The organism is Pseudomonas sp. Irchel s3b5 (genome assembly GCF_900187435.1).
In the GTDB taxonomy this organism is placed as follows: Bacteria; Pseudomonadota; Gammaproteobacteria; order Pseudomonadales; family Pseudomonadaceae; genus Aquipseudomonas.
On record NZ_FYDY01000038.1, the window covers coordinates 1 to 45,068 of the forward strand.

Here is a 45,068-nt window from a genome sequence, read left to right on the forward strand (position 1 = left end):
GTGAGCTCAACCAATGTTGGCCAGAAGCCAAAGATGGCTTCCTCGAATAGGCCTTATACATAGATGCAACCGGGTAGCAGTGTTTAAAAAGCAGGTAGACAGTGGGGGCGAGTCCATACATAGGAGCTGGCTTGCCAGCGATGGCGGCCTGACAGCCGACCTGAATTCGCGGATGTATCACTCCGTAGGAGCTGCCGAAGGCTGCGATCTTTTGATCTTGCCTGTAAAAAGCAGGGTCAAAAGATCGCAGCCTCGTTGCACTCGACAGCTCCTACAGGGAAATACGCACGCATCGGAACCTGGCCGGTCGGTAGGCTCGGACGCACTCGCCCCCTCGTAAGGGCGGAACCATCACCTGAAATCGGGCGATCTCCCCGAAAAACAGACAGCGGTGTACAATCGCGCTCTTATACCCTCTGTTGATCAATGCGAAGGATTTTCCGGATGTTGCCGCGCTTTCCTGCCGTCACCCGCTGCCTGACCCTTGCCGCCCTGTTTGTGGCCGGTCCTGTCGCAGCCTTGGAGCTGCCTCTACCACCGCCTGGTGAAGACATCGTCGGCCAGGTGCAAGTGGTCAAGGCCAAATACGAAGATACCTTCGCTGACCTTGGTACCACCTACGACCTGGGCTACACGGAAATGGTCGCGGCCAACCCGGGTGTCGACCCATGGCTGCCCGGTGCTGGCACCGAAATCATTCTGCCGACGCGTTTCATCCTGCCGCCGGGCCCCCGTGAAGGCATCGTGATCAACCTCGCCGAATACCGCCTCTACTACTTCCCGAAAGGCAAGAACGTGGTGTACACGTTCCCGCTGGGTATCGGTCGTGAAGGCTGGGGGTCGCCGATTGCTCACACCAGCATCACCGCTAAGACGCCGAACCCGACCTGGACGCCTCCGGCGTCAATCAAGGCCGAGCACGCTGCCGACGGTGACCCGCTGCCGAACGTAGTGCCGGCAGGTCCAGACAACCCGCTGGGACCGTTCAAGTTCACTCTGGGGACCCCGGGCTACCTGATTCACGGTTCCAACAAGAAGTTCGGCATCGGCATGCGTACCAGTCATGGCTGCTTCCGCATGTTCAACAACAATGTGCTGCAAATGGCGGGCATGGTGCCGGTCGGTACGTCGGTGCGGATCATCAACGACTCGTACAAGTTCGGCGTGAGCGGTGGCAAGGTTTATCTGGAAGCGCACACGCCGCTGGACGACAAGGGCAACCCGTCGGTGGTCGACAAGCACACCGCTGTCATCAACGCGATGCTCAAGCGTGAAGACATCACCAACAACCTGCGCATGAACTGGGATGTGGTGCGTGATGTTGTGGCTGCCGAAGACGGCCTGCCGGTGGAAATCGGCGTGCCGAACAACACGGCTGCTCCGATGATGTCGAGCGCACCCCTCGATCCGCTGCAGTAAGGCTTGAAAGAAACCCGCTGACGCAGACCGCGTCAGCGGGTTTTTTATTGCCTGCGGTAAACGGCGGGCAATAAAAAAGCCGACCCAAAAAATGGGTCGGCTTGATAACAATCCCGAGGGATTATTACTTACGGCTAGCTTTTTCCAGCATGCGCAGAGCACGCTCGTTAGCTTCGTCAGCAGTCTGTTGTGCTTTTTGAGCAGCAGCCAGAGCTTCATCAGCTTTACGGTAAGCTTCGTCTGCACGAGCCTGGGAGCGAGCAGCTGCGTCTTCAGTAGCGGTCAGACGTGCTTCGGTTTCTTTCGATGTGCTGCTGCAACCGGTAGCCAGAACTGCGGCCAGAGCCAGAGCAGAGAATTTCAGAACGTTGTTCATCGTGTTCCCCTTCAAGGACTTTCTATTAAGTAGCTGTCTCCTCAGAGTGAGGAAAGAGCCGGCGTACATACTACCCATTACTTGTACTAAGTAAAACTGACGTGAAGCAAGAAGCCTAAAAAATTGTAGGCGTTGATTCTTTTTCGAGCAACTTTTAACTGCGTTGTTTAAAAAACACTCAGCTACAAGCCCCGACCCTGAGCGAGCTGCCGGGTAAAAGTTCCTCATTCCCACGCTCTTTTTTTCAGTCTTGGCTAAAGTCTGCCTATATGGATTCGTCTACACTTTCGCGCGGGATCTGTGCGGCGCTTCTCATATCTTTCTCCATGTTCAGGTGACTTTAACAACCGGCGCTCGTCTTAAGTCTCAACATCCGGCAATGTTCAGGCCTTCGACCTTGGAAATCCTGGGGCGGGCCTTTCCTGCGTGACCCGGAGCCGCACCCTGGCAATCCGCGTAATGACGAGCGTACCTTGAGCATTTCGGGCAATGGTGCCTACTATTTGTACGTGCTCGGTAGCGCGAGATCGGTGCAGTTCTTCTCGGTGTCCATTCAGGCACGGGGTGGCGTAGATGTTCCTTCGCCGGAAAAACATCGGTAAGGTAGGGGTCAGAATTTCAGACCCGCGAGGAGTAGTGATGAGCGAGGCGTTGTCCATCCACCATGACCAGGCTGGTCATCAGTTCGAGACCAATGTGGACGGTCATCGTGCGTATCTGACCTATATGGATCTGGGGAAACAGACCCTGGACATCTATCGCACCTTCGTGCCCAACGCATTGCGCGGACGCGGTATTGCAGCCGCGTTGACCGAGAAGGCGCTGGAGTACGCCGAGGAGATGGGCTACACCGTCATCCCTTCGTGCTCCTATGTCGAGCGCTACATGGAGCGTCACCAGCGCCACGCGGCCAAGCTGAGTCAGTGACCGTCAACAAAACGAACGCATAAAAAAACGCCGGGTTCAGCCCGGCGTTTTTTTGTCTGCTGCAAACAGCGATCAGCTGCGATCGCGTTTGGGCAACACATCCTTGAGCTTGGCGTGCATGCTGCGCAAGGTGTTTTCAGTCGCGGTCCAGTCAATGCAGGCGTCGGTGATCGACACGCCGTATTGCAGGTCGGCGAGGTCTTTCGGGATCGCCTGGCAGCCCCAGTTCAGGTGGCTCTCGACCATCAGGCCGATGATCGACTGGTTGCCTTCGAGGATCTGGTTGGCGACGTTCTCCATCACCAGCGGTTGCAGGGCCGGGTCCTTGTTGGAGTTGGCGTGGCTGCAGTCGACCATGATGTTCGGCTTGATCTTCGCTTTGTTCAGCGCTTGTTCGCAGAGTGCGACGCTGACCGAGTCGTAGTTCGGCTTGCCGTTGCCACCGCGCAGTACCACGTGGCCGTAGGCATTGCCCTTGGTGGTCACGATGGACACGCCACCTTCCTGGTTGATGCCCAGGAAGCGGTGCGGGCTGGAAACCGATTGCAGGGCGTTGATCGCCACTGTCAGGCCACCGTCGGTGCCGTTCTTGAAGCCGACTGCCGAGGACAGGCCGGAAGCCATTTCACGGTGGGTCTGGGATTCGGTGGTGCGCGCGCCGATGGCCGACCAACTGATCAGGTCCTGCAAGTATTGCGGGGAGATCGGGTCGAGGGCTTCGGTGGCGGTCGGCAGGCCTTTTTCAGCCAGGTCCAGCAGCAACTGGCGACCGATGTGCAGACCGTCCTGAATCTTGAACGAGTCGTCCAGGTACGGGTCGTTGATCAAGCCTTTCCAGCCGACGGTGGTACGCGGCTTCTCGAAATACACGCGCATGACCAGATACAGGGTATCGGACACTTCGGCCGCGAGGGCTTTCAAGCGGTCGGCGTATTCGTGGGCAGCCTTGATGTCGTGGATCGAGCAAGGCCCGATGACGACGAACAGGCGATGGTCGGTGCCATCCAGAATGTTGCGAATGACTTCGCGGCCCTTGGTGACGGTGCGCAGGGCAGCATCGCTCAGGGGAATATCGCGCTTGAGCTGATCGGGAGTGATCAGCGTCTCGTTGGAGGCGACGTTAAGGTCGTTGATCGGTAAATCAGCCATCGTTTACTCGTCAGGTCACGGGTGCCGGCCGCCAGCGAACCCGCGCGGCGGAGCACAGCAAATTAAGCGCGTCGGGGACCCGAACCTTAGCGCGTTACACCGTGCCTCGACAATGGGCAGACACCGCTTTAATCCAGCACAGGCTGCGCAAACGCCTTGCGCACCGACTCATGAGAGAACTCGTTGGCATGCTCCTGGACCCATTCCAGGGCCAGGGCCTGAATATCCTGCAAATCGTCGTGGGCGTCATGCAGGCGGCAGTAGCGATCGATCTGGCAGACCTGCTCGCCCATCCGGGCGCTGAACAGTGTCTGCTCGTCGACGAAGGCAATGCCCACCAGATACCCGCGTTTGCGCCGCAGGCACCAGGCGACGTAGCCCAGAAAACGCATGTCGGGGTTCAGGGTCGGCATGCGCACTTCAACCGCCGTACCATAGCGCCAGGCCCGATGGTAATTGCAAGCCATGCCCCCCAGACTGGTAGTGTGCAGTTGTTGCCGCGAAATACACTCGGGTTTGAGCAACGTTAATTCGACGGGCACATCGTCAGGGTGAGGAATAAAACGTCCCATGAACACAGACTCCATGTGTCGGCCATCTGACATTGTTCCACCCAGTATAGTGGTCGAATTGGACCTCACCGATTTCGACGCCGACCAACGGCTGCTGGCGATGAGTGGTGTGTCGCTGGTTATTTTCACCAGCGTTGGCTGTGCCAGTTGCCGGTTTGCCCGTGAGCAGTTGCCTGGACTTGATCTGGCCGTCGATCGACTGTGCTGGATCGATGCCGGGACCAACGGCGGGGTGGTCGAGCGATATTCGGTTTTTCATTTGCCGGCGCTGTTTGTCGTGCGCGACGGTGAATTCCATGGACCATTGACATCGCGTCTGACCCGCTCGGAGCTTAATGCTGCCGTGGCGCAGGCGCTGAGTCGTACAGCAGAGGAGTTGCCATGAGCGGGGCAGTGGCCAAGCCGAGAATCGGCATTATCGGGACCGGCGCAATCGGCGGTTTCTATGGAGTGATGCTGGCGCGTGCCGGCTTCGATGTACATTTCTTGCTGCGAAGCGAATTTTCCGCAGTGACCGAGCGCGGTCTGCGAGTCGATAGCGCGCCCTATGGCGCGCTGACGTTGAACCCGGTGCAAGCGTATTCGTGCGCCGAAGACATGCCGCCCTGCGACTGGTTGCTGGTCGGCGCGAAAACCACCAGCAATGCCGATCTGGCACCGGCCATCCTCCAGGCCGCCGCACCGGGTGCCAAGGTGCTGCTGCTGCAAAATGGCCTGGATGTTGAAGACAGCCTGCGCGAGTTGCTCCCGGATTCGCTGCATGTGCTCGGCGGGCTTTGCTATATCTGCGTCCATCGCGAGGGGCCGGGTGTGATCATCCATCAGGCGCTCGGCGCGGTGCATGTTGGCTACCACAGCGGTCCCGCTGATGAATCGGCGCGCAGGGTCATTGTCGAGGAAGGTGTCGGGCTGTTCCTCGCCGCCGGCATCGATTCCCAGGCCATGGCGAACCTGCATCAGGCGCGCTGGCAAAAACTGGTCTGGAATATTCCGTACAACGGGCTCTCGGTGTTGCTCGGGGCCAGCACCACGCCGCTGATGGCCGACAGCGACAGTCGCGAACTGATCAAGGCGCTGATGGCCGAAGTGGTTCGGGGCGCAACCGCTTGTGGTCACGACGTGCCGGCGGGTTATGCCGAACATCTGTTCATGGTGACCGAAAAAATGCCCGACTACTGGCCGAGCATGTACCACGATTTCCTGCACAAGCGACCGCTTGAGCTGGAGGCGATTTATGCCCGGCCACTGGCGGCAGCCAAGGCGGCCGGATGTGAGATGCCTCGTATCGAAGCCTTGTATCGCAGCTTGAGTTTTATTGATCGACGAAATACTTGAGTCGATCGACCTGAGGGGGAAGGGCATGGCAAAGACTATCGACGACAAGCTGGTGCTGGCGATTTCTTCGCGGGCGCTGTTCGACCTGAGCGAAAGCCACAAGGTTTACCTGTCGAGTGGTGTTGAAGCCTACCGGCAGTATCAGATCGAGCACGAGGACGAAATCCTCGAACCCGGCGATGCCTTCCCGTTGGTGCAAAAACTTCTGAACCTCAACACTCACCTGGGCCGCGCCCGGGTCGAAGTGATCCTGGTGTCGCGCAACAGCGCCGACACCGGATTGCGGGTGTTCAACTCGATCGATCACTACGGGCTGGCGATTTCCCGCGCGGCATTTGTCGGTGGTCGCAGTCCGTATCCGTATCTCAAGGCCTTTGGCTGCGATCTGTTTCTCTCGACCCATGCCGAAGACGTGCGCAGTGCGCTGGACGAAGGTTTCGCGGCGGCGACCATTTTGTCGGGCGGTGCCAGTCGTGCGGCCAGTGACGAATTGCGCATCGCTTTCGACGGTGACGCGGTGCTGTTTTCCGATGAGTCGGAGCGTATCTACCAGTCTGGAGGTCTGGAGGCGTTCCAGGCCAGTGAGCGTGAATCCGCCCGCGAGCCGTTGCGCGGCGGGCCGTTCAAAGGCTTCCTCGCCGCCCTCAATCTGTTGCAGCGCGAGTTCCCGGATGACGCCTGCCCGATCCGCACTGCGCTGGTGACGGCGCGCTCGGCACCGGCCCATGAGCGGGTGATTCGCACCTTGCGCGAGTGGGACATTCGCCTGGACGAGTCGCTGTTCCTCGGTGGCCTGACCAAATCGGCGTTTCTCGAAGCCTTCGCCGCCGACGTATTTTTCGACGATCAGGCCGGGCATTGCGAGTTGGCCCGTGAAGTCGTCGCCACCGGCCACGTGCCCCACGGTATAAGCAACGAGCAAAAGGTTTAAGCCTGCCGTTCAACGCGTTACGCCGGGCGCCGCGGTCGGCAAGGCACTGCTAAGCTGAATCAAATCTCCGCCATGTTGGCATTCGAGGAGGTCATATGATTCGTTCGATGCTGTATGCCACTGACCTCGGTCTGTACGCCCCCGTGGTGATGCAGCATGCCCTGGAGTTGGCCCGAACCTTCAATGCCGACTTGTACGTGGTGCACGCCGTTGAACCCATGGGGCTGTTTGCCGAATCGGTGCTGCAAAGTTACCTCGACGAGCAAGCGCTGAACGAGTTTCACAGCCAGGGGCTGAACACGGTGATTGCCAATATTGAACAGCGGGTGCTGGACAGTTTTCGCGAAGAGTTGGGCGAGGAGAACGAACATGACCTGGAGCGGATCCAGGCAGTGCGGGTGCTGCAGGGCGATCCGTCGCAGGTGATTCTGGACCAGGCGCAGAAACTCTCTGTGGATTTGTTGATCTTAGGCAGTCACAGCCATGGTGCGGGAGCGGAAACACCCTTGGGGCGGACCGCTGCGCGCGTGCTGCAACTGGCCAAAGTGCCCGTTTATCTGGTGCCACTGGTGCAACGTCGTCGCCAGGAGGATCGCTAGAACACGAATAATGGCAATTTGATAAAAAAGTTCTAGATTTATTCTTCGAGCCATTAATATAGTTATATATCGTCGCTGATGCCCGTGGCGTCTACCTGCTTTGAGGGATTCATATGAAGCTCCAACAATTGCGCTACATCTGGGAAGTGGCGCACCACGACCTCAACGTTTCCGCTACGGCCCAAAGCCTGTACACCTCTCAACCCGGCATCAGTAAACAGATCCGCCTGTTGGAAGACGAGCTGGGCGTTGAGGTCTTCGCCCGCAGCGGCAAACACCTGACCCGCGTCACCCCTGCCGGCGAGCGCATCATCACCACCGCTGGCGAGATTCTGCGCAAGGTTGAAAGCATCAAGCAGATCGCCCAGGAATTCTCCAACGAGAAGAAAGGCACCCTGTCGATCGCCACCACCCACACCCAGGCGCGTTATGCATTGCCGCCGGTGATCAGCAATTTCATCAAGCAATACCCGGATGTGGCTTTGCACATGCACCAGGGTTCGCCGATGCAGATCGCCGAAATGGCCGCTGACGGCACCGTGGATTTCGCCATCGCCACCGAAGCGCTTGAGCTGTTCGGTGATCTGGTGATGATGCCGTGCTATCGCTGGAACCGTTGCGTGGTCGTGCCACAAGGGCATCCGCTGACCAAACTGTCGAAGTTGACCCTCGAAGCGTTGGCTGAATACCCGATCGTGACTTACGTGTTCGGTTTTACCGGTCGTTCAAAACTCGACGAAGCCTTCAGTCACCGTGGCCTGACGCCGAAAGTGGTGTTCACCGCCGCCGACGCTGACGTCATCAAAACTTATGTTCGCCTCGGTCTGGGCGTAGGCATCGTGGCGAAAATGGCCGTCGATACCAAACTCGACAGCGACCTGGTGGTGCTCGATGCCAGCGAACTGTTCGAATCCAGCGTGACCAAGATCGGTTTCCGTCGCGGCACTTTCCTGCGTGGGTTCATGTGCGACTTCATCGAGAAGTTCGCCCCACACCTGACGCGCGAAGTCATGGCCAAAGCCATTGCTTGCCACAACAAGCAGGAACTCGAAGAACTGTTCGACGGTGTTGAACTGCCCGTTCACTAATGCCGGTCAGACGACCTCGGTGACAGCAAACTGTTGCCGAGCGCCCGCCACCAGAATCTCCACCTCATCGCCCTCGAATTTGCCCAACAGGCTTTTGCCCAACGGCGAGCGCGGGGTGATGACGGTAATCAACTGTCCCACCAGATCAACTTTCAGGCCCGCCGCATCCGGCGCCAGAAACAGCCATTGCTCGCGACCTTTTTCGTCTTCCAGACCGAGCAGGGCGCCGACCTCGATACCGCGCTGCTCGTCATACGCACGCAAGTTCAGGTTCTGGCAAAGCGTCAGCGAGTGGCGAATTTCCTCCACACGCTTGGCCTGTCCGGCAGCCAGATAGGACGCCTCCAGCCCCAGTGTGTCGTACTTGTTCTCGGCGATGTTTTCTTCGTGGGTCGCGGTTTCGTAAGCGGTTTGCGCGGCACGTTCGGCGATGTCGAGATCGATGCGCAGCTTGTCGAGAATCAGTTGGTGAACCGTGTGTTTATTCATGATCAATCGCAGAATTGCAGGACGTTGGCGCGGCTTTTTTCGCTGGGGATGGTTCGATCCTGTTGCAGCCAGAACTGACAGGTCGGATTGGCCAGGTTGCGACTGCTGCTGCGTGCCTGATCGAGCCGTTGCGCTTGTTCGTTCTTGCGCAGGTTCTCTTCGTATTGCTCGAACAGAGGGCTCTGGGGCGCGATGTCCGGGCCCGGTTGCGTGGCTGCCGGTGGGTTGGCCAAATGCTCCACTGCGGCTGCGACCGGTGCCAATTGCTCGCTGAACAGACGCGAAGCGAGCCAACAGGTCAGCGCAATGGCAATGAACCCCAGCCACATGCCGAGCGCGATACTGCCGGTCAGGTACAAAGCACTGAGTCGAATCGGGAAGGATCGGCGCGGAGTGGGACGATAGGGCATGGCGGCCTCCTGGCGAATAGTCGCGGGCGAATGGCGATTGTCGCATGAAGATTAATCGCCGTCGGCTCTTCTGCGCGGGGTAATTTATGCGGACAATCGGCACCTTTGCCAACGGGAACCTGGAATGCCTGAAATGAAAACCCGCTGGGATATTTTTTGTACCGTGGTCGACAACTTTGGCGACATCGGCGTGACCTGGCGGCTGGCCCGTCAACTGGTGGCCGAACACGGTTTGGCGGTGCGTTTATGGGTCGATGATCTGCGTGCGTTCGAGCGTCTGTGCCCGGCGATCGACATCCACGCCGTGCAGCAGTGGCAGGAACATGTCGAGGTCCGTCAGTGGCCGGCCGCGTGGCAGCCGACCGAAGCCGCAGACGTGGTGATCGCCGCCTTCGCTTGTCAGTTGCCCAGTGCTTACATGGAAGCCATGGCCGAGCGGGAAAAACCGCCGTTGTGGATGAACCTCGATTACCTGAGCGCCGAGGATTGGGTGATTGGCTGCCATGGTTTGCCATCGGTGAAGTTCAGGCACGTGCAGAAATTCTTTTTCTTCCCGGGCTTCCAGAAGGGGACGGGTGGGTTGTTGCGTGAGCGCGATTTGCTTGAGCAACGTCGGCAGTTTCAGCAAAGCCCCGAAGCCCAGCGAGAATTCCTGCAGGGATTGGGGATCGATCGCGCACCTGGCGCGCAGTTGATCTCATTGTTTGCTTACGAAAATACCGGGCTGGCCAGTTGGCTCGATTCAATGGCCGCCGATTCGACGCACACACATCTGTTGGTGCCCGAGGGACGAATACTCGGCGATGTCGCGCGCTGGCTCGGAGTCGATGAGCTGGCGGCGGGTGACCTGCATGTGCGTGATGCCGTGACCGTGCAGGTGCTGCGCTTCGTCCGGCAGGACCAATATGACCGGTTGCTCTGGAGTTGCGATTTCAATGCCGTGCGCGGCGAAGATTCCTTTGTCCGCGCCCAATGGGCAGGGCGCCCGCTGCTGTGGCATATCTATCAGCAGGAGGAAGACATTCACCTGGATAAGCTCGAAGCCTTTCTTGAACTGTACACGAAGGGCTTGTCGGCGCCGGCACGGGAGGCGATCAGCGGTCTCTGGCGGGCGTGGAACGCCGGTGAGAAAATGACCGACCACTGGCAATCCACACGTAAACACTGGCCAGAGCTGGAAAAACACGCCGAGACGTGGTGTCTGGAACAGGCCTTGCAGGCCGATCTTGCCACGGCGCTGGTACAGTTTTATGGAAATTGGATATGATATGCGGCCTAGATTTTTGTAAATCCCATCCAAATTCGGATATTCGCAATGAAAACTGGTAAAGAACTGAAACCCGGTACCGTGATCCGTCTCGAAAACGATCCTTGGCTGGTTCAGAAAGCTGAATTCACCAAGTCGGGTCGTAACAGCGCGATCATGAAGACCAAGCTGAAAAACCTGCTGACCGGTTACAAGACCGAGATCGTTTACAGCGCCGACGACAAACTGGACGACGTGATCCTCGACCGCAAAGAAGCGACCCTGTCCTTCATCAGCGGCGACACCTACACGTTCATGGACACCTCCGACTACACCATGTATGAGCTGAACGCCGAAGACATCGAAAGCGTTCTGCCATTCGTTGAAGAAGGCATGACCGACGTTTGCGAAGCCGTCTTCTTCGAAGACCGTCTGGTTTCCGTAGAACTGCCGACCACCATCGTGCGTCAGGTTGACTACACCGAAGGTTCCGCTCGCGGCGACACTTCCGGCAAGGTAATGAAGCCTGCCAAACTGAAGAACGGTACCGAGCTGTCGGTTGCTGACTTCATCGAAATCGGCGACATGATCGAGATCGATACCCGCGAAGGCGGTTCCTACAAAGGCCGTGCTAAATAAGCACCGCTTCAGGAATGAAAAAGCCCGACCTTTGAGTCGGGCTTTTTTGTGCCTGAATTTCAGCACCAGCGATAAAACCTGCGGGATCAGACGGTGACGTGCAGGCGCACATCGACGTTGCCCCGGGTGGCGTTGGAGTACGGGCAAACCTGATGAGCCGCATCGACCAGTGCTTGTGCATCGGCTTGTTCAAGGCCCGGCAGGCTGATGTGCAGGTCAATGTCCAGGCCGAAACCGCCAGGGATCTGACCGATGCCGACATGGGCGGTAATCGAAGCGTCGTTGGGGATAGTGCGTTTGGTCTGGCTGGCGACAAACTTCAACGCGCCGATGAAGCAGGCGGAGTAACCGGCAGCGAACAGTTGCTCAGGGTTGGTGGCAGCGCCACCGGCACCACCGAGCTCTTTCGGCGTGGCGAGTTTGACGTCGAGGATGTTGTCGCTGGAAACCGCACGACCGTCGCGGCCACCGGTGGAAGTTGCGATGGCGGTGTAGAGAGTTTGCATGGTGGAAGCCTCGTTTTGGTTTGGGTTGTTTGCGCTAAATGTTTGCGCGCTAAGTAAGTGCGAAATAAATGTATCTTGCTAATGTTTTGTGCGCAAGATAAATATTCAAAGATTTAGAGAGAGACGGACGAACGGCTGGGGGAGTAGATGAGATTGTTCGGGGGAGACGTGACTCTACAAATGTAGGAGTGAGCTTGCTCGCGACAGCGTCCGCTCATTCAGCAATGATATTGACTGAAATACCGCTATCGCGAGCAAGCTCGCTCCTACAGGGGATTTTTGTTGGCTGGAAGATTACAGGCTGTCTTGCAGGTGGCTGCGCAGCTCTTGCAGCTCGGCTTGCAGCTGCTGCAATCGCTCCAGGGTCAGGCCACTGGCGCCGAGGATGCATTGGGGAATATCACGAGCCTTGTCCCGCAACGCACGACCTTTTTCCGTGAGTTCAACAATCACCACCCGTTCATCTTCCCGGCTGCGTGTGCGGCTGAGCAAGCCTTCAGCTTCCAGGCGTTTGAGCAGTGGCGTGAGTGAGCCTGGATCGGTCAGCAGGCGCGAGCTGATTTCGCTCACGGTCAAACCGTCCCGTTCCCACAGCACCATCATTGCCAAGTACTGCGGATAGGTCAGGCCCAGTGCTTGCAGCAGCGGTTTATAGACCTTGGTCATCATCAGCGACGTGGAATGCAGGGCGAAGCAGACCTGGTTGTCCAGCAACAGGTGGTCGCAGTTATCCGGTGTGATGCGCTCGGTGGTCATGTCAAAGCCTTGTTCAGTGATCCTTGGAATCTAGCGGCCAAATCTTTAATGCGCCAGATAATTCTGGCCCAGCGTTGATGCGAGTCCCGCAAAGCCGAGGTGTTACTTGATGTTTGCGCAGCAGAATCAACTGCGTAGGATGAACGGCGTGATGCAAAGGGAAAATCGCCTGTGATTGAGTTTTTGATGTATCTGGTTTTTGGCGCAGCCCTGGGCACGCTGGGTGGATTGTTCGGCATTGGCGGCGGGTTGATCGCCATACCGCTGCTGGGCGTACTGTTCGGCCTCGATCAGCAGATCGCCCAAGGCACAGCGCTGGTGATGGTGGTGCCGAACGTGATGCTCGCGTTGTGGCGCTATCACCAGCGCAACCGCATTGAACTGCGCCACGCTTTGCCGTTGGCGAGCATGGGATTCTGCTTTGCCTGGCTGGGGTCGATCTGGGCGGTGGGCATCGATGCGCAAACCATGCGGATCGGTTTCGTTGCGTTCCTGGTGGCGCTATCGGTCTACAACCTGCTGCGAATGTTCACCGCCAGTGCGCCCGGCGCTTCGCAGATGAACTATTCGTGGCCATGGCTGGGTGTGCTGGGCGCTGCATCCGGTGTGATGGGCGGATTGTTTGGTGTGGGCGGGGCGGTGGTGGCGACGCCGGTACTGACCGGTGTGTTCGGCACCAGTCAGGTGGTGGCGCAGGGGCTGTCGCTGGCATTGGCGCTGCCCAGCACGGGCGTCACGCTGGTGACGTACGCCGTGCACCACCAGGTCGACTGGCTGATTGGCGTGCCCTTGGCGATTGGAGGCCTGATGAGCATCAGTTGGGGCGTGAAAATCGCCCACGCGCTGCCGGAGCGACTGCTGCGCGGGCTGTTCTGTGGCTTCCTGGTGTTTTGCGCGGTGATGCTCGCGTTTAAAGTTTGAAGCCTTCGATGATGTGCTCGGCCAGGCACTCGGTAATCGGTGACGGGTGGTGCAGGTTGCGCACCAGCATGATGCTGGCTTCTGGCAATATCGGCAGATCCTCGGCTTTACCGAGAATGCGCATGTCCGGGGTGATCAGGCTTTCCAGTTGCGCTGTGACTGCGAGGCCAGCACTGACTACTGCCATGATCGCCGACAGGCTGTCGCTGTTGTACGCCACGCGGTAATCGCGACCCTGGGCATCGAGTGCATTGCAGGCCCACAAGCGGCAGAAACAATCGCTGTTGAACATCGCCAGAGGCAACGGCGTCTGTTCGTGGGCGCTGTAGCACTGCGCCTCGGCCCAGACAAAACGCTCCTTGCGCAACAACTGACCGATTTCATTGCCCGGCTCGCGGGTAACGATGGACAGGTCGAGGTCCTGCCGCATCAGCAGTTGTTTCGAGGATTCGCAGTGCACTTCGATCTGGATCAGCGGATAGGACTGGGCAAACTGCCGCAAAATCCCCGGCAGGAAACGCATCACATAATCGTCCGGCGTACCGATGCGCACCATGCCGACCATGTCCGGCTCGCGCAGCGTATTGAACACCTCGCTGTGCAGCTTGAGGATGCGCCGCGCATAACCGAGCAGCACCTGACCTTCGGCGGTCAGGCGCACTTGCCGCCCGTCACGCTGGAACAACTGGCGTTGCAGCACATCCTCTTCCAGCCGCTTCATCTGCATGCTCACCGCCGACTGGGTGCGATTGACCAGTTCACCGGCACGGGTAAAACCACCCTGGTCGGCAATCGCGACGAAGGTGCGCAATACGTCGGTATCGATACTCGGGTAGGCCGACATTCATCAATCTCCGAGATATGTGACATCAGAAACATTCGTTGGATTGATCTTAGACCCGGCGCGAGACTGGAGCCATCCAAACGGAGGGCAACAAGATGAAAGGTCAACATGAGTTTCAAGGCACGGAACACCATTCGGTTCACCTGATCTCCGATCTACTGCACAAGGTCAGCCGCTGGTACGAACTGCATCGCGAGCGCGAATTGCTGGCGAGCCTGAGCGACGAGGCACTCAAGGACATCGGCATGAGTCGTGCGGATGTGGAGAGCGAGTCGATCAAGCCGTTCTGGAATGACCCGATGCATAAATGATGGGAGCCACGCTACACAAACCCCTTACCGGTGAGGTAGGTTGCGAGCAGACAAGGAGATGCCCATGCCCGCAACATTGTCCTTTACCCTCAAACAGGCTCGGCGTCTGGCGCTGGCCGCCCAAGGGTTCAACGGGCGCCAGTCGCCAGCGACGATCAAGGCTGTTGCGCTCAATCGCCTGATCGAACGGCTGGGCATCTTGCAGATCGATTCAGTCAATGCGTTGGTGCGTTCGCACTACCTTCCGCTGTTTTCCCGCCTCGGCAATTACTCATCCGATTTGCTCGATCAGGCTGCCTGGAGTCAGGGTCGCCGTCGTACGTTGTTCGAGTATTGGGGGCATGAAGCTTCGTTGCTGCCTCTGTCGATGTACCCGTTGATGCGCTGGCGCATGCAGCGCGCGAGCCGTGGCGAAGACATTTATCAGCAATTGGCGCGCTTTGGTCATGAACAGCAAGACACGATTCGTCGGGTGCTGGCTTCGGTCGAGGAGCAGGGCGCGCTGGGGGCTGGCAGCCTGTCGACCCGTCAGGAGCGGGCCGGACCATGGTGGGACTGGAGCGCGGAAAAGCATGCACTGGAATGGTTGTTCGCCGCTGGCGAGGTAACTGTGGCCGGGCGTCGCGGATTCGAACGACTTTATGATTTGCCGGAGCGGGTGATTCCTTCGGCGATCCTTGCGCAACCGCCTCTGAATGAAGCCGAAGCGCAGCGTGGACTGTTGCTGCATGCAGCGACCGCGTTGGGCGTCGGCACGGAAAAGGACCTGCGCGACTACTTTCGACTCAATCCCGCGGACAGTCGTCCGCGTCTGGCGGAGTTGGTCGAGGCGGGCGAGTTGCTCACCTGTGAAGTTCAGGGCTGGAAGCAACCGGCCTATTGCCTGCCCGAGCCCAAGGTGCCGCGCAAGGTCGAGGCCAGTGCATTGCTGTCACCTTTCGATTCGCTGATCTGGGAGCGCAGCCGGACGGAGCGTCTGTTCGACTTTCGCTATCGGCTGGAGATTTACACGCCGCAGGACAAGCGGGTCTACGGCTATTACGTCTTGCCGTTTTTGCACAACGAACGGATTGCTGCACGGGTTGATCTGCGTGCGGAGAGGGCGGCGGGGCGATTGGCGGTGCACGCGGTGCATGAGGAAACGTCGGGGCTGGATGACGAGGGGATGCTGGCGCTGGCGGTCAATCTGCGGCAGATGGCGGATTGGCTGGGGTTGGCGCAGGTTCAGTTGAATTGCCCGCGGGCGAGTGCGGACAGGTTACGGGTTGCATTGGCACAGGTTGATGGTGACTGAGTTGACGCCATCGCTGGCAAGCCAGCTCCTACAAGGGGTTGCACATTCCTGTAGGAGCTGGCTTGCCGGCGATAAGTGCGACGCGATTTAGCGTCGAACCTGCTTCAAGGTTTCGGCAATCAAAAACGCCAGTTCCAGCGACTGATCGGCATTCATCCGCGGGTCGCAATGGGTGTGGTAGCGATCCGACAACCCATCTTCGGTAATCGGTCGCGCACCGCCAATGCACTCGGTGACGTTTTGCCCGGTCATCTCGATGTGGATACCGCCGGCATAGGTGCCTTCCGCTTCGTGGACCTGGAAGAACTGCTTCACTTCACCCAGGATCTGCGCGAAATCGCGGGTCTTGTAGCCGCTGCTGGCCTTGATGGTGTTGCCGTGCATCGGGTCCGAACTCCACAGCACTTGCTTGCCTTCGCGCTGTACCGCACGGATCAGCTGTGGCAAGTGATCGCCGACCTTGTTCGCGCCCATCCGCGCAATCAGGTTCAGGCGGCCCGGGTCGTTGTCCGGGTTGAGCACGTCGATCAGACGAATCAGGTCGTCCGGGTTCATGCTCGGGCCGACTTTGACCCCGATCGGATTGTTCACCCCGCGCAGGAATTCGACGTGGGCGCCGTCGAGCTGACGGGTGCGGTCGCCGATCCACAGCATGTGCGCCGAGCAGTCGTAATAATCGTTGGTCAGGCTGTCGCGACGCACGAAGGCTTCTTCGTAGTTCAGCAGCAGCGCTTCGTGGGCGGTAAAGAAACTGGTTTCGCGCAGTTGTGGCGAAGTGTCCATGCCACAAGCGCGCATGAATGCCAGGGTTTCATCGATGCGGTCGGCCAGATGGCTGTACTTTTCCGCCAGGGCCGAGTTGGCAATGAAGTCCAGGTTCCACTTGTGCACCTGATGCAGGTCGGCAAACCCGCCCTGGGCGAAGGCGCGCAACAGGTTCAGGGTGGCGGTGGATTGATGATACGACTGAAGCAGGCGCTCCGGGTCCGGCACGCGGCTTTTCTCGTCGAAACCGATGCCGTTGACGATATCGCCACGGTAGGCGGGCAGGGTCACGCCATCGATGGTTTCGTCGTTGGCCGAACGCGGCTTGGCGAACTGCCCCGCCATTCGCCCAACCTTGACCACCGGACAACCGGCCGCAAACGTCATGACAATCGCCATTTGCAGCAACACCTTGAAGGTGTCGCGGATCTTCGCCGCGGAGAATTCGGCGAAACTCTCGGCGCAATCACCGCCCTGCAACAGGAACGCGCGACCCTGAGTCACCTCGGCAAACTGACGACGCAATTCCCGGGCTTCACCGGCAAACACCAGCGGCGGATAGCTGGCCAGCGTTTGCTCGACCTGCTGCAAATGCGCAGCGTCGGGATATTGAGGTTGTTGCTGGATCGGCAGGGCGCGCCAGCTGTCAGGACTCCAGGGTTGGCTCATCATCATCTCTAGTGTTTTACGCTCGGACGTCCATGTTATCAGCAATTAGTGCGTGACCTGTTCCCGTCGCTTCGCGGACAATCGCGCCTTTGCCGCTTCATGTTGCGGCGCATCGCGTTACCGGGTCCGGTGACGATCAGGAGACGAAATGACTGAGGAGCGCGTCGAGCATTTGCTCGCCGAGGTGCAGGACGAGTTTGGTGTGATTCGCGTGCTGGAGGTGGCTGATTACCGTTTTCTCGAATTCGGTGATGCCATCGAGCAAAGCTGTGTGTTTACGGCCGATCCGAGCTGGCTCGAATACGACTACACCCGGGCGATGCTGATTGGTGCGCTGTGCCATGAGCAACCGGAAAGCGCGCTGTTCCTCGGTCTTGGTGCGGGTACGCTGACCCAGGCCTGCCTCAAGTTCCTGCCGCTGGAAGATGTCGAGGCCATCGAGTTGCGCCCCGACGTCCCGCGTTTGGCTATCGAGTACTTGGGGCTGGATGACGATCCGCGCCTGTATATCCGGGTGGGCGATGCGCTGGAATTGCTCGATACCGCAGAGCCGGCGGACCTGATTTTTGTCGACCTCTACACCGACGTCGGTCCTGGTGTCGGGCATTTGGCCTGGAGCTTTCTGGAAAACTGCCAGAAACGCCTGAATCCCGGTGGCTGGCTGGTGATCAACCAGTGGGCCACCGACGATGGCAAACCGTTGGGCGCCGCATTGCTGCGCGGGTTGTATCACCGCCACTATTGGGAGCTGCCGGTGAAGGAGGGCAATGTAATTCTGATCGTACCGTCCGAACTGGATCAGGAGTTGGACATGCAAGGCCTGACGGCTCGTGCCGAAGCGCTGGCGCCGCGGTTGGGGTATTCGTTGCAGTCGTTGATCAAGAGCATTCGCCCGGCCACTTGAAAGTTAGAAAAATTGCTGTGGCGAGGGGGCTTGCCCCCTCGCCACAAAGGGTGTGTCAGTGACCTTTGAAGACTCCGGGCCGCCGCTCAACCATTGATCGCACACCCTCCCGGGCATCCTCGCTGGCCATCAATTTCTTCACCAGCGGCGGCAACCCCTGCGCCGCAGCGGTTTCACCTTCATAGCGCGCCTGCCGTGCCGACATCAGCGTGGCCTGAACGCCAAGCGGTGCCTGCCGGGCAATGCGCTCGGCCAGTTCAATCGCCCGGGGCAGCAGATCTTCACTGGCCATGACTTCCTGCACCAAGCCCAGGTGCAGCGCATCGTGGGCATCGAACTCATCGCCGGTCAGCAGCCAACGCATCGCATTGCCCCAGCCAGCGACTTGATGCAGTCGCAGGGTGGCGCCGCCGAACGGGAAAATGCCGCGCTGCACTTCCATCTGTGCGAACCGGGTGTTGCTGGCGCACAGGTTGATGTCGGCCGCCAGCATCAATTCGATGCCGATGGTCAGGCAGTAGCCTTGTGCTGCAACAATCACCGGTTTATTGACCCGCGGACCCGCGAACACGCCCCACGGATCACAACCGCCGGGCGGTACCTGCCAGCCTTCGGCCAGTGTCACACTGGCATCCACCAGATCGAGCCCGGCAGTAAAGTGCTCCCCATGGCCGAACACCACGGCCACCCGCGCTTCAGTGTCGGCTTCAAACTCGCCGTAGGCCAGGCTCAGTTCATTGAGCAGGTCGAGATCAAAGGCGTTGCGCTTGGTCACCCTGTCCAGGCCGATCAGGAATACATGACCGCGCCGTTCACGGCTGACTCGACTGGAGCAAGGCTGATTCATGGAGCGGTCCTCGGGGCGGGAAAGGCGTGTCAGACCGGCGGTCTGCACGGCATGGGGTGAACCGTTTTAGCGCCATCACCCGCAAGGCCGGGCCCTTTGAAAAGTAGACGGTCGAGCGATAATCCGCAAAGCCGGTGACACAAAGGTGTATTCGGCGCATTTCTGATAAAAAAAGCTCCCTTTTCGGGCTAATTCCGGTATAGTGCGCGCCGGCCTTTAACCGGGCCGCGTTTAGGTAGCGCAATTCCCCGAAGCCAGCTTCGGCTGCACGTCCGCCCCGCGGACTCTTCCTTGACGATTCTTTTCATTCATTCGTTTTCGCAAATCCCCGCCGACAAAGCTGCCAGGGCGACTCTTGAGTCTCAACACGGCACGCGCAGCTTTGGAGCATGGGTCTTTGCGGATGCACTTAGAGGCAGACCCATGACCCAGGAAACCGGCGGCTTCGCCGCTTTTAATCTTAATCCGAATATTCTTGCAGCCGTCATCGCGACCGGCTACGAAGAGCCTTCGGCTATTCAGCAGCAATCGATCCCGATCATCATGGCCGGTCACGACATGATTGGTCAGGCGCAAACCGGTACGGGTAAAACCGCTGCGTTCGCCCTGCCGATCCTGCATCGCATCGATCCTGCAAAGCGCGAGCCGCAAGCCCTGATCCTGGCCCCAACTCGTGAGTTGGCGCTACAAGTTGCAACCGCTTTCGAAACTTATGCCAAGCAAATGCCGGGCGTAACTGTTGTGGCTGTCTACGGCGGCGCGCCGATGGGCCCACAATTGAAAGCAATCCGTAATGGCGCACAGATCGTTGTCGCCACTCCGGGCCGTCTGTGCGACCACCTGCGTCGCGACGAAAAAGTACTGGCGACCGTGAACCACCTGGTTCTCGACGAAGCCGACGAAATGCTCAAGCTGGGCTTCATGGACGACCTGGAAGTCATCTTCAAGGCGCTGCCTGCAACCCGTCAGACCGTATTGTTCTCGGCCACCTTGCCGCAGTCGATCCGTGCCATTGCCGAACGCCACCTGCGCGATCCGCAACACGTGAAAATCCAGACCAAGACCCAGACCGTTACCGCGATCGAACAGGCTCACCTGTTGGTTCACGCTGACCAGAAGACTTCGGCCGTTCTCAGCTTGCTGGAAGTGGAAGATTTCGACGCCCTGATCATGTTCGTGCGCACCAAGCAAGCGACCCTGGATCTGGCCAGCGCCCTGGAAGCCAAAGGCTACAAAGCCGCTGCGCTGAACGGTGACATCGCCCAGAACCAGCGTGAGCGCGTGATCGACTCCCTCAAGGATGGCCGTCTGGACATCGTTGTGGCGACCGACGTTGCCGCTCGTGGTCTGGACGTTCCGCGCATCACTCACGTGTTCAACGTTGACATGCCGTACGACCCAGAGTCCTACGTTCACCGTATCGGTCGTACCGGCCGTGCCGGTCGCGAAGGTCGTGCACTGCTGCTGGTGACTCCACGTGAGCGCCGCATGCTGCAAGTGATCGAGCGTGTAACCGGTCAGAAGGTTGCTGAAGTTCGCCTGCCGGACGCTCAAGCCGTTCTGGATGCGCGCATCAAGAAACTGACCAACAGCCTGTCGCCGCTGGTGGCTGAAGCCGAATCGACCCACGGTGATCTGCTTGATCGCCTGACCGCCGACATCGGTTGCAGCCCACGTGCCCTGGCCGCAGCCCTGCTGCGCAAGGCTACCAACGGTCAAGCGCTGAACCTGGCCGCTATCGAGAAAGAGCGTCCACTGGTGCCGAACAACGCACCGCGTGGCGATCGTCCAGAGCGTTCCGGTGATCGTCCTGAGCGTGGTGACCGCGAGCGTCGCGCTCCGATGCCACTGGGTGAAGGTCGTGCACGTTGCCGTACCGCGCTGGGTGCGCGTGACGGTATCGCTGCCAAGAACCTGCTGGGCGCCATCCTCAACGAAGGTGGTCTGGCACGTGAAGCGATCGGTCGCATCCAGGTGCGTGACAGCTTCAGCCTCGTCGAGCTGCCGGAAGATGGTCTGGAGAAGTTGCTGACCAAGCTGAAGGACACTCGCGTTGCCGGTAAGCAGTTGAAGCTGCGTCGCTACCGCGAAGATTGATCCGCTCTCGGGCTGATTGATCGAACATAAAAAATCCCCGACTGGTTCGGGGATTTTTTTTGCCTGGAAAAAGATCACTAGCCGAAGCGATAGATGTCCATGCCCAGCGCTCCCAGGGTGAACCCTTGATGCGCAATGCTGAAATCGCCACCGGCGGCGCGAGCAAAGTACAGCGGCAACAAATGCTCATCACTCGGATGGTTGCGCACGGCGTTTGGCGCTTGCGCACGATAGTCATGCAACACGGCTTCATCGTCCGCCGCCAGTTTTTCGATCATCCAGTCGCGGAAGGATTGTGCCCAGGGCTCGACGCTTTCCGGGCCGGCGTGCCAGTCCAGCTCCCGCAGATTGTGGGTAATGCTGCCCGAGCCGATCAAAAGCACGCCATGTTCGCGAAGACTGGCCAAGGCATGCCCGACGCGGGTTTGCAGGGCAGGGCCGCCACGGGTGGGCAGGGAAACCTGAACAATCGGGATATCCGCCTGCGGATACATCAACGACAAGGGGACCCAGACGCCATGGTCGAACGGTCGCTGGCTGTCGAGGCGTGCGGCAAGGTCATTGGACTTCAACAGCTCCACAACCTCTGCGGCCAACGACGGGTCCCCCTGTGCCGGGTACTGCACGTCGAACAAGGCTTTTGGGAAACCGCCGAAGTCATGCCAGGTTTCAGGCTGCGGATTTGCGCTGACCAGCAGCTCATGGCTTTCCCAGTGCGCAGAAACAATCACGATGGCCTTGGGTTTCGGCATCTCGGCGGCAAGACGCGCGAGGGCCGGTCCGCTGGCGCCTGGTTCGAGGGCCAGCATGGGGGAGCCATGGGATATGTAAAGGCTGGGGAACATGAAAGCGCTCCTGAGAGTTAAGATGTCACCATCTTCAATCAGTCATTGATCTAAATCTAATATAAGTTTTAGGGTGTTTTGATCGAATTTTCGGGGTTATTTATGCAGCCGGAGTTTTGGCACAAGAAGTGGGCATCGAACCAGATCGGCTTTCATCTGCCGCAGGTGAACCCTCATCTGAAGCGGTTCTGGCCAGCGTTAAGCCTTGAAGAAGGCGCACGCGTGTTGGTGCCGTTATGTGGGAAGAGCCTGGATTTGCTGTGGCTCGCCCACCAAGGTCATGAGGTCCTGGGGGTCGAACTGTCGGAAAAGGCCATTGAGGAATTTTTCAGCGAACATGGCTTTGATCCGGCCGTCAGCGAGCAGGGTCCGTTCAAGGTTTATCGGGCAGGCTCCATCGAGCTGTGGTGCGGTGATTTCTTCGAGCTGACGGCCGGCGATGTTGCCGATTGCACGGCGCTGTATGACCGCGCCGCATTGATCGCGATGCCGACAGAAATGCGAGAGCGCTATGCCGTTCATTTGAAGCGGATACTGCCGAAGGAGTCCCATGGCCTGGTGATTACCCTGGACTATGACCAGACGCAAATGCCCGGCCCGCCGTTCGCCGTACTCGATGATGAGGTGCAGCGGTTGTTCGGGGACTTGTGGGCGCTGAAGATTCTGGAAGATCAGGATGTGTTGAGCGAGAGCGGGAAGTTTCTGGAGGCGGGTGTCACGCGGCTTGAGGAGCGGGTGTATCGGGTTTCCAGTCGGTAGAGATGTATTGTTTTTGCTGGCTTCATCGCGAGCAAGCTTGCTCCCACAAGGGTTCTGCGGTTTTCACGGATCCCATGTAGGAGCAAGCTTGCTCGCGATGAGGCCCTCACAAACACCCCAATGATCAGCAAACAAAAAAAGGCCCGCATCACTGCGGGCCTTTTCTATTTGTACAACGACTGTTAGCCCCGACGACGTGCCAGAGCGTCGATACGCTCTTCCAGCGGCGGGTGGCTCATGAACATGCGGGCAAAGCCTTGCTTGATGCCACCGTTGATGCCAAAGGCATTCAGGGTGTCCGGCATGTGCACCGGCAGCCCCTGTTCCGCACGCAGGCGTTGCAGAGCGCCGATCATCGCGGCAGTACCGGCCAGGTTTGCACCGGCCTCGTCGGCGCGGAACTCACGCTTGCGCGAGAACCACATGACGATGGAGCTGGCGAGGATGCCCAGAACCAGTTCGGCGAAGATGGTCGCCACGTAGTAGGCAATGCCCTGGCCTTCTTCGTTCTTGAAGATCACTTTGTCGACGAAGTTGCCGATGATCCGTGCGAAGAACATCACGAAGGTGTTCACCACGCCCTGGATCAGCGCCAGGGTGACCATGTCGCCATTGGCAACGTGGCCGATTTCGTGAGCCAGAACGGCTTTCACTTCGTCCGGCGAGAATCGCTCGAGCAAACCCTGGCTGACCGCGACCAACGCGTCGTTCTTGTTCCAGCCAGTGGCGAAGGCGTTCGCCTCGTAGGCCGGGAAGATACCGACTTCGGGCATCTTGATCCCGGCTTCGCGGGACAGTTGCTCGACGGTTTGCAGCAGCCATTGCTCATGACGAGTGCGTGGCTGGGTGATGATCTGGGTGCTGGTGCTCATTTTCGCCATCCACTTGGAGATGAACAGCGAGAACAGCGAACCTGCGAAACCAAAGACCGCACAGAAAATCAGCAGCTGATTGAGGTTGAGATCAACCCCATTGGCCGCCATGAACCCGTTGAAGCCGAAAAGGCTCAGGGTGATGCTGGCAATCAGCACGACCGCCAGGTTAGTGGCCAAAAACAGCAGGATGCGCATCATGGTTGTAGAAATCTCCTTGAGCTAAAGATGTAGCGTACTGCGGGGTATATAAGGTGCTGCACCGGGGTATTCAACCGGGTGACTATTTCAAACTGTGTCCTACGACAACAGCTTAGCTGTTTGCAGGACATTTCCGAGGTGAAAGACGGAAGTGTTTGTAAGTCAATTGACGTCACGAACCCCGGAGTCGTTAGACACAGGAAGGTACGACGTTATCGGTTGAGGGTAGCTGCAGCAGTGAATGACAGCGCGTCAGCAAGTGTTGCTGAATGAATCACCGTGCGACGTGTGTCACACGGTGAACAGACCGCTTACTGGCGATAGGACTTGAGGAAGTTGCCGATACGCCCGATGGCCATGTCCAGGTCGTCCACCCGTGGCAGGGTCACGACACGGAAGTGGTCCGGCCATGGCCAGTTGAACGCAGTGCCTTGCACCACCAGCAGCTTCTCGGAAAGCAGCAGGTCCAGAACGAATTTCTCGTCGTTGTGGATCGGGCAGACTTTCGGGTCGATGCGCGGGAATGCATACAGCGCGCCCATCGGCTTGACGCAGCTCACGCCCGGAATGTCGTTGAGCAACTCCCAGGTGCGGTTGCGTTGCTCCAGCAGGCGGCCCTGCGGCAGCACCAGGTCATTGATGCTCTGATAGCCACCGAGTGCGGTCTGGATCGCGTGCTGGCTCGGTACGTTGGCACACAGGCGCATGTTGGCCAGCATGTCGATGCCTTCGATGTAGCTCTGGGCGTGGTGTTTCGGGCCGGAAATGGCGATCCAGCCGGAGCGGAAGCCGGCCACGCGGTAAGACTTGGACAGACCGTTGAAGGTCAGGCACAGCAAGTCCGGCGCCAGGGAGGCGGTGCAGATGTGCACGGCATCGTCGTAGAGAATCTTGTCGTAGATCTCGTCGGAGAACACCACCAGATTGTGCTGGCGGGCCAGCTCCAGCATGCCCAGCAACACTTCCTTCGAGTACACGGCACCGGTCGGGTTGTTCGGGTTGATGATTACCAGCGCCTTGGTGTTCGGGGTGATCTTGGCCTTGATGTCCGCCAGGTCCGGCCACCAGTTGGCTTGCTCGTCGCACAGATAATGCACCGGATTACCGCCGGACAGGCTCACCGCAGCAGTCCACAGCGGATAGTCAGGCGCCGGGACCAGCACTTCGTCGCCGTTGTTGAGCAGGGCCTGCATCGACATCACGATCAGTTCGGAAACGCCGTTACCCAGATAGATGTCTTCAATGCCGACGCCTTCCACCTGCTTTTGCTGGTAGTACTGCATCACGGCCTTGCGCGCGCTGAACAGGCCCTTGGAGTCGCTGTAGCCTTGTGCCGTCGGCAAATTGCGGATCACGTCCTGGAGGATTTCATCCGGCGCTTCGAAACCAAAAGGCGCCGGGTTGCCGATGTTCAGCTTGAGGATGCGATGGCCTTCCTCTTCCAGGCGTTTGGCGTGCTTGAGCACTGGGCCGCGAATGTCGTAGCAGACGTTGGCGAGCTTGTTCGATTTGCTGACCTGCATGGCGATGTGTTCCCGAAAATGAACGATCCAGGCGGCGAGTGAACAGCCGTACTGGGAATCCTGCGTATTCACACAGGCCTGACGCCTTGAGATGCAGCACCCATAAAACCGTTTGAATGCGCGTGGTCTGGCTGCCAGACTGGGCTTTGACGAGGCGCAATCATACGTGCCGCCCGATCAGTGGAAAAGGTACAGATCGGGCTTTTTCAGCTGCAGAGGTGTGATGATGGAAAAGTTGGAAAAAACCCAGGAAGAATGGAAAGCAATGCTCGATCCAGAGCAATACAACGTGTGCCGTCTAAAAGGCACCGAACGACCATTCTCCGGCAAATACAACGCCACCAAGACAGACGGTGTGTACCACTGCATTTGCTGCAACGAGCCACTGTTCGACTCCCAAACCAAATTTGATTCCGGCTGCGGCTGGCCGAGCTTCTACGCGCCGATCGGCGACAATGCGATGACCGAGATCCGCGATGTCAGCCACGGCATGATCCGCACCGAAGTGGTTTGCGCCAAATGCGATGCCCACCTGGGGCATGTGTTCCCGGACGGTCCTCCGCCGACCGGACTGCGTTATTGCATCAACTCGGTGTGCCTGGACCTGGTACCGCGCTCGTAATGCGACGCCTCGCTATTCCCCTGTAGGAGCTGGCTTGCCAGCGATGGCGCCCTTAAATGCGATGCAGTATTTGAGGGCCTCTTCGCGGGCAAGCCAGCTCCTACAGTAAAAAAGCCTGGGACAGATCAATTATTTAAATTGCACACAATTCAATTGCTCGCTATTTTTGTGCTTCGTCCTTCCAATCGGAAACCTGAACCATGAGCGACAATCTGCTGAGCATTCCTTGCACCACCATCAAAGGTGAGCAAAAGACCCTGGCGGATTTCGCCGGCAAAGCTGTGTTGGTGGTCAATACCGCCAGTAAATGCGGCTTTACCCCGCAGTACAAAGGTCTGGAAGAGCTGTGGCAGACCTACAAGGATCAAGGTCTGGTGGTACTCGGTTTTCCCTGCAACCAGTTCGGCAAGCAGGAACCGGGCAACGAAGGGGCGATTTCCGAGTTCTGCGAGCTGAACTTCGGTGTCAGTTTTCCGCTGTTCAAAAAGATCGATGTCAACGGCTCTGATGCCCATCCGCTGTTTGTGCAGTTGAAAAAACGTGCGCCGGGTCTGTTGGGTTCCCAAGGGATCAAGTGGAACTTCACCAAGTTTCTGATCGGCAAGGACGGGAAACTGGTCAAGCGCTTCGCTCCGGCAACCAAACCGCAGGACCTGACCCGCGAGATCGAAGCCCTGCTCAAATGAATACCTTGTCCGTCGATTCCCTGAAACTCGACAGCCAGCTCTGCTTCAAGCTGTACGCCGCGTCCCGGGCGGTGATTCGTGCCTACAAGCCGATGCTCGATCAATTGGGCCTGACGTACCCGCAATACCTGGCGATGCTGGTGTTGTGGGAGTGGCAGGAAGCCGCGCCGCAGCAGCCCACCGTCAAGGCGTTGGGCGAGCGACTGGCCCTGGATTCCGGCACGCTGACGCCGTTGCTCAAGCGCCTCGAGCAACTGCAATTGGTCCAGCGCCAGCGTTCGGCGCGGGACGAGCGTGAGGTGCATCTGAGCCTGTCTCCAGCCGGGCAGGCCTTGCGCGAACAGGTCGGACCGCTCAAGGCTCGGCTGTTATGCGACAGCGGGGTGGATCTGGACCGCTTGAATGACTTGCGCAATGGTCTGGACCAACTGCTGGGGCAAATCAAGGCGCTGTCATAGTGGGGATCCATAAATCCAGCAGGGCGGCCAGCTCCTCGCGCCTGAAGGGTTTGGCCAGATAGTCGCTCATGCCTGCCGCACGGCAACGTTCGCGTTCTTCGGACATGGCGTTGGCCGTCAGCGCAACAATAGGCAGATGTGGCCAACGTCCGCTGCGGCGGATATGCCGACTGGCTTCATAGCCGTCCATCACCGGCATGTTGCAGTCCATCAGGACCAGATCGAAATCCCGCCGCTCCAGATGATCCAGCGCCTCGGCCCCGTGGGTGGCGGTCACCACCTCACAGCCGAGTTTGCCGAGCATGCCCTTGGCCACCAGCTGATTGACCGGATTGTCCTCCACGAGCAGCACGCGCCCGCGCCGCAGGAGGTTCAGTGTGTCGGGACGAGCCTTGTTGAGTGTGGAGTGTTCCGGTTGCAGGATTCGTTGCAAGGACTGGTACAGCGCAGTGCGTGCCAGGGGCCGTGCCTGTTGCTGCAGTGGAGCGAGTGCGCTGACCTCTTCGCTGGGCATGAAGTTACCGTAGGCGGTCACCAGCAGAATCGGAGCGGTAACGGTCGGGCGCAGGTTGAACAGGCATTCGGGGCAGTCGGTGATCAGGATGTCGAGTTCGACGCCGATCAGCGGGTCATCGATGGAGCGCCGCTGAAATTCGAGTCCCCAGGCCGGCAACACGGTACTCAGCAGCTCTGCCAGGCCACTGCTGGCGGCAGTGATCGCAATGACCTTGCCTTGGAGTGGTGCGGGCTCAATCGAGCGAGTGTGACTGGGTAACGGCAGAATCGCGCAAAACTGGCTGCCAAAACCCGCCTCGGAGCTGATCGTCAGGCGTCCCTGCATGGCTTCGCAGAGGTTGTAGGTCAACGCCAAGCCCAATCCCGTGCCGCCGAATTGCCGAGTGATGCCGGCACCGGCCTGGGTGAACGGCTGGAAAATCTTGAACTGGGCGTCCTGAGGGATACCGATGCCGGTGTCGCAGACTTCGATTCTGACTCCGCCTTCGAATGCCGACAGGCGCACGTCGACTCGACCGAAGCGGGTGAATTTGAGGGCATTGGAAAGAAGGTTACTGACGATCTGCCGAACGCGGGTCGGATCGCCGAGCACCAGCGCCGGGAAATGCGGATCGATCAGGCAGGTCAGCTCGACGCTTGGCGCGGCGTTCTGTGACAACAGGTTGGCGGTGTCTTCGATCAGTGAGCCGAGATCAAACGGGATGTTTTCGAGTTCGAGCTGGCCGGCATCGAATTTCGACAAATCAAGAATATCGTTGAGCAGTTCCACCAGGACTTTGCCCGAGTCATGGGCGATGGACAGTTGTTGCTGTTGTTCGGCAGTGAGCGGTCCGTCGAGGGACAGGGCAATCATGCCCAGCAACCCGTTGAGGGGCGTGCGGATTTCGTGGCTCATGTTGGCCAGGAACACCGAGCGCGCTTCGGCCATATCCAGTGCCGTGCTGCGGGCGATTTCCAGTTCCTGATTGGACTGGCTGAGCCGGGCATTGATGGCCTTGAGCTCGGTGGTGCGGGCCGAGACGATGTTTTCCAGTTGGCCGAGGTAATCGGTCAGACGGTTTTCGGCGTTGCGTCGCTGCTGGATTTCGGTGGCGATATTATTGAATTGCCGGTTGGCAACCTTGACCAGCACCCCGATTTCATCTTTGGCATGCCCCGCAGGACACTCCAGCGTCGTGGGTTCCGGGCTGCGCGGATCACGGCTGCTGAGTTCGCGAATCACCCGTACCAGCGGTTTGGTCAACATCACATAGAAGAGCGCCAGCAGGATGCCCGTCAGGATCAGGCTGCGCGCAAAGCCATTGAGCAGCGTGACTTCTGCCCGACGCAGGAACCGGTTGCCGAAGGGATAGGTGTCGACATCGAGCCGCAAACTGCCGAGGGATTCATTCGGGTATTGACCCAGATAAAGGCGATCCTCGAAGCGTCGGTTGGCACCGAACAGGTAGTCGCTGATCACCCGATAGCTGCTCTCCATGGCCGGGCGCTTGATGTTGGCCAGCACGGTTCCGTTGTTATCGGTCAGCTTGGCGCCAATGATTGCCGGTGAGCGCAACAGACCCTGAGTGAGTTCCTTGGCGAGTTCGGCGTCGATGTTATAGGCGATGCGCGAGGCCGGGTTGTGGCTGATTTCCAGCAAAGAGAGGATTTCACGATTGATGGAGGCGTCTTCGCTGGCATAATCGATGCCTATTTGTACAAGGCTGAGCAGCGTGCCCAGAATGAAACCGACCAGCACGGTAAGCCGTGCTTGTTTGTACGAGAGCCGGTGGGTGAATTTGATATCCATGGGCGGATGGGCCACTTCCTTTTCTTTTCGCTGCTCAGCATAGTCGATCATGCCTGGCGACCGATGTTCTTGCGTGCCTGATACAACCGGGTAAGTCGCTCACCGGACGCTGTTTTTCGTCGTTCTATTGCCATCATTACTGTGAACGTGCCCGAGGAGAAGTCGTGGATTCCCGATTGAATGCTTTTCTTGAACGTGCCGATGCCGTTCTGGCCCGTATCGAACCGTTGTTGCCGGCCCCCCGGTCAGCCATTGACTGGACTCAATGTCTGGCCGCGCGCTGGCAACGAGAGGGGCGCAGCGGCTTTTTGTTACCGTTGGAAGTCAGTCTCGACATGCGTCTGTCCGACCTGATCGGCGTCGATCGGCAAGTCGAACAGCTGGGCCGAAATACCCAACAATTCCTGGATGGCATGCCCGCCAACCACGCATTGCTGTGGGGCTCGCGTGGTACCGGTAAATCATCGCTGGTGCGTGCCTTGCTGGCCGAGCACGCCAACGCCGGTCTGCGTTTGATCGAGATCGAGCGCGATCACCTGGCGGATCTGCCTCGTGTGGTCGAACAGATCGCCAAATTGCCCCAGCGTTTCGTGCTGTTTTGCGATGACCTGTCGTTCGAGTCAGGCGAGGGTGACTACCGGGTGCTGAAAAGTGTACTCGATGGCTCGCTGGAACAGGCACCGGATAACGTGCTGTTGTACGCCACGTCCAACCGTCGCCACCTGGTGCCGGAAAAGGAAAGCGATAACGAAAACTGGAAACGCGTCGACGGTGAACTGCATCCCAGCGAGGCGGTGGAAGACAAGATCGCGCTGTCGGACCGGTTTGGATTGTGGTTGTCGTTCTACCCGTTTACCCAGGACCACTTTCTCAACGTCGTCGAGCACTGGATCGGTCAGTTGGCCGACAAGTCGGGCCTGGCGTGGCAGCGCACCGAAGAACTGGACATCCTGGCCGTGCGTTGGGCCACTGGCCGCGGCAACCGCAATGGACGTTGCGCGTATCAATTTGCCCGTTATTGGGTCGGGCTGAAGTTGTTGGAGCACAAGGCATGATCGATTTACAAAAGAGCGGCCAGGGCCTTGAGGGTTACGGCATGTTGCATGCGCAACTGGAGTCATTGCTGGCGGACGAGCGGGACTTCATCGCCAATGCCGCGCAGTTCTCGGCGTTTCTGTTCAATCAGCTCGATGACCTGAACTGGGCCGGCTTCTATCTCAATCGCAACGAAGAACTGGTGCTTGGTCCATTCCAGGGGCAGATCGCCTGCGTGCGAATTCCGTTCGGCCGTGGTGTGTGCGGGGCGGCAGCGGCGACCTTGCAAACCCAGCTGGTGGAAGACGTGCACGCGTTTCCCGGGCACATCGCCTGCGACAGTGCATCGAACAGTGAGCTGGTTGTGCCGCTGGTCAAGGACGGCCGATTGATCGGCGTGCTTGACCTCGATAGCCCGAAACTGGCGCGCTTCACTGCGCAGGATCAGGCAGGCATCGAACACTTGGCAGCGATTTTCCTGCGCCTCACCGACTGCTGATCAACCGGTCAAACCAGCCTTGGCCAGCAAGCCTGCCGTGTCCACGGTATCGATTTGCTGGGGATCGAGAAAGCGCTGGGCGTACTGCAAATAGATGTGTGCGTCGATGAACAGCCCGAACAGTTCGGGATCGATGTGAGCATCACGGCACATGAAGGCCATGATCCCCAGCGCTTCGCTCAAGGTCTTGGCTTTCTTGTAGGGACGATCGGCGGCGGTCAGCGCCTCGAAAATATCGGCAATCGCCATCATCCGTGCCGGCAGGCTCATGTCTTCGCGCTTCAGGCGTTTTGGATAACCGGTGCCGTCCATTTTTTCATGGTGACCGCCAGCCAGTTCCGCGACGGTGCGCAGGTGACCGGGGAAGGGCAGGTGGTTGAGCATCAGAATCGTCTGCACCATGTGGTGATTGATGATGTAACGCTCCTCGCTCGTCAGCGTGCCCCGGACAATGCTCAGGTTATACAGCTCGCCCCGATTGTATTTGTAGGTCGGTACATCGAGTTTGAACCCCCAGGGGTTATCGTCCGGGATTCGTTCGCTGTCAGCGCGCTCGAACAGGTGTTCAGGTTTGTCCGCCAGCAACGGTTCATCGACGGGCAGGGAGGGCGCGGGTGTTCGGGCCTGGCGCCGGTTTTCTTCCCAGGACACACCTAGCCGGTCATCCAGGGTTCGACGCCAGGTCCGTTGGGCCAACGTGCGCAAGCGCTGCAAGTCCGCTTCGGCCATGGCCTCGCCACCGAGATTGCAGCGGGCGACGAAGGTGAAATCATCATCCAGTCCGGCCAGGTCGGCATCGCGCTGCTGCGCTAGCTGCTGTTCATCGTTTCCCTGGGCAATGGCTTGCCAATACTTGATCCAGACATCGCGTTTGAGCACCTCGAAACGGGTGCGGACTTCGTGGATGCGGTCGTTCAGGGTTTCCAGTTTCGTGGCCTTGTCGACAACGTATTCCGGCGTGGTGACCTTGCCGCAATCGTGCAGCCAGGCGGCGATGTGCAGCGCTTCCCAATCATCTTCGGTGGGTTGATAGCTTTTGAAGGCCGGCGCCTGGCTGGCGGCTGCCGCTTGGGCGAGCATCAGCGTCAGTTCCGGCACGCGCTGGCAATGACCGCCCGTGTAGGGGCTTTTGGCGTCGATCGCGCCGGCCAGTAATTGAATGAAAGCATCCAGCAGCTGCTTCTGCCGGGCTTGCAGGCGCTGGCTTTCAATACTGACGGCGGCCGCGCCGGACACCGCCTGGAGAAACGCGATGCGGTCCGGTTTGAGTTTTTCCAGGTCATTCTGGCTGCCGCTGTCGGGCAAAAGAAAGACCAGCAGACCCACGGTTTCGTTATGCCGATTGTGCAGACGGATACCGATCAGGTGAACCCGCGGACATTCCAGTGCGAGCATCACCTTCTGCAAATCCCCCGCCTGTTCGAACCCGAGACTGCTGACGATATTGTCGACCGTTGCCAACTGGTGCATCCATTGAGGGCTTTGTGAGTCCTGTAGCGAGTGCCCTCCGATGTCGAAAGACGACCAGTCCTCGGCGCTGTTATTGAGTACCAACCCTTGGGGTTCCATGCGATCCCCGTCACCTTCGCGCAGGTAAATCAGCCCGGCCTGGGCCTGGCCGATTTTCACGGTTTCGAACAGCACCCGCTGCAGCAACGGTGCAAAACGGGTTTCAGCGCTCAGGCTGTCAGTGATCTGGAAGAAACTGGCCAACGTGTCTTTCATACGCGCCATCGACACGCTGAGCTGGTCCACTTCGAGCACCGGAGAGCGACGGGAAGCCGGAAAATTGAAGTCGAAACTGCGAATCGCATCGGCTTCCTGCACCAATGCCCGTAGGGGTTTGACCAGAACTCTTGATGTCAGCCATCCCAAAGGCAAACACAACAATAACGTTGCGAGCGTAATCAGGGTGCCTTGCCAGCGCATGCGGTAGGCGTCGACGAGCAACTCGTCCTCGGGCACCAGCAGTGCCAATTGCAGTCCATTGGGCCCGCCTTCCTGCATGCTGCTGCGGGCCACGATCCATTGCCGGCCATCGGCGTTCAGGCGATTGCCTTGGGGAGGGCTTTTGAGCAGGGCGCCAAGACTGGGGCTCAGGTCGGCAGCCTTGGCGAGACGGGCGGTCTGATCGGCGATGATCAGCTTGCGGCTGTCGGGGTAGGCGATGGCATTGCCCTCGGCATCGAACAGCACGATTTCAGTGTTGGGGGTCACGACATGCTTGGCCAGGGTTGCGCTGAGTTCGGCCAGGGTCAGGTCAGCGCCTATGACCGCGTTATCGCCGCTGCGGCGGGCCAGCGTCGTGCCGATGTCATGGGTGGAGAAAAAGATATAAGGCTCGGTGGTAATTTGATTCTCGGCACTGCTGGCGTTGGTAAACCAGGCGCGGCTGCGTGGATCGTAAGTGTCGCCTGGGTTGTCCTGGCGGCTGAGCAAGGTCAGATGTTGATCGAAGAATAACGATTGCGAACGGGGCTGACCGTTGTTGTCATGCTCGATGCTCCACACCTGATAGTCCGCTGTCGTGGGGGCCTTGAGCAGGTTTTTCAGAGGCTGGTTGCGCAGCGGGCGAACCATGAAGAAATCACCATTGCCATAACCCAGGTACAGCGAGGCCAGATCGGGATTGTCCTTGAGGGACTGGCTGAACGGCTTGAGCAGCGCCAGGCGTTGTTCCAGGTCAGGCGCCTGACTCGCCGGGTTGGTCGCCAGCAGGCTCAGCAGTTGACGAATCGGTTGATAAGTGGCGTGCAGGTCCAGCCGGACATCCTGCTCGATGCGATTGAAGAGTTTTTCACTGCTGGAAAGGATGATTTGTGTGGTTTGCCGATAATTGAAGATGCCCAGCACCACCCCGGTCAGCAACAGCAGGAAGGTGAACATCACGCTGATATGGACGTGCAGCGAAAACCTGCGTGGGTCCGGGTGCAGTGGGCTAGGCATTGCAGGCTCTCCAGGAGGGTTAACGCACTGCTCAGCGATCAAGCATAGTTAAGGCTCAGTCATTCTGCTTTCGTCGTTTTGGCTGATTTGCTGCTGTAATACGTGCTCCAGCTCTACCATGGCGCGCTCAAGGGTTTTTCTGTATTTGGCTATTTCTTCATCATTGAAAGCCCCATGGCAGGCGGCTTCGAGCGCCTCGCAGCTTTCGATCAAGCGGGAGGCTTGTACGATGCGGGCTGCGCCTTTGATTTTGTGGGCGATGTCGAGCAATGCCTGTGTGTCCCCGGGCGGTGAGAGTGACCGCAGTGTTTGCAGGTCCTGACGATTGCTGTCCAGCAGCTCGGTCAGCAAGCGCCTGTCCAGCGCCGGGTTGCCTCCCGTCAGCAGGTGTAACCCCTGCAGACTGAATGCCGGCTTGCCGATGCCCGGTGTAACCCCCTCAACCCATTGACTCAAGGCATTCAGACTGAGGGGCTTGAACAGACAGTCATCCATTCCGGCTTGTTTACAGCGTTGTATTTCTTCGGGCTGGGCGTTGGCGGTGAAGCCAAGAATGGTGCAGGGAGGACGCCGGTGTTGGCGCTCATGCTGACGAATGGCGCGGGCCAGCTCGTAGCCGCTCATGACAGGCATGTTGCAATCGGCAATCACCAGATCATACGGCCCGCCGTTCCACACCTCGAATCCTTCCCGGCCATCCATCGCGACGCTGTACCGATGCCCGAGAAACTCCAGCTGCTGGCACATGAGCAAGCGATTGGCCGAGTGATCATCGACCACCAATACATTCAACGGGGCTTTGGCGACATTGATTTTTACCTCGGCCACTGGCGGTACATGCTGCATAGGCTGTGAATCAAGCAGGAGCGATACTTCGACCTGGGTTCCGACGCCAGGCTGACTGCTCAGTTGCAGGGTGCCGCCCATCATTTCGCACAGATTTCGGCTGATCACCAGGCCCAGCCCGGCACCTCCCCTGGCAGACTGTGCGGCGTTGTCGGCCTGGGCGAAAGGTTCGAACAGGCGCTGTTGATCCTGATCGGTAATGCCGATGCCACTGTCTTGGACATGTAAACGCAGCAGCACCTGATCGGGCTTCGCAGTGGCGTGCAGTTCGACGATCACTTTGACCTGGCCCTGCTCCGTAAACTTGATGGCATTACTGATCAGGTTCGACAGCACTTGCTTGAAGCGCAAAGGGTCGAGCAGAACATCGACTGCCGGACTGGTCGGATGGAACGCCAGTGAAAGCTCAAGCTTCTTCTGTCGAGCCAGACCTTCGAAAATCCGCACCACCGACGCCACGAGTTCCCCGGGATTGACACGCTCCGGGCTCAGGCTCAGGTGCCCGGATTCAATCCGGGCGATGTCGAGAATGTCGCCGATCAGATCCAGCAAATCCTTCGCCGAGTTGTACGCGACATCGATGGCCGGGCGATCCGGGTGCTGCTGGTCTATGCGCTTGAGGGTCAATTCGAGCATGCCGATGATTGCATTCATCGGCGTACGTATTTCATGGCTCATCGTTGCCAGAAACGTGCTTTTGGCGCGGTTCGCGTCATCGGCACGCTCTTTTGCACACCGTAGGTCATCGAACAGTTGTCGCCGCTCACTGATATCGATCCAGCCTCCGATGATGCCTTGCACTTCACCGCGCGAATCCCGGTAGGGAAGTATCCAGTGATAAATCGTCAACCGCCGGCCACCGATGTGCAGCTCGCGATCGACAATCAACGGTCGTCCTTCGGCAACGACACACTGGTAGTCGGCCTGAAACTCCCGGGCTTCGAACACATTGCTGATGTTGCCGTGCATGACGCTTTTTCCAATGACGTCTTCGCGTTTGGCGCTGAACGCTTGCAGGTAGCTGTCGTTGCAGCTTTGCAGCAGTCCCTGGCGATCGCGTACGTAAATGGGGTGAGGGGTGCCATTGACCAGCGACCGCATGAACTCGAACTGGTCGCTCAGTGCGCGCTCGGCGGCTTTGCGCTGTTTGATCTGGCGCCGCATGTAGTCATTCCAGGCAACTGAAATCAGCAACAACACACCCGCACCGATTACAATCTGATAGAACAGCCGGTGATAGTTGCGCCAGGTGCTTTGCGAGGAGGCTGAATAACCCCGCCAGCGGCTGTTGATGATGCCCAGCTCTTCGGGTGCGATGCTCAACAGGGCCTTTTCGAGGATGGCGTTCAGCTCCTTGGCGTCCGTCGCGGTGGCGAGGGAAAACGCAGCCTGTTCGGTGCCGATGGTGGTACTGATCTGCAATGTGTGTTCGAACAGTTGTGACGAGATGAAATAGTTGGCAATGATCAGCGAGTTCACCGCCCCTTCGGCCTGCCCCTCGGCCAGCATTTCCACGGCACTGAACGTGTCCGGGGTTTCGATCAGTTTGATACGGGGAAACTCCTTGCGCAGGTAACTCATGAGCGGATTGCCACGAGCAATGGCCAGACGCTTGTCACCCAGTTGCGAAAGGTTGGTCGGGCTGCCGGCGGCTTTACGGGTTAACAGGACGTAGGAGTTCTCAAGAAACGGGCGGGTAAAGTTAAGCGTGGTTTGGCGTTGGGTGCTGGGGAGCAGGGCGGCGATCACATCGGCCTGGTTGTCTTTGATTTGTTCGATCATCTCTTCATCGCTTCGGCTGCGACGGATATCAAAGCGCAAACCGGTGCGAAGCCGGATCAATTCGAGCAGGTCCGCCGTGACGCCGCGAAACTTGCCGTCACTGTCAAAAAACGTCAGCGGAGCAAAGGCTTCATTGACCACTACACGTACGATTGGATGTTGCGTCAGCCAGCGCTCTTCACGGTCGGTCAGTTGCAGTTTTTGGTCCGTCAGGAGAATGTCACTGCCCGCGCTCCAGCGTTTGGCGATGTTTTCCCGTTCGCTGGCGGGGATGGCCGCGATCAGCGTGTTGATGATGCCGAGCAATTCCGGCTGATTCTTGCGTACGGCAAAGCTGAACCCATGGGCTTCATGTTTGCCGAAGTTGGCCATGCGGATATTGTTCAGGTAGCCCTTGTTGATCATGTAATGGGTTGAAATGGTATCGCCCAGGAAAACGTCTGCCTGGTCGAAGGCTACGGCGTTGATCGCATTCTGGTAAGAAGGATACGACGTGATAATTGCCTTGGGGTACAAGGCCTTGACCTCCGACAGCGGCAAGTAGTGGTACACCATGCTCAACCGCAGACCCGCAAGACCTTCGGTCAGGGACCGGGTTTCGCCTTCGCGGGTCACCAGGACGGGTTGGTCTACGGCATAGGGCGTGGACAGGACGATGTCGGCATGGCCCGCTTCGAATCCATTGGCGGTGCCGAGCAGATCCACTTCGCCGTTCTCGAGCGCCGCGATTGCCGCGCCTCGGGATTCGAAGCGCTGAACCTTGATGGGCAATCCGGTTACCTTGCCCAGGATGCCGGCGTAATCAGCGGTATACCCTTCGTAGTCGTGACGGCTGGTGGTCAGGTCAAAGGGTGGATAATCCGGGGCGGATGTTCCGAGGCTCAGTTCACGCTTCTGTTTGAGCCATTGCAGTTGTGATTCATCCAGTCGAACTTCCACATGCCCGGCCTTTGAACGACTGAGCAACGTGTAGTTCTCACTGGTCTGTGCCGCGGACGCTGAAGCGCTGAGGCATAAACCCGCTATCACCCGTATCAAATAATCCTTTAAACGTCTGGGCATCCAGGTTCTCACACAAGTGCGTTACGTTTTGCCATCTCGATGAGTTCAACCAGAGATTGGGCCTTGAGTTTTTGCATGAGTCGTTTTTTATAGGTGCTGACGGTCTTGTTACTCAGGAACATACCTTTGGCAATTTCCTTGTTGGTGCGCCCTTGTGCAAAAAGTTGCAGAACCATCAGCTCCCGGTCATTCACTGATTTGAAAAGTTCCAGTTCTGCGCAACGCTCATCATCGCCACGAACGGGATTCAGAGCTTCGCTTGGGAAGTAGTTGTAACCTGACAGGACCGCTTTTATCGCACTGACCAACTCACTCAGGTCCTCTTGTTTACACACATATCCGGAGGCTCCTGACTGCATGCAACGGATACCGAAAAGTGTTGGGCATTGTGCTGTCAGTACCAGTGTTTTAATTGGAGTACTCATGGCGTTGAAACGGGAAAGCACTTCCAGGCCATCCAGCTTGGGAATGCTGATGTCGAGAATCACCAGGTCAGGCATGCATTCGCGAACCATCTGCATGGCATCGACCCCGTTGTCAGTTTCGCCGACAACTTTGAAACCTTCGTGTTCCAGTAACATTCGAACGGCAAGGCGGATGACGGGGTGGTCGTCGACAATAAAAACGGAGTTCATAATCAAATCCCATGCGAGCTCAAATAAAGCGCGCACCTTAGCTCAGATAGTTTGGGTCACGTATGAACTGACTGAGCTGTAGCAGCAATATAGGATAAGTCCTACGTATGAAAGAGAATCGGACTACGCGATGATTGGTTTTTTTATAAGATATCTTGAAAGATCAAGCTGTTTAGTTGTGGTCCCTGATGTCTTTTTTCGTAAGTTTTATAAAGCGTGTTTATCTGGTTTTTTGATGCTTTTTTATAGAGATGCCAAGGTCAACAAGTTTCTGAATTCTGTTTGTTTCAACGGTTTTGTCAGGTATCCCAATAATGGCAATCCGTGTTGAGTCGCTTTTTTTTCCAGCCCGTCCAGTTCGATAGAGGTCAGGCTGCTCAGAAGAATGGCCTGTCTGATCATTCCACGGTGACTGGCGAACTGCACCAGATCAAGACCTGTCAGGTCAGGTAAACATTGATCACATAACAGAATGTCGAAAGGTTGCACGGCTCCGAGCATTTCATCCACGGCGCCTTTGGCGCTGTCCGTGGCGGTTAGTTGGGTGAAGCCATAACTTTCAAGCAAGTATTGAGTCGCTCTGAGCTGGAAGGGGTGGTCTTCCACCAGGAGAATGCGTAGATCGTCTTTGGCCATGGAACACTCTTCATCTGTCGAGCAGAGGGATATAGATTGTTCCGTGATAAACACAGACCTGGCGATCAGTTTGCTCAGCGTGTGCTGTAGGGCGATTCCGTGAGCCTTGAGTGCACTTGGGTTTGGAAGGGGGGATCAGCCATATCGGGTGGCGAAATGGCTGATCAACCGATACACGATCAGTGGCTGGAGCGACCGGTCATTTCCAGTGCCATGTCACTGGCGTAGCTGTCGGTCATGCCGGCGATGAAATCGATCATGCGCAGAAATGACGTATGCAATGGACCGTGGGGATCGGGTGCATTGTTGCCCAGCAAGTCGAGGATACGACGGCTTTTGAAGGACGGCGTTCGACCATTGTGCTGTTCCAGCGCCGCACCGCAGAAGGCATTGAGCAGGATTTCCAGGGTGGTATAGGCGCCGATCTCATGGAGGGTTTTGCGCTTGTCCTGGAAAATTTTCTTGCGCGCCATGTCCTTGGCATTCAGGACACAACGCTTGGCGGGGCCATGCATGTGCTCAACCAGATCACCTGCAAGCGTACCGGCCAACAACGCCTCTTGTTGCTCCACAAAGGCGCGGGCTGCCGCATTGGTCAGGTGTTCAATGGCCTTGCCGCGCAGGATCGCCAGTTTGCGTCGCCGTGAATCGTTGGGGCCGAGCTGGCGATAGGTTTCTGGCAGATCATCGCCGACCAGGTTGAGCAACAGGGACTCGACCTCGGCGTACTCCAGCAACTCCATTTCCAGACCGTCTTCCAGGTCGATCAATGCGTAGCAGATGTCATCGGCGGCTTCCATCAGGTACACCAACGGGTGGCGTGCCCAGCGTTGATCCTCCAGTTGCGGCAGACCGAGTTTATGGGCGATCTGCTCCAGCAGTGGCAGCTCGCTCTGATAGCAGCCGAATTTGTGCTTCTTGTAGCCCAACGAATCTGCGTGCTTCGCCGTCCATGGATACTTCAGGTAGGTGCCCAGCGTCGCATAGGTCAGGCGTGTGCCGCCGTCGAACTGGTGATACTCCAGTTGCGTCAGTACCCGAAAGCCTTGTGCGTTGCCTTCGAAGTTCAGGAAATCGTTGCGTTCGGCTTCGCTCATTGCATCCAGCCAGCCACGGCCGGCGGCTTGTTGAAACCAATGGCGGATCGCGTCCTCACCGGAGTGGCCAAACGGCGGATTGCCAATGTCATGGGCCAGACAGGCCGATTGCACCACCATGCCCAGATCGCTCGGTTCGCACCAGTCGGGCAGGGTGCTGCGAATGGTTTCGCCAACCCGCATGCCCAAAGAGCGCCCCACACAACTGACTTCCAGCGAATGGGTCAGGCGCGTATGAATATGGTCGTTGCTGGTGACCGGATGGACCTGGGTCTTGCGTCCGAGGCGGCGGAACGCGCCCGAGAAAATGATGCGATCGTGATCTTTGTGAAAAGGACTGCGGCCGAGTTCTTCAGGGCTGTGCAGCGGTTTTCCGAGGCGTTCGCGGGTAAGCAGGGTATGCCAATCCAAGGCGGGGTCTCTCCGTTGCGTGACTGATGGCCTAGCTTCCCGTTTCGCGCAGGGACCTGCAAGCGGAACGAAAGCCCGGCAGCATCGATATCGATGAGCAGTAGGTATTTGCCATTGGATCTGAGCGCAGGATTGCCTCCCTCGATAGAGAAAGGCATCCCGTTATTGCCAAAAAAACGACTGATCAGTTTTTTCGCGACGAGCCCTGCAGGATCAGTTTGATCAACGGAGCCAGCGTGGTGCCGAGCCGGACCAGTCGGGTGAGGCTAGCGATGCCACCGCCGTTTTTTGCGCCCTTGCCGGTTAGAAAACCCAGCAAGGTGATAGCGGCCACACCCCAAAGCGGCGCGTGTTTGATACCTAAACCCTCCTGCAGGTTCTGCGTCATCCCGCGCACACGCTGCAGGGGTTGCAGCAGTTGCCGGGATTCGTGACGGATTTCCTGGCGATGCATTTCCATGCGCAGGCGAATCAGTGCCTTGCGCATTTGCGCGCGTGAGCTGTTGCGTGGCAATTCAGGCAGGCTCATGGCAGCAGGCGCTCCCGATCATTGGCCAGCTCTTCAAGCGTGCCATGGAAGGGTGAGGACTCATCGTAAATCGCCGATTTCAGGCGTATCCCGCAAAAGATCGCCGCGAGTGCGTAGAACACGCAGAGCCCGATGATGGCTGGCAGACGATAGGTGTCCCAGAAAAGGATCATCACCAGAGCCGACAGCCCTACCAGAAACAGCAACGCAAACACCAGCGCCAGGCCTGCGAACAGTAACAGGCTTACGGTACGGGCCTTTTGTTCCTGCAGTTCAATGCCGAACAGTTCGACATGGCTGTGCAGCAATCCGAGGAATGCGGCACCCAGGCGCCGCGAGCTTGTGCCCGTCGCAGACGAGCCGGCTTCATCGATAGCCATATCAGCGGCGGCTGGCCAGCAGGCCAATCAGGAAACCCACACCCGCCGCGATCCCGACGGATTGCCATGGGTTGGCCTGGACATACTCTTCAGTCGCGCTGACAGCAGCCTGGCCGCGTTCGCGCAGGGAGTCTTCGGTCAGTTTCAAGGTTTCGCGGGCGCGCAACAGACTGTCGTGGATCTGCTCGCGCAACTCATCAGCCTGATCACCGGCCAGGGTCGCGGTATGTTCCAGCAGCCGTTCCGTGTCGCTGACCAGCGTCTGGAAGTCGGTCATCAGGATTTCTTGAGCAGTCTTTGCCTTGGTGCTGGCCATGGGTGATCTCCATATAGGTGGCGTTCTGAAGCGTTCGAGTATGAGCCTTCGGCGAAGGTTCAGTACAAATGACTGGTACAACTTTTGCTATGTCATGGTGCGTCATTCTGAGCCCTGCGCTAATGCCGGGCAGGATTTCGGTAGAACCGTAACACCAATATTCAAAACGTCGTGCAAGTGTTCGGGACGTGTTTTGCCTTGACACCACTCGTGCGCCAAATCGGTTCAACCGATGCGGCGAACTGATCTTCGAAGCTGCAACTTGGTGCATGGACAGCCCACGCGAACTGCTTTGGTGCTTTTTCTTACCATAAGGTCTGCCAACCCATGGAAAATCTGCAAAGCGCTGTGGACAGCCTGATCCATAGCTCCAATACCCTGTTTATTCTGATCGGCGCGGTCATGGTCCTGGCCATGCACGCCGGTTTTGCCTTCCTGGAAGTCGGGACGGTCCGACAAAAGAACCAGGTCAATGCGCTGTCGAAAATCCTCAGCGACTTCGCCGTGTCGACCCTTGCCTATTTCTTTATAGGCTATTGGATTTCTTATGGGGTGAACTTCATGCACCCGGCGGCCGAACTCAACGCCGATCACGGCTACGGGCTCGTGAAATTTTTCTTCCTGCTGACCTTTGCGGCGGCGATCCCGGCGATCATTTCCGGCGGCATTGCCGAGCGTGCGCGGTTTGTGCCGCAGTTATGCGCAACGGTGTTGATCGTGGCGTTCATTTATCCGTTCTTTGAAGGCATGGTCTGGAACGGCAACCTTGGGCTGCAAGTCTGGCTGCTTGAGCGGTTTGGCGCCAGTTTCCATGATTTCGCAGGTTCAGTCGTGGTTCATGCCATGGGCGGTTGGCTGGCATTGGCGGCGGTGTTGTTGCTCGGGCCGCGCAATGGCCGATACCGGGATGGACGCCTGGTCGCGTTCGCGCCATCGAGCATTCCGTTTCTGGCCTTGGGTTCGTGGATCCTGATCGTTGGCTGGTTCGGTTTCAACGTGATGAGCGCGCAAACCCTGCAAGGGGTCAGCGGTCTGGTGGCACTGAATTCGTTGATGGCCATGGTCGGCGGCACGATGGCCGCGCTGATCGTCGGCCGTAATGACCCCGGTTTTTTGCATAACGGCCCGCTGGCGGGGTTGGTGGCGATCTGTGCCGGTTCCGATCTGATGCATCCTGTGGGGGCGCTGGTCACGGGGGCAATCGCTGGCGCGCTGTTCGTCTGGTGCTTTACCGCCGCTCAAGTCAAATGGCGCATTGACGACGTACTGGGCGTGTGGCCGTTGCACGGGTTGTGCGGCGCGTGGGGCGGAATCGCCTGCGGCATTTTCGGCCAGAGTGCCTTGGGTGGGCTGGGTGGAGTGAGCATGATCAGCCAGTTGATCGGCACGTCACTGGGCGTGCTGGTGGCACTGGTCGGAGGGTTCGCGGTGTATGGCGTGATCAAGGTGTTGACCGGACTACGCCTGAGCCAGGAAGAGGAGTATTACGGCGCGGACCTGTCGATCCACAAGATCGGTGCCGTGAGTCAGGATTGAGCGGCCCTGTGGCGCTTGTGATCAGGGTTCTATGGCTCGACGGTTTTTCGGAGCGAGCCTAGAATGATCACTCAATTTTCTGGTTGATCACTCATGCTTCCTGAATGTCAGTTGTTCGGCACCCTAGGGTGTCATCTCTGCGAAGTGGCCGAAGCCATGCTGATGGAGTTCGTCGAACGCGGACTGCTGGTGGAACTGGTGGATATCGCTGAAGACGAAACGTGGTTCGCAGCGTACAGCTTGCGAATTCCGGTACTTCGACGAGTGGATAACGGCGCTGAGCTTGGCTGGCCATTCAGTGCCGATCAGGTGGTGGCGTTCCTGCGTTAGGCGATTTCTGCGTTAGCGGTGCTCCCGCCTGTCGAACTTTGCGATGGTTCCCCTTGGCTTAACGGGTATTGTTCGGATACTGTATGCGTATACAGCTATTCGCAATGCCTGCCTTGCCGATCCTGATGTTCAGGTTTGAGCGGGCAGGTCCGGGTGTGAGAGGGATGAATCGTGGTCAATGTCGAACAATTGAAGAGCAGCGTGAACCGGATGTCCGCCGAGGTCGTGCACGAGGCCGTCCTGGAGTTGCGTCTGGACGGCCTCGTGACCGAAGGCAAGACGCCCTTCAATAAAACCCATTTCAACACCTGTTTTGCAGAAATCGAAGCGTTGTTCCAGCGCGCAGGCTATCACCGGCAATTGGATGTCGTTGGTTATCAGGGGTTGTTGTACGCCTTGTACGACCCAGCTCGCTGGGAGGCGGTCGATGTGCTGCGCTGGCTCAAGGAGTACACGGAGGCGGCGGCACTGAAGCAGATTCCGGCATGAGGATTCTCCGCTAGGCTCGGCCTCGGCGCTGTTGGATAATGCCGCTCTGCATTGAGGTTTAGAGCGTTCGTATGTCCACTTCATCTTTTTCCGCGGCACATAGTCAGGCCAGCACGCTTTACCTGCCGCCGGGCTCCTGGCTGACTGTACTCGATTGCCTGTGTGAGCACTTCAGCGCCATCGGCCGCGAACAATGGCTGGACAGAATCGCTCGTGGCCGCGTCCTTGATGGGCAGGGCCTGCCGATCGCTCTCGACCTGGCGTACAAGGAAGGTTTGCGGATTCACTACTTTCGAGAAGTCCCGGACGAAAAACCGATCCCGGTCATCGAATCAATCCTGTACGCAGACGAGCATCTGGTCGTGGCCGACAAACCACACTTTCTGCCGGTGACGCCGGCGGGTGAATATGTGGAGCAGACACTTCTCAGACGTCTGATCCGTCGGCTGGATAATCCGCATCTGGTGCCATTGCATCGTATTGATCGGCATACCGCAGGGCTGGTGCTGTTTTCCGCCAATCCGCAGACTCGTTCGGCTTATCAGTCATTGTTTCCGACACGGCAAATCGAGAAACGCTATGAGGCGATCGCCGGAGCATTGCCGGAACATGCTTTCCCATTGGTTCATAAAAGCCGACTCGTCGATGGCGAGCCGTTCTTCCGCATGCAGGAAGGGCCGGGGATCAGCAATACCGAAACAGCCGTCGAAGTCAGGGAGAAACACGGTGATCTGTGGCGCTACGGCCTGTATCCGGTGACTGGCAAGAAGCACCAGTTACGGGTGCACATGACGGCCTTGGGGGCCAGCATCTGCAACGACCCGTTCTACCCCGTGGTACTCAAGGATGCGCAGGATGATTATGCCAATCCACTGAAGCTGCTGGCGCAGGGGCTGAAGTTCGTCGATCCGGTGACAGGCCAGGAAAGAGCGTTCGAGAGTGAAATCATCCTGAATTGGTGATCAGGTCAATTTCCCCCAGACACGAAAAAGCCCGCGACTAGCGTAATGCTGTTCACTTAAGCATTTGAGCTCACGCGGGGCTTCCTAGGGATGGTCTGAAGTAGTCACGCTTTTCTGGCTGACTTCAGCCTCCGCTGATTTTGAAAACGGCGAATCGACCAAAACGATCAGATCATCCGCTTATTTCTGAGCTTTTAGCCGCCGCGAGCACC

The 45,068-nt window shown here is 58.2% G+C and carries 46 protein-coding genes; 24 read left to right on the forward strand and 22 right to left on the reverse strand.

Annotated features, from left to right (window positions below):
• Positions 1 to 444 precede the first annotated feature (444 nt).
• Positions 445 to 1,419 carry a L,D-transpeptidase family protein gene (locus CKW15_RS25310; protein WP_095061152.1) on the forward strand — a complete coding sequence of 325 codons (975 nt, stop codon included), beginning with the start codon at positions 445 to 447 and terminating at the stop codon, positions 1,417 to 1,419.
• Positions 1,420 to 1,543: 124 nt separating this feature from the next.
• Here the strand turns inward: CKW15_RS25310 and oprI are convergent, their stop codons facing one another.
• Positions 1,544 to 1,795 carry an outer membrane lipoprotei OprI gene (gene oprI / locus CKW15_RS25315; protein WP_095061150.1) on the reverse strand — a complete coding sequence of 84 codons (252 nt, stop codon included), beginning with the start codon at positions 1,793 to 1,795 and terminating at the stop codon, positions 1,544 to 1,546.
• Between the two features lie 639 nt (positions 1,796 to 2,434).
• On the opposite strand from oprI, the gene CKW15_RS25320 reads away from it, so the two are divergent.
• On the forward strand, positions 2,435 to 2,722 hold the full coding sequence (locus CKW15_RS25320) for a GNAT family N-acetyltransferase (RefSeq protein ID WP_008057026.1): 288 nt from the start codon (positions 2,435 to 2,437) through the stop codon (positions 2,720 to 2,722).
• A gap of 72 nt (positions 2,723 to 2,794) precedes the next feature.
• On the opposite strand, the gene CKW15_RS25325 is transcribed toward CKW15_RS25320, so the two are convergent.
• Together CKW15_RS25325 and CKW15_RS25330 are read right to left on the reverse strand one after the other, a co-directional pair.
• Positions 2,795 to 3,871, reverse strand: a complete 1,077-nt coding sequence (locus CKW15_RS25325) for a 3-deoxy-7-phosphoheptulonate synthase (RefSeq protein WP_095061148.1) — start codon at positions 3,869 to 3,871, stop codon at positions 2,795 to 2,797.
• 128 nt (positions 3,872 to 3,999) lie between these two features.
• Positions 4,000 to 4,443 carry a PilZ domain-containing protein gene (locus CKW15_RS25330; RefSeq protein WP_095061146.1) on the reverse strand — a complete coding sequence of 148 codons (444 nt, stop codon included), beginning with the start codon at positions 4,441 to 4,443 and terminating at the stop codon, positions 4,000 to 4,002.
• Here CKW15_RS25330 and CKW15_RS25335 point away from each other — a divergent pair.
• The 5 genes from CKW15_RS25335 to cysB all read left to right on the forward strand — a co-directional run bounded on the left by CKW15_RS25335 (position 4,442) and on the right by cysB (position 8,396).
• Positions 4,442 to 4,828 (forward strand): co-chaperone YbbN, encoded by a 387-nt coding sequence (locus CKW15_RS25335; protein ID WP_095061144.1) that lies wholly within the window; start codon positions 4,442 to 4,444, stop codon positions 4,826 to 4,828. The genes CKW15_RS25330 and CKW15_RS25335 overlap by 2 nt on opposite strands.
• Complete coding sequence (locus CKW15_RS25340; RefSeq protein WP_095061142.1) at positions 4,825 to 5,778, forward strand: putative 2-dehydropantoate 2-reductase; 954 nt, start codon at positions 4,825 to 4,827, stop codon at positions 5,776 to 5,778. The genes CKW15_RS25335 and CKW15_RS25340 overlap by 4 nt, the downstream gene beginning before the upstream one ends.
• Positions 5,779 to 5,803: 25 nt before the next feature.
• On the forward strand, positions 5,804 to 6,709 hold the full coding sequence (locus CKW15_RS25345; RefSeq protein ID WP_095061140.1) for a 5'-nucleotidase: 906 nt from the start codon (positions 5,804 to 5,806) through the stop codon (positions 6,707 to 6,709).
• A 95-nt stretch (positions 6,710 to 6,804) separates the two neighbouring features.
• Complete coding sequence (locus CKW15_RS25350; RefSeq protein ID WP_095061138.1) at positions 6,805 to 7,308, forward strand: universal stress protein; 504 nt, start codon at positions 6,805 to 6,807, stop codon at positions 7,306 to 7,308.
• A gap of 113 nt (positions 7,309 to 7,421) precedes the next feature.
• Positions 7,422 to 8,396, forward strand: coding sequence for an HTH-type transcriptional regulator CysB (gene cysB, locus CKW15_RS25355; RefSeq protein ID WP_053161674.1), 975 nt, complete (start codon positions 7,422 to 7,424; stop codon positions 8,394 to 8,396).
• A 6-nt stretch (positions 8,397 to 8,402) separates the two neighbouring features.
• Here cysB and CKW15_RS25360 read toward each other — a convergent pair whose 3' ends face one another.
• Together CKW15_RS25360 and CKW15_RS25365 are read right to left on the reverse strand one after the other, a co-directional pair.
• Entirely contained in the window at positions 8,403 to 8,885 is a 483-nt protein-coding gene (locus CKW15_RS25360) for a GreA/GreB family elongation factor (RefSeq protein ID WP_095061136.1), read from the reverse strand.
• Between the two features lie 2 nt (positions 8,886 to 8,887).
• Positions 8,888 to 9,295: a hypothetical protein gene (locus CKW15_RS25365; protein ID WP_095061134.1), complete on the reverse strand. Its 408-nt coding sequence runs from the start codon at positions 9,293 to 9,295 to the stop codon at positions 8,888 to 8,890.
• Between the two features lie 124 nt (positions 9,296 to 9,419).
• On the opposite strand from CKW15_RS25365, the gene earP reads away from it, so the two are divergent.
• Positions 9,420 to 10,562 (forward strand): elongation factor P maturation arginine rhamnosyltransferase EarP, encoded by a 1,143-nt coding sequence (earP, locus tag CKW15_RS25370; protein WP_095061132.1) that lies wholly within the window; start codon positions 9,420 to 9,422, stop codon positions 10,560 to 10,562.
• 48 nt (positions 10,563 to 10,610) lie between these two features.
• Positions 10,611 to 11,180, forward strand: a complete 570-nt coding sequence (locus CKW15_RS25375; RefSeq protein ID WP_003404205.1) for an elongation factor P — start codon at positions 10,611 to 10,613, stop codon at positions 11,178 to 11,180.
• Positions 11,181 to 11,266: 86 nt separating this feature from the next.
• On the opposite strand, the gene CKW15_RS25380 is transcribed toward CKW15_RS25375, so the two are convergent.
• Positions 11,267 to 11,686 (reverse strand): organic hydroperoxide resistance protein, encoded by a 420-nt coding sequence (locus CKW15_RS25380; RefSeq protein ID WP_095061130.1) that lies wholly within the window; start codon positions 11,684 to 11,686, stop codon positions 11,267 to 11,269.
• A 294-nt stretch (positions 11,687 to 11,980) separates the two neighbouring features.
• A complete protein-coding gene (locus CKW15_RS25385) occupies positions 11,981 to 12,442 on the reverse strand; it encodes a MarR family winged helix-turn-helix transcriptional regulator (protein WP_095061128.1) in 462 nt (153 codons plus the stop codon).
• Positions 12,443 to 12,628: 186 nt separating this feature from the next.
• Here CKW15_RS25385 and CKW15_RS25390 point away from each other — a divergent pair, with 186 nt between their 5' ends.
• Positions 12,629 to 13,363, forward strand: coding sequence for a sulfite exporter TauE/SafE family protein (locus CKW15_RS25390; RefSeq protein ID WP_256583276.1), 735 nt, complete (start codon positions 12,629 to 12,631; stop codon positions 13,361 to 13,363).
• Here the strand turns inward: CKW15_RS25390 and CKW15_RS25395 are convergent.
• On the reverse strand, positions 13,353 to 14,207 hold the full coding sequence (locus CKW15_RS25395; RefSeq protein ID WP_095061124.1) for a LysR substrate-binding domain-containing protein: 855 nt from the start codon (positions 14,205 to 14,207) through the stop codon (positions 13,353 to 13,355). The two genes, CKW15_RS25390 and CKW15_RS25395, sit on opposite strands and share 11 nt — an antisense overlap.
• Before the next feature lie 95 nt (positions 14,208 to 14,302).
• Here CKW15_RS25395 and CKW15_RS25400 point away from each other — a divergent pair, with 95 nt between their 5' ends.
• Both CKW15_RS25400 and CKW15_RS25405 read left to right on the forward strand, forming a co-directional pair.
• Positions 14,303 to 14,518 carry a DUF1127 domain-containing protein gene (locus CKW15_RS25400; protein WP_095152881.1) on the forward strand — a complete coding sequence of 72 codons (216 nt, stop codon included), beginning with the start codon at positions 14,303 to 14,305 and terminating at the stop codon, positions 14,516 to 14,518.
• A 64-nt stretch (positions 14,519 to 14,582) separates the two neighbouring features.
• The gene (locus tag CKW15_RS25405; RefSeq protein ID WP_095061120.1) at positions 14,583 to 15,812 is read left to right on the forward strand and encodes a winged helix-turn-helix domain-containing protein; all 1,230 of its coding nucleotides are present in this window, start codon (positions 14,583 to 14,585) and stop codon (positions 15,810 to 15,812) included.
• Between the two features lie 87 nt (positions 15,813 to 15,899).
• On the opposite strand, the gene CKW15_RS25410 is transcribed toward CKW15_RS25405, so the two are convergent.
• Positions 15,900 to 17,246 (reverse strand): class II 3-deoxy-7-phosphoheptulonate synthase, encoded by a 1,347-nt coding sequence (locus CKW15_RS25410; RefSeq protein ID WP_095061118.1) that lies wholly within the window; start codon positions 17,244 to 17,246, stop codon positions 15,900 to 15,902.
• Positions 17,247 to 17,394: 148 nt separating this feature from the next.
• Here CKW15_RS25410 and CKW15_RS25415 point away from each other — a divergent pair, with 148 nt between their 5' ends.
• Positions 17,395 to 18,150 carry a spermidine synthase gene (locus tag CKW15_RS25415; protein ID WP_095061115.1) on the forward strand — a complete coding sequence of 252 codons (756 nt, stop codon included), beginning with the start codon at positions 17,395 to 17,397 and terminating at the stop codon, positions 18,148 to 18,150.
• Between the two features lie 55 nt (positions 18,151 to 18,205).
• On the opposite strand, the gene CKW15_RS25420 is transcribed toward CKW15_RS25415, so the two are convergent.
• On the reverse strand, positions 18,206 to 18,997 hold the full coding sequence (locus CKW15_RS25420) for a crotonase/enoyl-CoA hydratase family protein (protein ID WP_095061113.1): 792 nt from the start codon (positions 18,995 to 18,997) through the stop codon (positions 18,206 to 18,208).
• 423 nt (positions 18,998 to 19,420) lie between these two features.
• On the opposite strand from CKW15_RS25420, the gene CKW15_RS25430 reads away from it, so the two are divergent.
• A complete protein-coding gene (locus tag CKW15_RS25430; RefSeq protein ID WP_095061111.1) occupies positions 19,421 to 21,094 on the forward strand; it encodes a DEAD/DEAH box helicase in 1,674 nt (557 codons plus the stop codon).
• A gap of 77 nt (positions 21,095 to 21,171) precedes the next feature.
• Here the strand turns inward: CKW15_RS25430 and CKW15_RS25435 are convergent, their stop codons facing one another.
• Complete coding sequence (locus tag CKW15_RS25435) at positions 21,172 to 21,939, reverse strand: class III extradiol ring-cleavage dioxygenase (RefSeq protein WP_095061109.1); 768 nt, start codon at positions 21,937 to 21,939, stop codon at positions 21,172 to 21,174.
• Positions 21,940 to 22,041: 102 nt separating this feature from the next.
• Here CKW15_RS25435 and CKW15_RS25440 point away from each other — a divergent pair, with 102 nt between their 5' ends.
• Positions 22,042 to 22,698, forward strand: coding sequence for a thiopurine S-methyltransferase (locus tag CKW15_RS25440; protein WP_095061107.1), 657 nt, complete (start codon positions 22,042 to 22,044; stop codon positions 22,696 to 22,698).
• 182 nt (positions 22,699 to 22,880) lie between these two features.
• Here CKW15_RS25440 and htpX read toward each other — a convergent pair whose 3' ends face one another.
• Positions 22,881 to 23,771, reverse strand: coding sequence for a protease HtpX (htpX, locus tag CKW15_RS25445; protein WP_095061105.1), 891 nt, complete (start codon positions 23,769 to 23,771; stop codon positions 22,881 to 22,883).
• A gap of 311 nt (positions 23,772 to 24,082) precedes the next feature.
• Entirely contained in the window at positions 24,083 to 25,294 is a 1,212-nt protein-coding gene (locus CKW15_RS25450) for a pyridoxal phosphate-dependent aminotransferase (protein WP_008030363.1), read from the reverse strand.
• Positions 25,295 to 25,520: 226 nt separating this feature from the next.
• On the opposite strand from CKW15_RS25450, the gene msrB reads away from it, so the two are divergent.
• From msrB to CKW15_RS25465, 3 genes are all read left to right on the forward strand, one after another.
• On the forward strand, positions 25,521 to 25,916 hold the full coding sequence (gene msrB, locus CKW15_RS25455) for a peptide-methionine (R)-S-oxide reductase MsrB (protein WP_095061103.1): 396 nt from the start codon (positions 25,521 to 25,523) through the stop codon (positions 25,914 to 25,916).
• A gap of 200 nt (positions 25,917 to 26,116) precedes the next feature.
• Positions 26,117 to 26,602: a glutathione peroxidase gene (locus CKW15_RS25460; protein WP_095061102.1), complete on the forward strand. Its 486-nt coding sequence runs from the start codon at positions 26,117 to 26,119 to the stop codon at positions 26,600 to 26,602.
• A complete protein-coding gene (locus tag CKW15_RS25465; protein ID WP_095061100.1) occupies positions 26,599 to 27,060 on the forward strand; it encodes a MarR family winged helix-turn-helix transcriptional regulator in 462 nt (153 codons plus the stop codon). Before CKW15_RS25460 ends, CKW15_RS25465 begins: the two co-directional genes overlap by 4 nt.
• Here CKW15_RS25465 and CKW15_RS25470 read toward each other — a convergent pair.
• Positions 27,044 to 29,365 (reverse strand): response regulator, encoded by a 2,322-nt coding sequence (locus CKW15_RS25470; RefSeq protein ID WP_095061154.1) that lies wholly within the window; start codon positions 29,363 to 29,365, stop codon positions 27,044 to 27,046. The genes CKW15_RS25465 and CKW15_RS25470 overlap by 17 nt on opposite strands.
• Before the next feature lie 164 nt (positions 29,366 to 29,529).
• Between CKW15_RS25470 and CKW15_RS25475 the strand changes: the two genes are divergently transcribed.
• Together CKW15_RS25475 and CKW15_RS25480 are read left to right on the forward strand one after the other, a co-directional pair.
• A complete protein-coding gene (locus CKW15_RS25475) occupies positions 29,530 to 30,420 on the forward strand; it encodes an ATP-binding protein (RefSeq protein ID WP_095152882.1) in 891 nt (296 codons plus the stop codon).
• Entirely contained in the window at positions 30,417 to 30,899 is a 483-nt protein-coding gene (locus tag CKW15_RS25480) for a GAF domain-containing protein (protein ID WP_095061096.1), read from the forward strand. Before CKW15_RS25475 ends, CKW15_RS25480 begins: the two co-directional genes overlap by 4 nt.
• Here CKW15_RS25480 and CKW15_RS25485 read toward each other — a convergent pair whose 3' ends face one another.
• From CKW15_RS25485 to CKW15_RS25520, 8 genes are all read right to left on the reverse strand, one after another.
• Positions 30,900 to 33,845 carry an HD domain-containing phosphohydrolase gene (locus tag CKW15_RS25485; protein WP_095061094.1) on the reverse strand — a complete coding sequence of 982 codons (2,946 nt, stop codon included), beginning with the start codon at positions 33,843 to 33,845 and terminating at the stop codon, positions 30,900 to 30,902. It abuts the gene before it with no gap.
• A gap of 48 nt (positions 33,846 to 33,893) precedes the next feature.
• On the reverse strand, positions 33,894 to 37,535 hold the full coding sequence (locus CKW15_RS25490; RefSeq protein WP_095152883.1) for a transporter substrate-binding domain-containing protein: 3,642 nt from the start codon (positions 37,533 to 37,535) through the stop codon (positions 33,894 to 33,896).
• An 8-nt stretch (positions 37,536 to 37,543) separates the two neighbouring features.
• Positions 37,544 to 38,170: a response regulator transcription factor gene (locus CKW15_RS25495; RefSeq protein ID WP_095061090.1), complete on the reverse strand. Its 627-nt coding sequence runs from the start codon at positions 38,168 to 38,170 to the stop codon at positions 37,544 to 37,546.
• A gap of 243 nt (positions 38,171 to 38,413) precedes the next feature.
• On the reverse strand, positions 38,414 to 38,806 hold the full coding sequence (locus CKW15_RS25500; RefSeq protein ID WP_095061088.1) for a response regulator: 393 nt from the start codon (positions 38,804 to 38,806) through the stop codon (positions 38,414 to 38,416).
• Between the two features lie 179 nt (positions 38,807 to 38,985).
• Positions 38,986 to 40,314, reverse strand: a complete 1,329-nt coding sequence (locus CKW15_RS25505; protein WP_095061086.1) for a deoxyguanosinetriphosphate triphosphohydrolase — start codon at positions 40,312 to 40,314, stop codon at positions 38,986 to 38,988.
• 184 nt (positions 40,315 to 40,498) lie between these two features.
• Positions 40,499 to 40,843 carry a hypothetical protein gene (locus tag CKW15_RS25510; protein WP_095061084.1) on the reverse strand — a complete coding sequence of 115 codons (345 nt, stop codon included), beginning with the start codon at positions 40,841 to 40,843 and terminating at the stop codon, positions 40,499 to 40,501.
• Complete coding sequence (locus CKW15_RS25515) at positions 40,840 to 41,223, reverse strand: phage holin family protein (protein ID WP_095061082.1); 384 nt, start codon at positions 41,221 to 41,223, stop codon at positions 40,840 to 40,842. The genes CKW15_RS25510 and CKW15_RS25515 overlap by 4 nt, the downstream gene beginning before the upstream one ends.
• A 1-nt stretch (position 41,224) precedes the next feature.
• On the reverse strand, positions 41,225 to 41,539 hold the full coding sequence (locus CKW15_RS25520; protein ID WP_095061080.1) for a YqjD family protein: 315 nt from the start codon (positions 41,537 to 41,539) through the stop codon (positions 41,225 to 41,227).
• A gap of 327 nt (positions 41,540 to 41,866) precedes the next feature.
• Here CKW15_RS25520 and CKW15_RS25525 point away from each other — a divergent pair, with 327 nt between their 5' ends.
• The 4 genes from CKW15_RS25525 to CKW15_RS25540 all read left to right on the forward strand — a co-directional run bounded on the left by CKW15_RS25525 (position 41,867) and on the right by CKW15_RS25540 (position 44,856).
• Positions 41,867 to 43,075 carry an ammonium transporter gene (locus CKW15_RS25525; protein ID WP_095061078.1) on the forward strand — a complete coding sequence of 403 codons (1,209 nt, stop codon included), beginning with the start codon at positions 41,867 to 41,869 and terminating at the stop codon, positions 43,073 to 43,075.
• Between the two features lie 93 nt (positions 43,076 to 43,168).
• Complete coding sequence (locus tag CKW15_RS25530) at positions 43,169 to 43,405, forward strand: glutaredoxin family protein (RefSeq protein ID WP_095061076.1); 237 nt, start codon at positions 43,169 to 43,171, stop codon at positions 43,403 to 43,405.
• A gap of 171 nt (positions 43,406 to 43,576) precedes the next feature.
• A complete protein-coding gene (locus CKW15_RS25535; protein ID WP_095061074.1) occupies positions 43,577 to 43,894 on the forward strand; it encodes a transcriptional regulator in 318 nt (105 codons plus the stop codon).
• A 71-nt stretch (positions 43,895 to 43,965) separates the two neighbouring features.
• Positions 43,966 to 44,856: a pseudouridine synthase gene (locus tag CKW15_RS25540; RefSeq protein ID WP_095061072.1), complete on the forward strand. Its 891-nt coding sequence runs from the start codon at positions 43,966 to 43,968 to the stop codon at positions 44,854 to 44,856.
• Positions 44,857 to 45,068 lie beyond the last annotated feature (212 nt).

Excerpts from the sequence above, each read along its gene's own strand:
- CKW15_RS25310 (WP_095061152.1), top strand. The coding sequence starts at position 445 with ATGTTGCCGCGCTTTCCTGCCGTCACCCGCTGCCTGACCCTTGCCGCC.
- oprI (WP_095061150.1), bottom strand. The coding sequence starts at position 1,795 with ATGAACAACGTTCTGAAATTCTCTGCTCTGGCTCTGGCCGCAGTTCTG.
- CKW15_RS25320 (WP_008057026.1), top strand. The coding sequence starts at position 2,435 with ATGAGCGAGGCGTTGTCCATCCACCATGACCAGGCTGGTCATCAGTTC.
- CKW15_RS25325 (WP_095061148.1), bottom strand. The coding sequence starts at position 3,871 with ATGGCTGATTTACCGATCAACGACCTTAACGTCGCCTCCAACGAGACG.
- CKW15_RS25335 (WP_095061144.1), top strand. The coding sequence starts at position 4,442 with ATGAACACAGACTCCATGTGTCGGCCATCTGACATTGTTCCACCCAGT.
- CKW15_RS25330 (WP_095061146.1), bottom strand. The coding sequence starts at position 4,443 with ATGGGACGTTTTATTCCTCACCCTGACGATGTGCCCGTCGAATTAACG.
- CKW15_RS25340 (WP_095061142.1), top strand. The coding sequence starts at position 4,825 with ATGAGCGGGGCAGTGGCCAAGCCGAGAATCGGCATTATCGGGACCGGC.
- CKW15_RS25345 (WP_095061140.1), top strand. The coding sequence starts at position 5,804 with ATGGCAAAGACTATCGACGACAAGCTGGTGCTGGCGATTTCTTCGCGG.
- CKW15_RS25350 (WP_095061138.1), top strand. The coding sequence starts at position 6,805 with ATGATTCGTTCGATGCTGTATGCCACTGACCTCGGTCTGTACGCCCCC.
- cysB (WP_053161674.1), top strand. The coding sequence starts at position 7,422 with ATGAAGCTCCAACAATTGCGCTACATCTGGGAAGTGGCGCACCACGAC.
- CKW15_RS25360 (WP_095061136.1), bottom strand. The coding sequence starts at position 8,885 with ATGAATAAACACACGGTTCACCAACTGATTCTCGACAAGCTGCGCATC.
- CKW15_RS25365 (WP_095061134.1), bottom strand. The coding sequence starts at position 9,295 with ATGCCCTATCGTCCCACTCCGCGCCGATCCTTCCCGATTCGACTCAGT.
- earP (WP_095061132.1), top strand. The coding sequence starts at position 9,420 with ATGCCTGAAATGAAAACCCGCTGGGATATTTTTTGTACCGTGGTCGAC.
- CKW15_RS25375 (WP_003404205.1), top strand. The coding sequence starts at position 10,611 with ATGAAAACTGGTAAAGAACTGAAACCCGGTACCGTGATCCGTCTCGAA.
- CKW15_RS25380 (WP_095061130.1), bottom strand. The coding sequence starts at position 11,686 with ATGCAAACTCTCTACACCGCCATCGCAACTTCCACCGGTGGCCGCGAC.
- CKW15_RS25385 (WP_095061128.1), bottom strand. The coding sequence starts at position 12,442 with ATGACCACCGAGCGCATCACACCGGATAACTGCGACCACCTGTTGCTG.
- CKW15_RS25390 (WP_256583276.1), top strand. The coding sequence starts at position 12,629 with ATGTATCTGGTTTTTGGCGCAGCCCTGGGCACGCTGGGTGGATTGTTC.
- CKW15_RS25395 (WP_095061124.1), bottom strand. The coding sequence starts at position 14,207 with ATGTCGGCCTACCCGAGTATCGATACCGACGTATTGCGCACCTTCGTC.
- CKW15_RS25400 (WP_095152881.1), top strand. The coding sequence starts at position 14,303 with ATGAAAGGTCAACATGAGTTTCAAGGCACGGAACACCATTCGGTTCAC.
- CKW15_RS25405 (WP_095061120.1), top strand. The coding sequence starts at position 14,583 with ATGCCCGCAACATTGTCCTTTACCCTCAAACAGGCTCGGCGTCTGGCG.
- CKW15_RS25410 (WP_095061118.1), bottom strand. The coding sequence starts at position 17,246 with ATGAGCCAACCCTGGAGTCCTGACAGCTGGCGCGCCCTGCCGATCCAG.
- CKW15_RS25415 (WP_095061115.1), top strand. The coding sequence starts at position 17,395 with ATGACTGAGGAGCGCGTCGAGCATTTGCTCGCCGAGGTGCAGGACGAG.
- CKW15_RS25420 (WP_095061113.1), bottom strand. The coding sequence starts at position 18,997 with ATGAATCAGCCTTGCTCCAGTCGAGTCAGCCGTGAACGGCGCGGTCAT.
- CKW15_RS25430 (WP_095061111.1), top strand. The coding sequence starts at position 19,421 with ATGACCCAGGAAACCGGCGGCTTCGCCGCTTTTAATCTTAATCCGAAT.
- CKW15_RS25435 (WP_095061109.1), bottom strand. The coding sequence starts at position 21,939 with ATGTTCCCCAGCCTTTACATATCCCATGGCTCCCCCATGCTGGCCCTC.
- CKW15_RS25440 (WP_095061107.1), top strand. The coding sequence starts at position 22,042 with ATGCAGCCGGAGTTTTGGCACAAGAAGTGGGCATCGAACCAGATCGGC.
- htpX (WP_095061105.1), bottom strand. The coding sequence starts at position 23,771 with ATGATGCGCATCCTGCTGTTTTTGGCCACTAACCTGGCGGTCGTGCTG.
- CKW15_RS25450 (WP_008030363.1), bottom strand. The coding sequence starts at position 25,294 with ATGCAGGTCAGCAAATCGAACAAGCTCGCCAACGTCTGCTACGACATT.
- msrB (WP_095061103.1), top strand. The coding sequence starts at position 25,521 with ATGGAAAAGTTGGAAAAAACCCAGGAAGAATGGAAAGCAATGCTCGAT.
- CKW15_RS25460 (WP_095061102.1), top strand. The coding sequence starts at position 26,117 with ATGAGCGACAATCTGCTGAGCATTCCTTGCACCACCATCAAAGGTGAG.
- CKW15_RS25465 (WP_095061100.1), top strand. The coding sequence starts at position 26,599 with ATGAATACCTTGTCCGTCGATTCCCTGAAACTCGACAGCCAGCTCTGC.
- CKW15_RS25470 (WP_095061154.1), bottom strand. The coding sequence starts at position 29,365 with ATGGATATCAAATTCACCCACCGGCTCTCGTACAAACAAGCACGGCTT.
- CKW15_RS25480 (WP_095061096.1), top strand. The coding sequence starts at position 30,417 with ATGATCGATTTACAAAAGAGCGGCCAGGGCCTTGAGGGTTACGGCATG.
- CKW15_RS25485 (WP_095061094.1), bottom strand. The coding sequence starts at position 33,845 with ATGCCTAGCCCACTGCACCCGGACCCACGCAGGTTTTCGCTGCACGTC.
- CKW15_RS25490 (WP_095152883.1), bottom strand. The coding sequence starts at position 37,535 with ATGCCCAGACGTTTAAAGGATTATTTGATACGGGTGATAGCGGGTTTA.
- CKW15_RS25495 (WP_095061090.1), bottom strand. The coding sequence starts at position 38,170 with ATGAACTCCGTTTTTATTGTCGACGACCACCCCGTCATCCGCCTTGCC.
- CKW15_RS25500 (WP_095061088.1), bottom strand. The coding sequence starts at position 38,806 with ATGGCCAAAGACGATCTACGCATTCTCCTGGTGGAAGACCACCCCTTC.
- CKW15_RS25510 (WP_095061084.1), bottom strand. The coding sequence starts at position 40,843 with ATGAGCCTGCCTGAATTGCCACGCAACAGCTCACGCGCGCAAATGCGC.
- CKW15_RS25515 (WP_095061082.1), bottom strand. The coding sequence starts at position 41,223 with ATGGCTATCGATGAAGCCGGCTCGTCTGCGACGGGCACAAGCTCGCGG.
- CKW15_RS25520 (WP_095061080.1), bottom strand. The coding sequence starts at position 41,539 with ATGGCCAGCACCAAGGCAAAGACTGCTCAAGAAATCCTGATGACCGAC.
- CKW15_RS25525 (WP_095061078.1), top strand. The coding sequence starts at position 41,867 with ATGGAAAATCTGCAAAGCGCTGTGGACAGCCTGATCCATAGCTCCAAT.
- CKW15_RS25530 (WP_095061076.1), top strand. The coding sequence starts at position 43,169 with ATGCTTCCTGAATGTCAGTTGTTCGGCACCCTAGGGTGTCATCTCTGC.
- CKW15_RS25540 (WP_095061072.1), top strand. The coding sequence starts at position 43,966 with ATGTCCACTTCATCTTTTTCCGCGGCACATAGTCAGGCCAGCACGCTT.